Below are 55,140 nucleotides of genomic sequence, written 5' to 3'. Positions count from 1 at the left end.
GGCCCCGGTTAACCAGCAATATTCAGGAGATCTGACCATGAAAGCTGCCATCCTTCCAATCGTTTCGGCTTTGGCCTTTGTTGTGGCCGGCCTGCCGGTTCGGGCACAGGAAAATGCCGCCGATCACCGTACCGCCAGCTTTATCGAAATGCCGGCCGCACCCGGTCAGGCCGATGCCTTTGCCGAATTTCTGGCCGATGCCGCGCCACTGGTGAAACAGAGCGAACCGGGAACCGCCCTTTGGTTTGCGCTTAAGGCGCAAGACACGCCACAAGACAAGTCACAGGACAAGCTGGCGATCTTTGATGTCTTTGTTGATGCATCGGCGCGCGATGCGCATTTTGCCGGTGCTGTGGCCGCGGCGCTCAAAGACAATGCTGACAATCTGGTTGCGGGTGGCTGGGATCGCGGGGTTGTTGCCAATATCCGCAATGCCGACGTGCTTTCGACCAAGGATGCCACCGATCTTTACAGCGCAAAAACCGCAACATTCATCATGATCGAAACAGCACCGGGACAAAGTGACCAGCTGGCGGCCCTGTTGCGCGCGGCCGGGCCAATTGTTGCCAAAACCGAACCGGGCACCTTGTTCTGGGCGGGGTTGCAGATCGACAAGACGACCTTTGCCATCTTTGACATTTTCGCGGATGAAGCCGGCCGTGCAGCGCATTTTGACGGGCAGGTCGCGGGACTGCTGATGGAAAAATCGGGCGATCTTGTCCGGGGTGGCTGGACGGACGGGGTTGTTGCCAATGTCCGGAATTATGACATTCTGGCGATCAAGTGATGCCGCTTTGCCAATCGGGATTACGATATGCCAGATAACAAAGGCCCGCTTCATAATGAGGCGGGCCTTTGGTTTGCAATGCCTAACTTGGCGGAAGATAGCGCCGCCAGGCATGGGTTTCGAACGGGGCAAGAATGGTCTGACGGGCTTTGTGCCAGCCAACGCCAAATGCCATGACCAGCCCGCCAATGATAAAGCAGACCAGAACAATGGTGATTGACGGATCGATGGAAACGCCTTCGAACCCGGATTGCAGCAAGTAGCCGACATAGATCAGCGCGCTGATGATCGGGGACCGGCGATCAACAATCAGCGAAAACAGCATGGCAAGAACAATGACCGGCACCATCACCCAGGGTGATGCGTCAAAGGCAATGGCGACCGAATGGATGGTCATCGGGGCCCCCATGACATAAAGCCAGAATGCACATTCCGCCCAGCCATTGATGCGATCGGGATCGCGACTGTCGATGAAAACCCCAAGCCCCAAAAGCAAAAGCCCGGTTGCGGTGATCAGGTAATGCAAATAGCTGCTGATGGCCGGGCCGACGGCGGCGGTCAATGCCGACCACAGGACGCCAAGGATGCCGGCGGCAATCAGCGCAAAGGAAACCGGCAACCGGTAGCGCAGGAAAAAGCCGACCTGAAAGGCAAAGCCGATCACCGAAACCACAACAAGAACATTGATCGACCGTTTGCCGAAATCAACGACATCATCCAGCCCCGACATTTGATCGGGCGTGCTGGTCAGCGACATATAGATCGCAACCGCATACAGCATGATGGTTACGCCAAGCGATGCCATGATCGCAATCGATGGCAGGGCTGCCTTGAGCTTGCCGGCAATATATTCCGCCAGCACCACGTAACCGGCAATCGCGACAAGCGGTGCCACCCAGAATGCCGGACTTGCGGCAAGCATGCCCCAAAGAATGAACCAGCCTATGCTGAGTGCGACGACGCCAAGGGCTATGAAAATGTCATTCATGCCGCGAAACAGGGTGAATTTCTCGGTCTCGGCGGCTTCGTGCGATTGCGCGATCAGGAAGCTTTCCAGTCTGGCAAAGGATTCTTCGCTGATGACGCCAGCCGCGATGGCGTTCCTGATTTCAGCGATGGAAAATTGTCGGTTTTTCATGGGGCGCGTGGTTCCGTTGGTTTTTTAAAGTCCGGACGCCTTGTTGATAGCGCCCAATGCCGACGGGATCAATTTTTACGAAATATCAGAAAAATCGCAATTTCACGTGATGCGGTTCCGCTGTGGTTGCAGCGCGGTTTCGCCGCAACGCCGGGTGGGCATGGTTTCCAAAGCATCGCTAATGGCTCACCGTTGCCGGGGTGCCGTCTCTGGGGGCGCCTTCGGGATGTTCTTTCCGGCACATCGTTTCCAGAGCATCGTTTCCGGAGCACCGTTCCCGGAACACCGTGTTCGGAGCATCGTTTTTTGGTACCGTCTTTTGGGCGTGGTTTTCAAAGGCATCGTCTTTGAGGCCGTTTGGGGAGCGCGGCATCGACCAATCTGCCTGCGTCGCGCAACCGGATGGTCGGCATTGACGATTTTTTATTGATTTCGTGCATAAGTCAGTTAACTGACTTTACTGGGGCGAGATTGATGGCAGGCAAACTGACTTCCGGGGAAAAGCGTCAGAAACTGGCGCGTGCGGCGATGAATGTGATCTGGCGTGACGGGTATCACGCCGCCACCATCCAGGCCGTCGCTGACGAGGCGGGCCTGCCGGCCGGGGGCGTGTTTTATCGTTTTCCCAAAAAGCACGATCTTGCCCAGGCCGCCCTTGAAACCATGGAAAACGAGTTCACGCCGCTTTTGGCCAGCATCGCGCCCAATGGCACGGTGCGCCAACGGCTGTCGATCTTTTTTGACTATCTCGATGCGATGACCCCGCGCCGGGTCAGCCATGGCTGCCCGCTGGCAAGATTGATGCTTGACCTTCCGGCTGACGGGGCCTTTGACCCGGCCCGTCAGACCGGGCAGGCGGTATTTGACGGTTTGATCAATTGGGTCGCCGGGCAACTCGCCAGGGCCGGCATGGCCGATGAACGCGCAAGGACCGAAGGCCGCCGGATGATCCTGCGCTGGCAGGGGGCGATCATCCTTGCCCATTCCATGGCCGATCGCGCGATCCTTGATGATGAAATCCGTGACCTGCGCGATACCGCCAACCGGCTGATCGACGGGGCGTAAAGGGGCTGGTGGACGCGGCAGGTTACTGTTGAAGGATACCGACTGCCCGGGGCGTAGTGCTGCGGAGCATCACCGCCTCGGGACCTTAGCACCACGCACGTTAGCACCACAGCACCGCAATGCCGCAGCGTCTCCATGCCCTGAGCCAAGACGGCGAAGTGGCCGGGGATGGCCTGCACAGTACACCGGGCGGTTACAGCCGGTTGGATCCCGCGCACCGATTATGTCGGATGCCCAAGCCCAAGCTCACGCCCACGTCCACGTCCACGCTTAAAGCTCGCCGTCGGAAGCGCGAAGCCAGAAGTTTGAGGCCCCAAGCCTCACGCATCACATGCCCCACGCCCAAAGCGTGCGCCCTTATGGCCGGATCCGGAATGTTTATCTGACTGCGCCGGTCACCCGGCTTGCCGATTGGCATCAAGCCCGGGCGATGGCAGGGCTGTTGGGTGGGCGCGTCGAAGCGGGCGCAATTGATCGAAAAACACATACTGTCAGCATGCGCTTACCATTATTTTGGCAATTTATGATGGTGTAATTCCTGTTCTGAAACGTCATAGTAAGTAGCCAGAAAAGGCCGCAACAGGACAAAGGATACGGGACATGACAAAGATGAAACTTGTCATCGCGGGCGTGATGGCCCTGATGCTTTCGGCATGTGCCGCAAGCGGTCCGCGGATTTATACCGATGTTGATCCGGCTGCGGATTTCAGCCAGTTCCGCACATTCGCCTTCATGGAAGAAGCGGGCAAAAACGCCGAGGCCCAGTATCAGACCCTATCGGGACAGCGGATCGAGGATGCGATCAGCACCGCCCTTGAGGCGCGCGGTTATCGGGTGGATATCCACAATCCCGATATCCTGATCAACTTCCATCTCAAGACCCAGGAAAAAACCCGAAGCTCCCCGCCGGTTTATGTTGGCGGCTATTACGGATATCGCAGCGGCATGTATGTCGGCTGGCCGGGCTATGTCGAGCCAGGCTATGTCGATACCTATACCGAGGGTACGCTGACAGTTGATATGGTCAATCGCCGCACCAATCAGATGGTCTGGGAAGGCACGGCTGTTGCGCGTGTCACAAGCTCGGTACGCGAAGCCCCGAACGAAACGGTGCGCAACGCCGTGGCATCGATCTTTGCGCAATATCCCTATGTCGCGGGCAGTGGCGTTGCCGTGCCACCGGTACAGTGATCCAACTGTTCGCCGACAAATTGCCAAGAAGAACCACCAAACAGAAAAGGGCCGGAAAACCGGCCCTTTTTTTGTCGATACCGCCTTGTGGTCAGTCGGCGCTGGATGATCAGTCGGCACTGGCGGCGGTAAAGGCCATGTAAAGGTCCTGCGCGCGGCGCGTGATCGGGCCCGGCTGCAGGTTGCGATCATCAAGTTTGACGCATGGTGCGACCTTGTAATAGTTGCCGGTGCCAAAGATTTCGTCGGCGGCTTCGAGTTCCTCGTATTTGCAGGTTTTCTCGACCACCTCGACACCGTCTTCACGCAAAAGCGTGATCACGCGCTGGCGGGTCAGACCATTGAGGAACGTACCATTGATCGCCGGGGTATAAACCGTGCCATCCTTGGCAAAGAACAGGTTGGCATAGGAAAATTCCGCAACATTGCCAATCGGATCAAGCATCACACCGGTGTCAAAACCGGCATCAGTGGCCTCGGTCACGGCACGACCGACGTTCGGATAAAGACAGGCGGCCTTTGCCTCGGTCGGTGCACTTTCGGGTGACGGGCGGCGGAAGCTTGATTTGCGCGCGGTAAAGCCGGTTTCGATGGCGGCCGGGATTTCGGATACCGAAATGCACAGAACGAATTGCGCGCTATCAGGGTTCGGGGCCAGGAAACCGTCGCCACCATAGACAATCGGCTTGATATAAAGGGCCAGTTCCGGATCAAATTTCTGAACGCCGTCCTTGACCAGGGCAACGATTTCATCGGTGGTGATCGACGGTTTAAGCCCCATCAACTGCGCCGAACGCAGCACACGCGCACAATGTGGATAAAGATCGGGCATCTTGCCATTCATGCGGCGCGCCCCGTCAAACACGGTCGATGCCATCCACACACCATGGGTCTGCGGCCCCATGATGTTGGGGTTACCTTCGTACCATTCGCCGTTATACCAGGTCCAGGTGGTGGGGGTGCTGTCTGTGGCGGCGTGACCCATTCTTGTACTCCTGATTATTCTTGGTGGGAGCCGGGGACTGGCCCGGCTTTGCCTGTGGGGCGGTCAAATCCGGGCGTCAGAATAGGGTTTTTGCCCAAGGCGGGTCAAAGAAAACCTTGCGTGCGAATGGCTGCTATTCGTCTTGTGAGGACAGTGCTTCCCGGCGGCGGATCAGCATTCGGCTTTCGAGGCGCATCAGTTCGCGATTGATTGCCTTGATATCAAGCGGTTTGGTGCAGTGGGCGTCAAAGCCCGCTGCCCGGAATGTCGCAAGATTGTCGTTGGAAATATCGGCCGTCAGCGCAAGGATCGGGATGGTTGCCTTGACCGGGTCTTCAAAGGCGCGGACCTGGCGGGTGGCTTCGACACCGTCAAGAACGGGCATGTGAATGTCCATCAGGACCGCGTCAAAATCATCTTGTGCGAGTTTTTCAAGCGCATCCTGCCCGTTGGCGGCCGGGGTGATGGTGTGGCCCTGCTGTTCAAGGAGCTTCTGGGCCAGAATGCGGTTGATTTCGATATCTTCAACCAGAAGCAGGTTCCAGCCGATCACGCGTTCCTTGTCCTGACCGTCAATATCCTGATCTTCGGTTTTTTCGATGGCGGCGACCGCCTCGGCCGAGCTGCGCGGAAGCGTCAGTTCAAACCAGAATTCACTGCCGCGGCCTTCGATACTCTCGGCTTTGATCTTGCCACCCATGGCCTTGACCATGCGCTGGCAAATCGCCAGTCCAAGCCCCGTGCCGCCATAGCGCCGCGAGGTCGATGTATCGACCTGGGCGAAGGCTTCGAAAATGGTTTCAAGCTTGTTCGACGGAATGCCGATGCCTTCATCACGCACAGAAATGCGGAATGACAATTCATCATCGGTCACCGATTTCGGGGTCACGGTCAGATGGATGTTGCCGAACTTGGTGAATTTGATGGCGTTGGAAACAAGGTTGGTCAGAACCTGTTTGAAGCGAACCGGATCGCCAATCACCCAGCGCGGAATGTCTGCGGGGATTTCCAGATGCAGCTGGTTTTCCTGTGCCCGTGCCGGGACAAGCATCATCGAGGTGACTTCTTCGCAAATCCGGTGCAGATCAAAGGGTACTTCTTCAAGAATAAGACGCCCGGCCTCGATCTTGGAGATATCAAGAATATCACCGATCAGCGACAGCACATGCCGCCCGGCCCCGCGAATGGTTGCCAGATAATCACGCAGCGTATCGACCGAGAAGTCCTTGTCGAGATTGTCGCTGGCAAGCTGGGTATAGCCAAGGATAGAGGTCATCGGCGATCTGAATTCGTGGCTCATATGGGCGATGAATTCGGATTTTGCCCGGTCGGCCTGCTGAGCCTGGTTCATGGCACGTTCGGCGGCCTCGCGGGCGTCTTCAAGTTCCTTGGTGCGGCGTGCGACCAGATCAACGACGTATTTTTCCGTGCGGTTGAGCGAGCGCAGATAAATCAGCAACAGGATGCTGACCATGCTGCCAAAGACAAAGATCGCCCAGGGCTGCCAGTAATACAGGCTGGCAAATCCGCTATGGGACGGATGCAGGACAATCGTCCAGTCGCGATAGCCGAATGTGAAGTTCGAGACATTCGGATTGAACGGGCTTTCCAGTTCCGATCGGATATGCTCCGCGGCGTAATCGGCCTGACGGTTGGTATAGATCAGCTGATCGGCGCCTTCGGATTTGAGGTCGGCCAGATGAATTTCAAAACCAAGCGGGATCCGTGCAACCCGGGCCGCGCGGTTGATCATATCGGTCAGGCGCAACACCCCAACCGCCAGCCCAAGCGCCGGGCCATTGGGGTTGCGGCGGTTTTCCACCGACAGGAATGCAAGCGATGTGACAACCGCCGATGACGATTGCACCAGCCGGACCGGCTCGGTCAGGGTGAGGTTGCCGGTATGAAGGGCGGTTTCAAGCGCGCGCCGGCGGGTCGGTTCGCTGGCAAGATCAAACCCGACGGTTGCCTCGTTGCCCGAACGCGGAAAAACAAAGAATATCGGGTAATAACCGTCGCGCTGTGCGGCAGGTTGCATTTCGCCGTCAACTTTTTCGCGAATGGCAAAATTTTCAACCCCGCGCAGTGCCGCGTTTTCTTCGATCAGGGCGCGTGCCCTTCCTTCGATAAACGGCGCCCATTCAAGGGCGGCAACACCCGGACGGCGATTGATCCAGGGCGCGATCATCGCATCAAAGGTATTGGCAGACACACTGCCATGCACATCAAACAGCGTCTTGACCGCAATCAGCGCATCGGTCGCGCGGCCCAGTTCCTCGCGCAGGGATGCTTCAAATGCCAGACGGTATTGTTCGGTCGAAATGCGATCGGCTGTGACAAGCTGGTTATAGGTGTACCAGGATGCCAGACCCGAAACGCCAAAACCGATCACCCCGATCACCACCGACAGGGTGCGGCGCATGCGATGCACATCATCAGATAGCCGCCCGTCACGGGCCCGGGTGGTGACCGATGATATCCGTTCCATCCCCCCGGCAAGGAACAGGGTGCCAACCGAAATTGCAATCACATAGCCATACAGATTGCGCAGCCCGGCATTGATGCCCACCGTGGCAAAGGTGTTGTTGCCCAAGGCGGCAAAAACGATGATATCAGCGACAATGATCGCATTGATCAATGTCGCGCCCAGTAACCCGAACCGGGTAGCCCCCCAGATGACAAAGGGCAGGGAGACAAAGATAAACAGAAATTCCGGCTTGGAAATCAGCGGCGTGGTCTGAACCGCAGAGGCAATGACAATGGATGCGATACAGATCAGCGCCAATTCCCAGTATTGCGACATTGAGCGTGGCGATGTCCGCCACTGCATCAGGCGCATGACAAGCGGCCCGACAACAATTGCCCCAACCAGATCGCCCAGGAACCAGCCCTGCCAGATATCGGTGAATTTGTTGAAATCGCCAATGACCACAAGGCTGAGAGATGTGGTGCCAAGCAATGCCGACAAGGCCGGGCTGCACAGCCCGCCAAGCACAAGGAACACCACCATCTTGCGGAACTGGTCAAGCGGATAGTTGCCGCAAATCTGGCGAATAATCAGCGCCGGACCAAGGGCGGCAAGCGTATTGCCCGCGGCAATCAGAATTGAAACGGTCACTGACGGCGACGTTGCCAGATTGACCAGAAGGGCACCGATAAACACCGCAGGCGCATAGCGCCAGCCCCAGACAATCAATGCGGCAAGCGCAATGCCCGATGGCGGCCAGACAAGCGTGACACTGCTGCCAAAGAATGGCAGTTGCAAACCGGCATAGCCTGTCAGGAAATAGCCAAGTGCAATCACCAAGGTGCGTAAAATATACTGGCGTTGCAGCGTCAAACGATGTTCCTTTTCCCCATAAGGGGCACGTATGTGTGCCTTTTGCCATAATGTAAGGACGTGCAACGCGAATTTGAAGACGACCTTTGTGTAATCAAAGGTCTTTTTCCTGCAACCATGTGGTGCGCATCACGCAAAAGCGACCAAACCGGGCGTTTGACGTGACCCTGCCAAACATCCGGCATGAACATATCGGGAAAGCCGGTTCTACTGGCTGCACCACAAAACACGCGCCACCCAGTCAATCTGATCGGCCGGGACAAAACGGTCCTCATAGGCGGGATTGAATGATTTCAACTCAACGCCAAGTGCGCCGCGCCGTACCAGTTCCTTGGCCATGACTTCGCCTTCGATCGTTTTGACAACCACGCGGTCATGGGGGCGGATATTTGATGCCGGGCTGACAATGATCAGATCGCCGTCACGGAAAACCGGGGCCATTGAATCACCTGAAATGCGAAGGCCATAGGCCGTCGGATCATGCAGGGCCGGGAAGGTGATATCTTCCCACGATCCGCCAACCGGATAACCGGCATCGTCAAAAAATCCCTGATTTCCGGCCTGGGCAAAGCCGATTACCGGAATGCGTCCGGCCCCGTTGCCATCGACCAGTTCGGAAAATTCGCGAAAACTGACATCGGTGACCGACAGCACCTTGGAAATGCTTTCGGTCGAAGGCCAGCGCGCCTTGCCTTGCGATGTGGTGCGTTTGGACCGGTTGAATGTGGTCGGGTCAAGCTGCGCCAGTCGCGCCAGTCCCGACGGGGTCAAACCGTGGTCTTCGGCAATCTGGTCAAGGGCGGCCCATATTTGTTGATGTCGGATCATGGCCCATCCTAACAGGGGATCAGCATCGCGTCGAAGGAATTTATTCCTGATTTCACGGGCGTTTCGCGGCTAGGCGCGGGCGGTGGCAAGACCGGCGACATTATCAAAAAGACCCGGTTTTCCCATCTGTCCGCCTTTGAGCAGCATGGGCAGCTGATCAAGGTTTTTCTGATCGGCATGGGCGCGGATGATCGGTGCGCCGGCATCGAAATCTGCCACAAAGGACAGGCTTTCAATACCCAGTGCCTGAACCGCCAGGCTTGATGTATCGCCCCCGGCAATCAGCAAGAAGCCAAGCGATACCGACCGGCTGATATCGGCTATGAACTGTGCACTGGCACGGGCAAGATCGTGGCTGCTGATCTGGTGATTGCGATCATCGGACACCGCAACCAAAAGGTTCTTGCCAGCTTCAAGGACCGACAGGCAGTCGGTCCGGGCGCGATTGCGGGCATCGGGGTCCCCAAGATCGGATGGCGTTATTTCGATCTTTTCATATCTGGTGGCCAAAGCGACCTGTTCAGCGGTCAGGGGTGATCGGCTTCCGGCAAAGGCAAAGACCGGGCCATCGCGGCGAAGCGCCCTTGGCGACGGGGGTGTCGGGGCAAAGGACGGGAAAAGAGCCTGTGCGACACTGCTGGCACCAATGCACAGGATGACCTCGGACCGTGCAATGTCACGCAGGGCTTCGCCAATGGTCAGAAGATCGTTTTCAGTGGTGACATCAAACAGGGTTTCGGTTTCCCCATCGGCGATGCGGCGTCTGATTTCGGCAATCAAGGCCACGCGCCCCTGCGCGATGATGGTAAAATCAATCAACCCGACTTTTGCCCAACCCTGATTGGCAAGATGGCGTGGCAAATCGGCTTCGCGCATCGGGGTGACCGGGTGGTTCGCCATCACCGGATGGCGGTCGATGCGGTGGATTTGCCCCGATCCCATGGCGGCAAACAGGTTGCCCAAAAAGCAATAACGTCTGAGTGACGGTTGCCCGCCAATGATCGCCTTCCAGCGTGCCCCGACCGATTGCGCATAGCGATCGGCAACAGCGGCGATATTGCCGGTTTCGGGCGCACTGTCAAAGGTCGAGCAGATCTTGAAATGATAGAGGCCGCAATCGGCTTTTGCCAACTGACCGGCAAGTTCGCCGATGGTGGCAACGCCGTCTTCGACCCCCATAGCACGAAGCGACGTTGCAACACCAAAGGCATCAAGGCTGTCCGGGTCAGAACCCGACGACCCGTGACCATCATCGTTTTTGTGGTCAGACATATCGGGCGCATTCAGATACAGACGCGCAGAAAGCCCCGCACGGGCAAGTGTTGCCAGCGTATCGGACGCCCCGGTAAAATCATCGGCACAGAAAACGAGTTTGGTCATTGTCAGCCTCGTGCCCCGTAAAATGCCAGTGCTTCTGACAGGGCCGGGTTGGTTTTGGCATGTTGTTCAAGGCCGATACCGGCTTCGCAGGCTTCCCATGCCTGACGCAGGCTGGTGATGCCAGCAGCCGGGCCGGACGGATGGGCAAGAATGCCGCCGCCGGCCAGGAACATGAAATCGGCCGACCCGACGGCCTTGTATGTGGCCGGAACGGTGCCAGCCCACTGACCTGATGAAAAGACCGGAAGAACGCGGTCTTCATCGCCGTTGCCAGCGGCAAGCGGTTCGCCGCACAACTGGGCCGAAGATGCGACTTCGCTGTCCTCGTCACAGAATTTGCCGCCCATGCCATGGACATGCATGTGATCCATCCCGGTCAGACGATACAGCGTCTGATAGGCCGGAAACGCCATGCCGATCATCGGATGACGCGACAATGCGCCAAACCCGTTGCGATGCCCATGCAGGACAAGGCTTGTCGATTTGCGAAGGGTCTGAAGGGCCGAAAGACCCGCCCAGTTCATGCTGACCATGGCGCATGATCCGCCTTCTTTTTCAATCAGGTCGGCATGGCGTCGCATGGCATCGGTTTCATCGGTGATGTTAAAGGCAATCATCACATCACGGCCGGTGCGATCCCGATACCGGCGCACCCGGTCCATGACGGCGGGAATGCGTTCCGCAAGCGGGGCCGATGCCGGATTGGCGCAAACTTCGTCATCCTTGATGAAATCCACACCGGCTTCGCAAAGCTGATCGACCAGATTGGCGATATCGTCACTGCGCAGGCCGACATTCGGCTTGATGATGGTGCCAAAGAACGGGCGGTCCTGCACATTCATGCGATCGCGCGTGCCTTTGGTCCCGGCAACCGGATAATCATAAAGATCGCGATAGGCCTTGGGCACTGTGACATCAATCAGCTTAAGCCCGGTAACTTCGCCCAGATCATACAGATTGCCCGACACCGTTGCTGCGAGTGTCGCAAGGTTATGACCGATATTGCCAGTCGGGAAACCAATGCGGATTTCAGCCCGGCGATACGGGCCGGTGACGCCACGTTCTGCCAGATAGGCGCTATGCAGGCTGGGATGATTGACCGGGGTCAGTTCGCGGATCGACAACACGCGTGCCGCAAAGCGTTCGCGCAATTCATCGGTTTCACCAGCCACGCGCACGAATGTCCCGCTGCTTTGTTCGCCAGCCATGATGGTGGCGATCTTTTCAGGGTCCATCGGCGTTTCGATAAGATAGCGGGCTTCGATCAAATCCATGGCTCAGATTTCCGAAAGCGACGGGAAAGGACGGATCGGATCGGAACCGTCCCAGTCAATAGAGGCTTCGTAGATCGACTTGAACAGGCGGCCTTTCGGGCCGACCACTTCGGACAGTTCGATCACGGTGCCCGGATGCATTTCCTTGTCGAAATAGACAAAGCGACCATTGTCACCGACCTTGCCGCTCATTTTGACGTTGAAGCCCTTGCTTTCCATCAGGGCAAGGTCGTCATCAAACTTCTCGGTCCAGTAGGCAACATGTTGCAGACCGGTGTGACCGGCTTGCAGGAAGTCGCGATACATTGACGGTGCGTCATTGCGGGTCTGGATCAGTTCGACCTGGACATAGCCGGAATTGGCAAGCGCGACCGAGTTGTGCACGTCATGGGACTTGCCGTCATACTGATAATCCTCGATCGGCACGCGCGGGTTATAATACCAGGGGCCGACACCCATGGTCGTCGACCAGTATTCCATGGCCGCTTCGATATCGGGTACGACATAACCGAGCTGGCGAATTTCGCCGAGAAATCTGCTCATGTTTCCTCACTTAATCCAGAAGGTTGGGCAACCACACAGAGATTGCCGGTATGCAGGTCACTGCGAGCAGCGACAAAAACAGCGGTAACAGGAAGGGCAGGGCACCCCGGATCACCCGGTGCAGCGGCATCTTGGCGATGATGCTGACCATATAAAGGCTCATGCCGACCGGCGGGGTCAGAAGGCCGATCATCAGGTTGAGAACGAACACGATGCCAAGCTGAAGCGGATCAACACCGGCGGCCGTCATGGCAGGTGTTATGATCGGTGCAATGATCAGGATGGCGGCAATCGATTCCAGGAACATGCCGACCACCAGCAACAACACATTGACGATCAAAAGCAGTACCAGCGGATCGCTTGACAGGCCGAGCAGGAATTCGCTTGCCGTCGCGGGCAGGCGGTCCATGGTCAGAACCCAGGCAAACAGGGCCGCAGTGGCAACAATAAACAGAACATTGCCCGTGGCATCGACACTGTCGCGTGCTGCGGTCAGAACCCGTTTGAGATCAAGCTGGCCATAGATGAATTTGCCGATCAGAAGCGCATAGGCCACCGTCACACCGGCAACTTCGGTCGGGCCGAAATAGCCCGATACCAGACCGCCGATCAACAGAACCGGGGCGGCAAGGGCGGGCAGCGAAATCACGAATTTGCGCGCAAAGGCGGCAATGTTGAATTTGACCTCGTCACGCGGCAGCTTGTAGATGCGCGCCATGACCGCAACCTGCGCCATCAAAAGAATGGTGATCAGAACGGCGGGCACGATCCCGGCGATCAGCAGCTTGACCGCCGATACGTTGGAAACGGATGCGAAGATAATGATCGGAATGCTGGGCGGGAAAATCGGGCCGATGGTCGCAGCCGCCATGGTGATGCCCGATGCAAATTCGGCCGAATAGCCCTGTTTGCGCATCATCTTGATCTGAACCGCACCAAGCGCCCCGATATCGGCAAGGGCCGCACCCGACACGCCCGAGAAAATCAGACTGACCAGAACGCTGACCTGTGCGGTGCCGCCGCGGATCCAGCCGACCATCATGCGCACCAGTTCAAACAGATGGTTGGTCACGCCTGACAAGCTCAAAAGATTGGCCGCAAAGATAAACAGCGGCACGGCCAGAAGCGGGGTTGAATCAAGGGCATTGACCGTGCGCTGGGCCAATACCGCCATTGGCAGGTTGAACAGGATCATGACAACCGCCGATGACAGGCCTAGACAGACCGCAATTGGCACCCGGATGATCATGAGTGCGAGAAACAGGATAAGAAGGGTTGCACTCATCATTTGCGGGAATCCCCAGAAGGCGTACTCGCCGAAACGTGATCGGCCATTTCTTCGGCGATGGCATCGGCAATCGGGTTGCTTGCGTCTTCGGTTTCATAATCGGTTGCCGGTTCGGTACGCGTGACCAGACGATAGATCGCAATCACCAGCAGCAGCACAATCGCAACCAGAACCGGGGCATAAACCGCATAGTTCGACAGTTTGAGCGACGGGGTGGAAAATTTGCCCGCACGGATCAGAAACTTGTAAAGACCGAATGTGAAAATCGCGGCAAACAGGGTGATCAGCGCATAGTTCGAAAACCGCAGGATAGCCTTTCCGGCCGGGCGCAGCGCACTATAAAGCAGATCAATCGCGATATGGCGGTTGTGCAGCATCAGGGCCGGAACGGCAAAGAACACCAGGGCAATATTGGAAATGCGCGACAGTTCATCCGCCCAGGGCAGGCCAAGATCAAACAGATTGCGCAAGATCACCTGACCGACCACCAGCACTGCCATCAGACCCAGCATCAGCATGGACAAAGCGGTCATGATCCGACAGATGCGGTCCAGTCCCCGGTAGATCGGGGAATTCCTGTACGGCATAACGATACCTGAATAAAAGCGGGAAAAGGGCGGGCGACATCCTTGAACACAAGGTTCCCTGACGTCGCCCTGATCGTCTTATTTTACAGCAGCGATTTCTTCGAAATACTTGCTGTATTTTTCGTCAAAGCGCTCGTGGACGAGTTTCTCCACACCTGCGCGGAAGGCCGCAACATCAAGTCCGTCATCCGGACCAATGATGGTCATGCCGGCATCTTTCAGCTTCTGAAGGTCGCTTGCCTCGTTTTCGAGGATCATTTTCGATGCTTTCTGACGGACGGTTTCGGCCGCCTTGTTGATGGCATCCTTGATGTCTTGCGGGAAGCTCTGCCACAGGTCTTCGTTGATCACGACGATTTCGGCCGCCGAAATATGACCGGTCAGCATCATGTGTGTCTGAACGTCATAAAGTTTGTGGTCAACCGCAACGTTTACCGGGTTTTCCTGGCCCTGAACGATGCCGGTGGCAAGGGCGGTCGGGACTTCCGACCAGTCAACCGGAACCGGTGCCGCACCCAGACCTTCGACCGCGGTCAGGTAAACCGGGGACGGAATGGCGCGGATTTTCACTCCCGACAGATCAGCAGGCGTTTTTACCGCCATATTGGCGGTCAGCTGACGGGTGCCGAAATAAAACGCATACAGAACGCGCATGCCGGTATTGTCGATCAGGCCCTGATTGAGGTCGGCCATCACCGGGGAATTGATATCGACCACTTTCATCAGGTGATCGTAATCGCGATACAGATATGGGGTATCAAGAACGCCGAAATCCTCGTAAAGCGAGCTGATCGCACCAGCCGTATTGTGCGACAGCGCGATCGAACCCATCGAAACGCCTTCGGCCAGTTCCTGGATTTTGCCAAGCTGGGATGACGGATAGACATCAATCTTGACCGCGCCATTGGTGTTTTTGGCGACTTCTTCGGCCAGCCAGTCGGCCTGCATGCCGACAACACTGGTCGGGGAATTCATGTGGCCGTAGCTCAGTTCATATTCCTGCGCCTGTGCGGCATGTGCCATGACCGTAAAGGATGCGGCAGCCGCAAGGGTCGTGGCGAAATGGCGAAACTTTTTCCGGATGACCATGGTTTCCTCCCGTGATGGTCTATGAGTGCTTTTAACCTGAATCTGCTCGGGTGTGTTTTTGTTTTCCCTTGAATAGTTGCAGAATACGTGAAACATTTTGCCTCATCAAACATCATAAAATGATGCGTTTTGATGTTTTTGAGGATGGAATGCCAAAGACAACCGGACCTGTAATCAAGGATATTGCTGACCTTTCCGGTGTTTCGCCGGCAACGGTGGACCGCGTTTTGAACAAACGTCCGGGGGTGCGTGAACGCACGGCAAAACGGGTTTTGCAGGCCGCAAGCGAACTTGGCTATCTGCCCGAAAATGACATGGCTGAAGTGTTCCGGCCCAAACCGATGCGCGTGGTGTTTCTGTTACCGTCGGGCACGAACCCGTATCTGCAATTGCTGGGCGACCGGATCAAGGCCGCGGCCGAGGCAACTACGGGCTATAACATCCGCGCAAAGTGCTTTTTCATCGACAGTTTCAATCCGCAACTTCTGTCCGAGGCACTCCGCCAACATGGCGAAAAGGCCGATGGCATTGCCTTTATGGCGATTGATCATCCGCTGGTGCGCGAAACCGTGTCCGAACTTCAGAATGCCGGAAAGCATATGATTACGGTGGTTTCCGATATTTCGGGGGTGCCGCACGCGGCCTATGTCGGGCTTGATAACCGTGCGGTGGGGCGGACAGCCGGGTACTTGCTGGGCCGTTTTAACGGCCAGAAACGCGGACGGGTGGCGATGATTGCAGCCAGTCGCACCTATCGCGCCCATGAAGAACGTGAAATGGGCTTTTTAAGCCTGATGGAAGAAGAATTTCCCGAACTGCGCGTGGTCGCGGCCCGCGAAGGCCATGATGATCGCAGCGAAAACTACCTGCACACCAAATCCCTGCTTGAAGAATATCCTGATCTGGTCGGGATTTATAACGTTGGCGGGGCGTCTGACGGGGTGGCGCGCGCCTTGCGCGAAAGTGGTCGGGGGCGCGATATTGTCTTTATCGGTCATGGGCTTACACCCGATACACGCCGCTTCCTGCTTGAAGACATCATGGATGTCGTCATCACCCAAAGCCCGGGTGTGATTGTTCAGAATGTGCTGCGAATCTTTGAAAACCTGCGCGCCGGCCATCCGGCCGACCGCGACGTCGCCAAACTGACCATGGAAGTGGTGGTCAAGGAAAACCTGCCGTGATTGCCAGCAATCCCGTGTGAAACTGCTGGCCCTTACCTAATCACAGAAAAAGCTGGTCCTGCGATATCCATCGACAATGTAGTCTTCCCCGACTTTCCGTGCGGTCAATGTGTGGATACACGAATCAGAATACGGGACATAGGTTGTTGTGCCTGATCCTGACACCGGGACATAGCCGCTGGTGATCACATTCCACTGATAGGCGCGTCGCCCGTCGTCAAGTTCCAGAATATTTATCGGCGGCCCGTAATCAAGAATCGGTTCTGTGATCGAACCGCCAATGTAACCGTTCATGGCCTGGCTGGTGCAGCTTGCCAAAGCCAGAAGTACAACAAAGACGAATGCTTTCATAACTGCCCCGCCTGACATGGTTTCCCACGCAAGTGTCGCATACAAGCTACATCAAATCGAGATTTAGAAGGCGACGGCCAGCCCAAGCTTGCAGATCCGCAAGCCGGGTTTGACTGATTGTGCCGCACCTGTCTTGTGCGAATGCCCGATACGATGCCTTTCCTTGCCTTTCTTCGGGTTTTTTGGGGAACGGGAAATTTCATCTTTATTTCAACAGGTTGATGGATTTGCGGGCATCGGTATTTCCGATCCGGTAGTGAGGTCTGTTCTTTTGAATAGGAAATTAATCCTTTGCAATGAGAACAAAAAAGGATTATAGCTTGTGCATCAACACCGGAACTGCATCCAGAAATAGGGGCTGAACTGTCGATCTGACGGACAGGGCAGCTTTGAAAATGCAACGGGCTTGAACCGTTGCCGGAATTGGGCGGTTTGACCGTCTGTGGGGAAATCACAAACCTGTATCCATCGATGCGATGCGCACGTCTTGTGCGTGCGATGGGATGTCTTTGCCTTTTTCAGGCCGGTTACGGCCCGATCAGGGGTCCGGCACGGGTCTGGGACGGCACCCGGGGGATTGCATGGTCGGCGTTGCAAGGAGAATTCAGCAAGCAGGAGGGCGACGTGACCGAACAACGACTTTTTCCCAAACCATTGTCAGAACGTGAAATTACGCCCTTTGCCAGTGCCCGGCAGGCGTGGTTCTGGTTCGTGCGATGTCAAACCGCACGGATCGAAGGGGCGCGCGTGGTGGCCGATGCCGGCGAGGTGGTCCGTCCATGCGATCCCGATGATGTCTATAATGCGGTGATGCGTCTGAAACAGACCGGAACATTGACCGACCGGCATTTGCAGGTTCTGGAATATTTCGGGCTGGTCGAACGTGAACCCGATCCTCGTGACCCGCGCGAAAAGGGCAAGGATGGTCTTTGGCGCCATGCGATGGCGGCGCTTGAAAATGTGCTGATCAGCCGGGGCATTGTGACGCGCCGCCGGGATGAAGATTTCCATCATGACGAGGTGATGGTCGAACTGGGCGGGGATTTGTCACCATGCGGGGTCTGATTTTTGAACAGGCCCGGACGGCCGGGATTTCCGGGGTGTCAATCGACGGGCGCGCAGACGTCGGAACGTCACTTGATCAATGGGTTAGCCAATCCACATCCGAGCGTGAAGTATCGGTTCTGGTGGTGTTTGCCGATGCCCCGGAAAAGCGGTTCTTGCGGATGTTGAAACCCGGATTTCGCCATTGCTTTGTTCTGGTATCGGGGCTGCGGGCCGGGGAATGGATTTGTCTTGATCCGCAAAGCCACCGGGTGAAATGCGAAAGCTGGTGCTATTCCCCGATCTTTGATCCGGCAGCCTATTACCGCGGGATCGGACATCATTGCATCTGGGCGCATTACCCGCAAATCGTCCCGCGCAAGGTCCGGTTCGGCCCGATGAGCTGTGTCGAACTGGTCAAGCGATTGCTGGGCATTTCGGCATTCTGGATTGTCACGCCCTGGCAGCTTTATCGATATCTGTTGCAAAAAGGTGAGCAGGCAGCCGGAACCGGTCAGGTTTATTTTTCTGAAAAATGTTCTTGATTTGTTCTTTTTGTGGTGCTATAAGAAACAAATCAACGCCAGAACTGCGCCCGCAGGGTTCCGACCCTTGCGGGCGTTTTTGTGTTTGGCCCCATGCTTTTGGCTGCAAGATTTTGGCCACAAGATTCTGGATCGGGCCTTGCTTCTTTGCGGGCGGGTCTTCGTTCCCTTCGCGCAGCTGTTTTGGGCAGCTATACCCCCGCAAAGGCGGGGGCTCGCGCCGCAAGTTGCATCCTAAAGGAGTCAGGCAACAACATCCTCACGATCAAGATAGGCCCGCAAGGCGTCCGTAACGACATTGTTCAGTTTCACCCCGCGTCGGCTTGCTAGCAAGATGGCGCGCCGGTGCAAATCATGGCCGGGACGAATGTTGAAGCTGCCCTTAAGCGGGGTATCGGGCGTGCGACCTTCGTCCTGACAAAGTTCAAGATAGTCATCAACCGCTTCATGAAAGGCAGCTTTCAGGCTTTTGGCATCGGTTCCTTCGTAGGTCACAAGGTCGCGGATGAATTCCAGTTTGCCATGAAAAATCTCGTCTGCATCGCTGAACTCAACCGATCCGAGATAACCATTATATTCCAGCATCGTGCTCATATCAGTTTTTCCTCGATCAGCAATTCAAGCACATAATCAATGACATAGGATTTCACAATATTGCCGGGATGGGGTTTGTGCAGGGCTATGGTCGGTGCCGTTCCATGAACAAACTTGCGCCGTGATCCACCACTTTTGCCTGTTTTGACCTCCCGGTAACCAAGAGATGTCAGCAATCGAACCAGCTCATCCCAGCTGAAATCCTTAGGTTTGCCTTTCAAGCGTGCAATCAGCTTGTCCTGACGTCCCATGCCGGTCCTCAGTGATTGGTGCTGATATCAATATATATCCCGGACGAGGAATTGCAACTAAATACGGTTGCAATTCCTGATGCATCCATCAAGCGGAGAGACAAGAAATGGGAAGCCTGTTTTCAACGCCAAAGCCAACAGCGTTTGGCAACCCGGTCGCAGCAACCAGCAGTGAAACCGGGACCGATACGCAAGCCAGTGCCGAAACAGCGGCCAGTGACGCCCGCAAGGAAGCCCTTGAACGGCGGCGATATGGGCGTTCGAGCCTGATCACCACAAGTTTTCGCGGTCTTTTGAATGACCGGATCAGCCGGCTTGGCGGTGGCAAAAATCTGTTGGGGGAATAGGGATGGCAAAAAGATCGCGACATGTAGGACGGCGGGCCCGCGCGGTGCCGCCAGCCACGCACAGCAACGTAACCGCGAATGCCGGTTTGGCCGATGACCCGGGCCTGGCGCATATGTCCGGGGCCGGTTCGGATGCGGGTAACAATGGTGGCGGACAGATCAGTATTTCCGGCCTGCGCAACCGCTATCAGAAGGCCGTGGCAAGACGGCGCAACTGGTTGTCCCATTGGCAGGAATGTTATGAATTTGCCCTGCCGCAACGCAATGGCGCGGCCGAACAGACAAGCGGGGGCAAGCGCCTTGACCGGGTGTTTGATGCAACCGCGCCCGATGCGGTTGAACAGCTTGCCGCAAGCCTGATGGCCGAAATCACCCCGCCGTCCGGTGGCTGGTTTGATCTGGAACCGGGCGGCAATGTTCCTGGCGATGATCGACAGGTTCTGACCGAACAGCTTGGCCGTGCGGTCCGTATTCTTCAGGGGCATTTTGACCGGTCAAACTTCGCGGTCGAAATGCATCAGGCCTTTCTGGATCTGGTGACGGCGGGAACGGCGTGCCTGCGTCTTGAAAAGGCCGATTTGCAAAGCCCGTCGGCCTTTCGCTTTACCGCAGTACCGTTGCGCGATCTGGCGTTTGAAGAACGATCAGACGGCAAGATGGATGCGGTATTTCGCAAATTGTCACTGACCCGCGACGAAATCAGAACCAACTGGCCGGATGCGGTGAATATGCCCGACCACGAAACCGCCCGGGACGATGCCGACAGCCAGAAACGCTTTGCCGTGATCGAGGCGGTTATTCCGGCCGCAAACGGGCAATCGGGATACGATATTTGTGTCTTTCGCGAAGAAGGCGGCGCATCGCATGGCGATCTGATCTATCGCGGGCAGTTTGATGTATCGCCCTATATCGCCTTTCGCTGGATGAAGGCGCCGGGCGAGATTTATGGCAGATCGCCGGTGATAAAGGCGCTTCCTGATATCAAGACCGCCAACAAGGTGGTCGAGCTGGTGCTTAAAAATGCCTCCATCGCGGTAACCGGCATCTGGCAGGCTGATGATGACGGGGTGCTTAATCCCGCCACCATTCGACTGATCCCCGGAAGCATCATCCCCAAGGCCGTCGGGTCAGCGGGCCTTAAGCCGCTTGATGCGCCGGGCCGGTTTGATGTGTCCGATCTGGTGTTGTCTGATTTGCGCGATCGCATTCGTCGATGCCTTCTGGCCGACCGGTTGGGACAGGTGGATCAACCGGGCATGACCGCGACCGAGGTGCTTGAACGGGCATCGGAAAATGCCCGGCTTCTGGGGGCGACCTATGGCCGGTTGCAGGCGGAATTGCTTTATCCGTTGATCCGGCGGGCACTTTACATCCTGAGCCGAACCGGGGAATTGCCCGACATTCCGATTGACGGTGATGTGGTGGTCCTGCGCCATTCCGCACCATTGGCACAATTGCCAAGACGGGTACAGGCGGGCCAGGCGCTTGACTGGTTATCACGGATCGCAACCCTTGGCCCGGATGCGCTGGGCGAGGTCGATCTGCCGGTCATGGTGCGCTGGCTTGCCGATCAGTTTGGCGTGCCCGACCATTTGTTAAAGCCTGCCTTACCCGCGCTTGTGACGGAGGAACTGGCATGAGCCGCATCAATGGCTGGGACTGGTTCGAACCACAAGATGACGGATTGGCAGAAGATGGTCGCGATCACTGGCAATCGTGTTTTGCCTCTGATGCCGGGCAAAAGGTCATCCGTGAACTTGAACGTCAGATCCTGCAAACCGCCCTTGGCCCGGATGTCCCGGCCAGTGCGATCTGGATGCGCGAAGGACAAAGGGCGCTGGTCTTGCAGATCACACGTCTTGCCAGGACCGAGATAAAAGGGGAAATCGCAGATGACTGACACAGCATCAAACACCCGGATGCCCGAAAGGGATGATGTTTCCGATAACGGTTCGGATGCCGGTTCCGGCGCAACCGATCTTTCCGCATCACAAAGTTTGAGCCCGCAAACAGACCCGGCCAATGCGGGGTTATTGGGGGATGAACCGCAAGATTTGCCTGATGGGGCAGGTGTTCCGGATGTTCCTGCGAGTGCCGAGGATTATGTGATTTCGGTCGATGATGTGCTTGGCGGTGTGGATGCCGATCTGAATACGCGATTGCATGCGGCCGGGTTCAGCAATGATCAGGCCCAGCTGGTTTATGATCTGGCTGGTGAAATCCTCGGCCCGATGATGGCCGATATGGATCAGGCAACCCGGCGGGCAGCCGATCGCGCGGCCCTTGCCCAGCAATTTGGCGGTGCGGCGCAATGGCAAAAGCTGGCCCCGCGGATCGAAAAATGGGGGCGGGCCAATTTGCCCGATGCGGCATTTGATACGCTCTGTCAGACCCGTGACGGGGTGCTGGCCCTTCATCGCATGATGACACAGGCCGGTGAGGCCCGTCTGGGGCAGGGGGCAGGGGATGGTGATCCGTCCGATTTGCGGTCGGAAATCCGGGCCAAGATGAATGATCCGCGCTATTGGCGGGATCGTGATCCGGCCCTGATTGCCGAAGTCCAGGCGGGGTTCGCCCGCCTTAACAATACCTGATCCGTTACCTGCTTTGACGGGGGTTGAAAACAACATCACGGGCAGACGCCTTTGGTGGTCGGGGCTCTGTGTCCCGATCATGAATTCCACGGATCCTGTTTTGGGATATCTCACATTTGATACAGGGGGTTAGTGATAATGAGCGATACGATCGATCAAAGTTTCATTGATCATTTTCAGGCCGATGTGCATCAGGCCTATCAGCGCATGGGCTCGAAACTGCGCAACACGGTGCGGGTCAAGAACGCGGTCAAAGGCGCAACCACGGTTTTCCAGAAAGTCGGCAAGGGCACGGCAACCACCAAGGCCCGCCATGGCAAGGTGCCGGTGATGAATGTCGATCACGAAGCGGTGCGCTGCGATTTGCGTGATTACTATGCCGGGGACTGGGTTGATGCGCTTGATGAACTTAAAATCAACCATGATGAAAAGATGGTTCTGGCCAATGCCGGGGCCTATGCGCTGGGCCGCAAAACCGACGAACTGATCATCAATGCCCTGGTGCAGACCGATGATCTGATTCCCGATAACGCCGAGGGCATGACACTTGAAAAAGTCATGATGGCATTCGAAGGACTTGGCGAACGCGATGTGCCCGATGACGGGCAGCGTTATGCGATTGTCGGCTGGAAACAGTGGTCGGAACTGCTTCAGATCGATGAATTTTCCAATGCCGATTATATCGGGGATGATGACCTTCCCTGGAAGGGAACGCAGGCCAAACGATGGCTCGGGACGCTGTGGATGCCGCATTCGGGCCTTCCGGTGGCAAGCGGCATTCGGTCCTGTTTCTGGTATCACCGTACCGCGATTGGTCATGCCATCGGGTCCGAAGTGCAGTCCGATATCACCTGGCATGGCGATCATGCGGCCCATTTCGTCAATAACTCCATGAGCCAGGGGGCAGGCCTTGTTGACGGGGATGGCGTGACCTGCCTGCAGGCCAAGGAATAGGTCGTCAGGTGCTTTAGTAACCTTAACTTTTCTTAACATTGAAAAACACAGGAGCCCCTGAATGGCAGAAGGTTTCAAAGCCAGAAACCTCAGTGTTCTGGCCTATGCCAACGGTTTTACCCTTTGGCATTACATCACCCCCGATCTTGCCGCCGATATTGATACATCGGGTTATTTTGCTGATGCGCGCGACATGCTGCGCGTCGGTGATTTCATCATCGCCAACACCAATCGCGACGCCACCATGTCGGGCGGCCTGTTCGTGGTGGCTAGTTCCGGTGCGGCGGGCGTTGATGTCCGCGACATGACTGCGGTCGGCACGTCCAATACCGACTGAGCCAACATCTTTTTCCATCTTCCTCCCTCGACGCGACCCCGGTGGTATCGGCCATCGGGGTTTTCTTTTTCCAAGCAAGGAGACTGCCCATGCAGGGTACTACCCCGGTCGAATGTGAAATCCTCAATGTCATTCAGGGGGTCGGCATCTGGCCCGATTGCGATGACAAAACCCAGCTGCTTCAGGCGATCAATACCCTGATTTCCGGCGGCGGCAATGGCGGTGGTAACACCGTTATCATCGGCAGCGAAATCGGCACGGTCTCCGCATTCGCCATGCCGACGGCCCCGGAAGGCTGGCTGGTCTGTGATGGCTCGGCCATCTCGCGTACCGACTATGCCGATCTGTTTGCCACGATTGGTACCGTCTGGGGTGCCGGTGACGAGATTTCCACCTTCAATCTCCCGGATCTTCGCGGCGAATTTGTCCGTGGCTTTGATGATGGTCGCGGTGTGGATGCCGGGCGTGTGTTCGGATCTTCTCAACTCGACCAGATGCAAAGAATTACGGGGCAAACGGATACAACTTACGCCGCTCTTAATCGAACATTTGCGAACGGTGCTTTGACGGGCACGGAAGGTTCAGGTGGGTCGGACCAGACCTCAACCGAATATGGTATTTTTCGCCCGGCAGGACTGCTGAATTTTGATAGTGCCAACAGTCCGGGGGCACGAGTTGGGGAAGAAACCCGCCCGCGCAACGTGGCGATGACCTATGCGATCAAGGCGTTCTATCCGACGGCTGCGACAAGTCAGTAAGCGTCGGTCTTCAACCTTTTCCGCCCCGGCAGGCGTTGCTTGCCGGGGTTCTTTTTGCCCCACGATTGGAGAATTTATATGCAGTGTTTGAGCCCGGTTGAAAGTGAAGTTCTCAATGTCGTTCTGGCTGCGGACATTGTTCCTGACCGCATGGATGACACCCAGCTCTTGCAGGCGCTGGAAGCCCTGTTTGGCAGTGGTATGTCGGGTGGCGGTTCGGTTCCGGTGGCGACGGTGTTGCCGTTTGCCGGAGCTGTAGCGCCGGACGGCTTTTTGATCTGTGACGGTTCCGAATTGCTGGCAAGCGAGTTCGAAAACCTGTTTTCAGCGATCGGTATTACCTATGGCACCGGTCAGGCAGCCGGCAGTTTCAAGCTTCCCGATCTGCGTGGCCGTGTTCCGGTCGGTGCCGGGCAGGGCGATGGCCTGACGGAGCGTGCCATCGGCGCGATTGGTGGCGCGGAAATGCATCAGTTGAGCATTGAGGAAATGCCTGCTCATAGTGGTCATATCGATGCCGCAGTTGGACAATCGGGGAATAATGCCGGCTCATCATCCAATCAAAACGGAATTGTTGAGGGCGGCGATCAGCCGCACAACAACATGCAGCCGTTTGTAGTGATCAATTACATCATCAAGGTGTGATTGTCGCACGAGAGTGACAAGCCTTGCGGGGCCCGGTTTTCCGGGCTCCGTTTTCTTTTGCGGAGGTTTTTTCATGGCACTCGGTGATATCGCGCTTTGTGCGCGCGCCATGGTGATGATCGGGGCAAGTCCGGTCTCATCCTTTGACGAAGACAGTGCCGAGGCCGAAATTGCCCGGCTGCTCTATCCGACGATCCGCGACGGGATGCTGGCAAGCTATCCGTGGCGGTTTGCCGCGCGCGGGGCGTGGCTTGCGCGATTGGCAACGGCGAATGACCGGCGCGATCCCGGCGATGGCAGCGCGTTATTTGCCCTGCCACGCGATTTCATCCGGTTGCTGTCACTCGAAAATGAGGGCGGGAAAATCACCCGGTTCGAACTGCGCGACCGGGCTGTGCTGTGTGCGGGGGAAACGGCGCACCTTTCCTATGTCGCCCGACTGGCCGAGGGCAGTTTTCCACCGTGGTTTGATCTGGCCCTGATTGCGCGGCTGGCAGCGGAATTTTGCCTGCCACTGACCGAAAGCAGTGCCAGGGCGGAATATCTGTTCAAGCGATCGGAAGACCAGTTTCGCGAAGCCCGCCTTGCCGATGCCCAGCAATCGACCCCGCATGCGATTGATGATTTTTCACTGATATCGGCCCGGGGATAGTCCCGGGGGAAAAGCAGGCACGGATCGCTTGCGCGGCGATGACAGGGGCCACAACCGATACATGGAACGAATGTCAGTTCGGCAGGGGCGGGGAACCTGATCCGCAAATTCATCATCACACGCGACAGTCAAGCAGGGAGCGGCCAATGGCCCGCAGGGTTCTTGAGAAAAACACCTTTTCGACCGGGGAGCTGGCACCGGAATTGTGGGGGCGTTCGGATTTGAATGCCTATGCCAACGGGGCGGCACGTTTGCGCAATGTGTTTATCGAGCCGTCCGGCGGGGTAAGACGCCGTCCGGGCACGCGCCTTGTTGGCGAGCTTGACGGGCCGGTGCGTCTTGTGCAGTTCGAATTCAATACCGAACAGACCTATATCCTGGCCTTTGGCGATCAGAAGGCCTTTGTGTTTGAAAACGGGGTCAATACCGTATGGTTTGAAACCCCGTTCGGGCCGGAACATCATGATCTTTTGAACTGGACGCAAAGTGCCGATACGCTTCTGGTGGTTCATCCCGATGCCCCGCCGGTGCGCATCAGCCGCACCCAGGCCGGAAGCTGGCAGGTAACTTCCTGGGCCTGGCGGGCAACCGATCAGGTCACAAGCCAGCCGTTTTACAAATTCATCGACCCGGCAGCGACCATCACACCATCAGCCACCAGCGGATCGGTGACCCTTGTTGCCAGCATGGATATGTTTGACGCCAACCATGTCGGAACCCTGTGGCGGATTGCCGGGATCGAGGGCGAAATAACCGCCGTTGGCGACGCCCAAACTGCGACCATGACCCTTAAGGGCAGCCTGGCGGATAGCAATGCCACGGTCGATTTTGCCGAGCAGGCCTTTTCGGATGTGCGTGGCTGGCCGCGCAGCGTGACATTCCATCAGGACCGACTGGTGATTGGCGGGTCACGTGATTTGCCCAACCGGCTGTGGATGTCGCATTCGGGGGATCTGTTCAATTTCGAACTGGGCGAGGGGCTGGATGACGAGGCGATTGAATTCGCCCTTCTGGCCGATCAGGTCAATGCGATCACCGGGATTTTTGCCGGTCGCCATCTTCAGGTCTTTACCAGCGGATCGGAATGGATGGTGACGGGGGATCCCCTGACACCGGCCAATATTCAGGTCACCCGTCAAACCCGGATCGGCAGTCAAAGCCATCGCACGGTGCCATTGGTCAATATTGACGGGGCGACGGTATTTGCCGGGCGCAGCGGGCGTGAAATTCGCGAATTCCTGTTTACCGATGTCGAGCAGGCCTATGGATCGGCCGATCTGGCATTGCTGTCACATCATCTGGTCAAGGACCCGATTGATCAGGCCTTTGATGCCAATCGACGGCTGTTGCATGTGGTGATGGCAGATGGATCGCTTGCCACCCTGACCCTTTACCGCTCCGAGACCATTACCGCCTGGTCGGCACAGCAGGTGGCGGGGTGTGATTTTACATCGGTCGCGGTGTCGGGCGGGGATGTTTATGTCAGCCTGAAATGCGGGAATCGGTATTTTCTGGCCCTGTTTGATGACGCATGCGGGTTTGATCTGCAAATCAGCCAGTCGGTCCAAGCGGGCGAAGAACCGCGCCGGCATTGGGGGCAGCTCGGCGCGCTTGAAGGGATGGAAATCAATGCCTGGGGCGATGGTGTTCTGATCCCCGGGCTTGCAGTGGCGGGCGGCACGGTGACCTTGCCCGGCGATGTCGGGGCGGTCACAACACTTGATGCCGGTTTGGCCTTTGCTCATGAAATCTTTGCCCTGCCACCGGCGGCATCGGATGGCAGCCGCCCGCATGGGGGCAATGCGGTGCGTCTGGTGTCGCTGACCTTGCGGCTGCAACAAAGCGGGCAGCTTCGTGTGGATACCGGGCGCGGTCTGCGCGATGTCGCATTGCCGGTGTCGCCGGTGTCGCCGGTGTCGCCGGATGATCCGGACGGGCTTTATAGCGGGGATATCACATTGCGAAGTCTTGGATGGCGGCGCGGAAGCGGGGGGACCATCCATTCGGGTTTATGGCGGATTGCCGGGGATTTTCCCCGGCCTTTTTTATTGCTGGGATGTGCATCGGAAATGGGGGTGAATGACTGATGGGTGGCTTTACATCAATCGTGCCGATGGCGGCATCGGCCTTGCAGACCGGACAACAGATCCAGGCCAATCAGGCCAGTACGCAAAGCCGGATTGCCATGCTTGATGCCGATCGCAAGGCGGAACTGGCCGAAATTGACGCAAACCAACAACAAAAGGATGCCGACCGCGAAGATGCCCTGCGTCGCAGGCAGGCGACCCTGCGTGCCAGACAGGGGGCATCGGGACTGATGGCCGGTGGCAGCGGATCTGCCAGTGCGGTTCTGGCCGGTTATGAAAAGGCCGCGCGCGACGATCAGCAGGCAGATGCGTCCGAGGCCAGTCGCAAACGCAATCAGATCAATGCCAGTGCAAGCTGGCGCGAAAAGTCGCTGTTGCGCACCGCGCAGGATGATACGACCGCCCGGCTGAGTGCCTGGTTCGCGCGGCGTGACGGGTTGAGGGGATAAGGATATGGGGACGGTCTTTACCAATCAGATTACCGCATCACGCCAGTTCGAAGGCGATGGGGCGCGCGATGAATTTCCATTCGATTTCGACGTGTTTGACAGCGGCGATGTCGCAATCAGCCTTGATGGCGAAACTGTCGAGACCGGGTTTCACGTCACCCTTGGCCGATCCGGGACGGGGTCGGGATCGGCGGCGGCCAGGGGGGCGGGCGGCATCGTCAAATTTGAAACCGCACCGGCATCGGGTGTTCGGGTCGATATCGCACGGTCCTTGCGGTTGCGCCGCCTGAGTTCCTATGACGCCATGTCGGTACCGCGCGGCGATGCGATTGACCGTGATCTTGATTTTGTGACCGTGGCAATCGGCGATATTGACCGGGCGCTTTCGGGGGCCTTGCACCTTGATGCGGCCGATCGCGATCAGGCATCTGCGAAACTTCCGGGGATCGCGCCGGGGCGTGTTCTGATCTGGAATGACGAGGGGGATGGTCTTGCCAATGGCCCGGATGCCAAGGATATCGCCAATGTGGCCGGCAATGCGACCCTTGCCCAGACCGCGGCCAATCGGGCCGATGCCGCCGATGTCCGGTCGCAAACAGCCCTGGCATCCTTTGGGCGTGATCATGCCGGTGCGATGCTTGATCTTGATTTTCGCAGCGGCAATGCCCTGAGCTGGGAGGATGAGCGCCGCCAGCCGGTGATTGATGCACCCTTGAACCGGATCATGGATATCCGTGAAACCGGTGCACTGGTGCGATTGTCAAACGGGGCGCGGGTGACATTGCCCGACGCATCGATTGCGCGCAACGGGGTGCGTTATCGTCTGTTTAACGGGGATGGCACACAGGTCGATATCGCAGCGGCCAGCGGGGATGTGATTGCACCGGTTCATGGCGGGGCAGAAGGCGGGATTTATCCGCTGCCGATCCGGGGGGATATGGTTGACCTTGTCTGTGACGGGATCACCGGAGGGCGGTGGTTTGCCTGTCCGGTGCGCGAAAGCGGACCGGTCGTCAAGCTGTTGCGCACCGCATCGCAAAGCATCCCGGCCGGGGGTGCCTTCCTGATTGAATGGGATCAGGTGGTCGAAGACAGCCACGGGCTTTATGACGCCGCCAGTCATGGCCTGACCGGGATGGCGCCGGGATTTTACCATATCGATGTCGGGGTAAGTTTCCCGGTCACCAGCGAAGCGGTGATGACCACCCTGTCACTTGAACGGTTCAATGGCAAGGACTGGAACATCCATCTGCAATCCAATGACATTACCGCGACCGGAAGCGGTGCCAATCACAGCTTGCGGCTTGGCGGTGTGGTGCGCATTGCCCCGGGCGGGGCAAGCGGGCTCAGGATCCGGTTGCGCCACAGCGATGATGTGACCCGCATGATCGCGGCCAGTGATCTTTTAAGCTGGTGGCATCTGCACCGCATTGGCGGGTAGCAAAGCCTTGGTGGCGTGACTGCTTGCCTGCTTACCTGTTTGCCTGGGTGCCGGGCAGAAATTCCTGATTTCGATTTCAAGGAGATGCATCCAATGGGATTGCGGTATCAGCCGCTTGCGGCCGCCATGACGGTGGCGCGGGCATCAAGCAAAATGATCGGCGGTGAAAACGGATTGATAACGACCCTTGGCAATGATCAGCCGGGGTTTGATCATGACCGGCTTGGCCGACGCAAGGGGCTTTTGATTGAGGGGGCGGCAACCAACTTGCTGCGCTATTCCCGCGATTTTTCCAATGCACTTTGGGAAAAGAACGCCGGTGTAAGTGTTGCGCCAAGTGCGGTTGCCGCCCCGGATGGCAGTTCGGACGCCATGTTGCTTGACCTTCCGGGCGGGGCGGATGGCCTTTATCAGAATGTCGGATCGCTGATCAGTGGGGATGTCTATTGCTTTGCCATCTGGATGCGGGCGGTTTCGGGAACGGTTGATGTCACCCTTGGCGGGATCAACGGGCCATCAAGCCATAACATCAGTCTTGATGAAACCTGGCAACGTGTGTGGATCTCTGAACCGGCATCGGGCAGCACGCGCTATCCGAAAATCAGTACGGCGATCTCGAACCTTCCGGCATCGGTGCTGATCTGGAATGGGCAGCTTGAAGCCGGACCCGCGCCGACATCCGATATCATCAGCAACGGCATCCCGGCATCGCGGGCCGCCGATAATGTGACGCTTGATCCGGCTGACTGGTTTGCCCAAGGGGCCGGGACAATGGTGTTTGATTTGCATACTGCCCCGGCATGGGCTGGCATCTGGCGGATCGCACAGCTTTATGCCGGCAGTCTCAATGATGATCATCTTGATCTTGGTTATGACAGCGATGCCGGTCAGTTGCGCATATCCTTGCGCCGGGATGGCGTGCCGATCGTTACCCAGTCGCTTTACGGGACGCTGTCACCAGATACCCGCCATCGCATTGCGCTGGCCTGGGAGGATGATGTTATTGCAGTGGCCCTTGGCGGCAGCGTTCTGAAAACCCCGTCGGGCTTTGCCATGCCGCGCAATTTTTCCAATATTGTGCTGGGATCCTTTGGCGGAACGGACAAGCATATCAACGGGTATCTGCGCAATCTGGCCTACTGGCCGGTCAGGCTTTCTGATGCGCGATTGTCTGATCTTTCGGTAGTTTAGGCCATGGGGATGGCCAGTAAAACTGACCCGCTTGCCACCCTTCGCGCCCGCCTTTTGGCCGAGCTCCCCGATGATATTGCACAGGCGCGTGATGCCTATCATCGGCTGGCTGGCGAGGCCGCAGGCATCATGGATGCCAAGGAGTTTTCCACCCATCAAGCGGCCTGCAAAGCCGCCCTTGGGCATCTTGAAAGCCTGATCAAGTTGCTGCGCTGGGCATGTGACAGGGCGGATCAGGCGGGAGGTGATGAATCTGGCGATCCGGATAGTGGCAGCGCGGTCGAAAACCTGATTGCCGAGGCCCGGCGCACGCTTAGGCCATCGTGATCATCTGCCCTGCTTGCGGGGCATCCGTGGGATTGGAGGGGCGAGGCAAGATGGGATCCCGCCGTCGCGGGAGCGAGACGGGGTGATTTCCACACGCGCGATATGATATCGCGATTGCAGAAATGGCTGATACCAATATATAATACATATTGGTATCAAGGAGGTCGATCATGGCGCGCAATACATCAGTTTCGCTGGGTGAGCATTTTAACGGTTTTATTGACGGGCAGGTCAAATCGGGGCGTTACGGGTCTGCCAGTGATGTTGTGCGGGCGGGATTGCGACTTTTGGAAGAGCATGAGGCGAAAGTTAAAGCCCTTCAGGAAGCCTTGATCGATGGCGAACAATCCGGGCCCGCCAAACCGTTTGACGGGGATGCTTTTCTGACCCGGATGAAGACCGAGCATGGCGGTTAATGCGGGATATCGCCTTACACCGCGGGCGGAGGCCGATCTTGAAGATATCTGGCGATACACGCATCGACGCTGGTCGGTGACGCAGGCCGATAAATATATCCGCGATTTCCTGGGTGTGTTTTCTGAGCTGGCTGCATCAAAGCGCATCGGGCAGAAATGCGATGTGCGAGAAGGCTATTTCCAAACCCCGGTTGGGGCGCATGTGATTTATTACCGGCAGGCAAGTGATGCCATTGAGGTTGTCCGCGTTCTGCATGGGCGGATGGATGTAAACCGGCATCTTTGACTTTTTTTGCCGGTCAGTTTTTCTCAGAAAATTCAGATATTGCTGCCTCCGAGCGGCAAGGTCACCGGCCAGTTGAGCCGGCGGCGTGATTGGTCATGGCTGTTTGCCAGACGCGCGATAGACGCGCTGATTTATAGTGCCGACAGGAGGGTGGGATGATACCAAGTACTCAAACTGCCCGGTTTGCGGAATTTGTCTGGATCTGGGATCAGGTTCTGGGGCTTGGCTTGCCATCCCATCATCGGAAAATGGCCGACTGGCTGGAGGAATGCTGGAACGCCGGGCGGCGCGAGATGTTGCTGATGGCGTTTCGCAATTCGGGGAAATCAACCATTGTCGGGCTGTTTTGTGCCTGGTTGCTCTATCGCGATGCCGATTTGCGCATTCTGGTTCTGGCGGCCGACCTTGATCTGGCCAAAAAGATGGTGCGCAACGTCAAACGCATTGTCGAACGCCACCCGTTATTGGCGGGGATTGTGCCCGACCGTCTGACCGACTGGGGCAGTGAACGGTTCACCGTGGCGCGGCCCGGTGTGTTGCGCGATCCGTCCATGCAGGCTGTTGGCATTGGCGGCAATATCACCGGATCGCGCGCCGATATCGTGATTTGCGATGATGTCGAAGTTCCCAAAAACAGCGATACCGCCCATAAACGCAGCGAGCTTCGCGAGAAGTTATCCGAAATTGCCTATGTTCTGTCGCCCGGCGGCGCACAGCTTTATGTCGGGACGCCGCACAGTTACTATTCGATCTATGCCGATGAAGTGCGCCCGGAAACCGGCGAAGTCGCGCCATTTTTAAATGGTTTCTCACGTTTTGTGCTGCCCATCGTCAATAAGCATGGGGCATCAAACTGGCCCGAACGGTTTGATCAGGCGGCAATCGCCGCGATCAGGGCGCGCACGCCAGCCCACAAGTTTCAAAGCCAGATGATGCTTGAAATGGTTGCCCCCAATGCCGGGCCGTTTGATCCGGCGCGTTTGCACTATTACGACGATCTGGCCGAAATCGAATATGCCAATGGCCGGATGCGGCTTGGCATCGGGGATCGCACCATGGTCGCCAGTGCCTGCCACTTTGATCCGAGCTTCGGCGCGGCCAAGGGCGACGGGGCGGTGGTGGCCTGCGTCTATATTTGTGATCAGGGGGAATACTGGCTTCATGATATCGCCTGGTTGCGGGCAACCAGCCCGCATGAGGGCGGGCAAAACGGCGATACCCCGTGGCGTGACGAGGCAAGCCAGCTTTGTGCACAGGTCGGGGCATTCATGGCGCGCAACCATTTGCCATCGGTGCGGATCGAGACCAATGGCATCGGGCGGTTTTTGCCCAATATCCTGCGGCGCGAACTTAAAGCGATCGGCTGGGCGGCAAGCGTCGTAGAACATTATGAAGCCACCAACAAGGTGACCCGGATCGAGGATGCCTTTGGCGCGGTGATGGGGGCGGGGCTGCTTCATGTCGGGGCGGCTGTGGTCAAAACGCCGTTCCTGCGACAGTTGCGCGAATGGCATCCCGCCAGTTCTGGTCATAACAGCGCCGGTCAAAATAGTGTTGGCCATGATGACGGGCTTGATGCGGTGGCGGGATGCATTTTGGCCGAACCGGTCCGTTTGCCGCGGGTCGATATGCCGCTGCTTCGGGCCGACTGGCGGCGAAATGGCGGGGCTTTCCGGGCGGAAAACCGTTTCAATCCGTAAAGGTCAGCTTGGAAACCCTGACGGGAGAAAAAAAATTTCTCGCAATGCCAAGTAGTTAGCCCGGCGGTGTATCACATTTGTGAAATATTCATGGAATTTTCAGCTTTGATCCCTACGTTTATTATATGAAAGAATAGTAGAGAGTTTTTTAAACCTATACCAAAGCGTAGAGTGCGCCGCGCAAAACAAGTTTATAAACCCGGAAACGGCCAGATCGATTTGTTGATCAATTTAGCAGTCCAGGACAACAAGACGCCCCTGTGGGCGCACCTGACTGTCAGGAGGCCTGACCATGTGGAAGAAACTAAGCTTGATGGCTGTAATGGCAGGTGCCGTTGCAGTTGCGATCCCGGAAACACAGGCGTCTCCGGTTTGTGGTGACCGCAGCAAGGTTATCGACAGCCTGAGTGCCAAATATTCCGAGGAACCGGTTGCGGTTGGCGTGACCTCGAACGGTGGTGTGATCGAGGTGCTCAAGGCGCCGGACGGGCAGACATGGACGATCCTGTTTACCTATCCGTCCGGGCCAAGTTGCCTGGTGGCCTCCGGCGAGGCCTGGCAGGATCTTGAAGCAAAGATCAAGGGACCTGCTGCCTAGGACTGCCTCTGCCTTTCGGGGCTGTGATGAACGGTCTTCCTTGGCTTGGGAACCAGTCACGGTCACTGGTACGGTTACTGGCACTGGTACTGGCACACGCACAGGAATGGCGCCGGATGGCGCCCGGGTGATGCCACAACGGGACAGAGACTGCGCATGGATGGTGCGGCCGGATCGGTGCACCCCGCCTATACAAGTTTTATGCCGATCATCTAAGCCGGGGGTGTTGCCCCGGTCGTGATGACCTCCTTGAACTGACCTGCAAACCAACCGGTTTGCGGGTCTTTTTTTTATCGAAATCACGAGGCCCCGGAACATGACCGAGCTTGCCCAGCCTGTCGATGTGATCTGGTGGATCACCGCGGTCGAAATTCCGGCAGTGGCCAGCCTGTTCTGGCTGCATTGGCGGATGCGATCGGAATTGCTGACCCGGATCGAGGATCAGCGCAGCCGCCATGACGCCGATTGCGGCGATCTGCGCGCCGATCTTGCCGACTTCAAGCTTGATGTGGCGCGCAACTATGTCTCGATCCCGTATCTCAAGGACATTGAAAAACGCCTGACGGGGCATTTGCTCCGGATCGAGGCCAAACTTGACAGCCCGCTTAAAAAGGAACCGGTCCATGACTGATCTTATGACCCGCCCGATTGTTGAACCCGAAGCTTTGCCAGAGACTTTGCCCGAAACATTACCGGATGCCGAAATCCTTGCCCGCACGCTTTATGGCGAGGCCCGCGGCGAAGACCTTGCCGGGATCGAGGCGGTGGCATCGGTGATCCTCAACCGTGTGGCCTTTGCGCGCAAACGCGGGCGCTATTGGTGGGGCAATGACATCAGATCGGTGTGCCTTAAACCCGGTCAGTTTTCCTGCTGGAACGCCAATGATCCCAACCGCAAGAAGTTGCTGGCGATCAATCCGCGCGACCCGGCCTATCGGTTGTGCAAACGCATCGCCAAGCGCGCCGTGGCGGGTGAGCTTGTCGATCAGACCGACGGGGCGACGCATTATCACACCCATGCGGTTGATCCCTATTGGGCGCGCGGGCAGGTGCCGGTTGCAGAGATCGGCCATCACATATTTTACAAGAATATCGGATAGGGGAGGTATCACGTGATCCCGGCATTGCTTGCCCAGATCGGCCTGCCGCTTTTGATCAAGGCGGTGGGTGCGGGGCTTGATCATATCGACAATCCGATCGCCAAAACCGCCGCTGAGGGCCTTAAACAGGTCGAACAAGCTGTCAGCAAAGGCGACGTCACACCGGCCCAAATCCTTGAAGCCAACCGCCACACCGAACGCATGGCCGAAATCGAATTGGCCCGCGATACCGAAACGCTGAAATCGGTCAATCGCACCATCCGAACCGAAGTCGCCAGCGAAGATGCGTTCGTGCGGCGCTGGCGGCCAAGCTTTGGCTATGCCGTCGCACTCACCTGGATCATGACCATGGGCGCCATCGCCTATGCGATCATCCTGACCCCGCTTCAGGCCCCGGCGATCATCGCCGCACTGGTCAATACCAGCCCGATCTGGGGCATTGCGCTGGGTGTTTTGGGGGTGAGTGTGGTGAAAAGGAGTGCGGATAAGAAGATTACGTGATTTCGAATATTTCGATTGTTTCGAGTATTTCGATTGTTTCGAATATTGCGTTTATGGAGGTCTTGTCTTATATATTAGGCACCCCCTTTGACCAGAGGAGGAGGAGGGGGATGTCGCGGGAAATGGAGAATGCGCAATGTCGGCAATACGAAAAGATGATTTTGGTGGCCGCTTGCCAACGCAGATCGAAAGCGCAACAGCAGACCAGCTTCGCCAGATTATTGCCTCTCAGGCAAAGGAGGGCGAGGATACCAAGCTGACTGTGATGCGTGGAGAGGGCGGGGCGGAAACCATCACCCTCAGCCCGGCCCTGACAGAAAGCCTGATGAATTTGTTGCGCCTTGTTTCTGGCCGTCAGGGTTTTCAGATGATCCCGCTGTCGGCAGAACTGACGACACAACAGGCGGCAGATCTGCTGAATGTGTCCCGGCCCTATTTGATCAAGCTGCTTGAAGCGGGCGATATCCCGCATACGACCGTTGGACGGCATCGCCGGATCAAGGCAGAGGATTTGTTTGCCTATAAAGCCCGGCGGGATGCAGAGCGCGACGAGGCTTTGTCTGAGCTGGCGAAGATGGACGCAGAGCTTCTTCTGAAAGGATACTGAGCGCGAATGACATATCGGGCAGATCATTTTACAGCGCTTCTTGATGCCTGTGTTCTGGCCGATGTGTTCAAGCGGAACTTGCTACTCAGTCTGGCGCGAGCTGAGCTTTTTCGTCCGCGCTGGAGCACCCAAATCCTTGATGAGACCGAACGGGCGATCCTGAAAATTACCAAGGGTGAAGCTGATGGCAAAAAGCAGCGTGCGGCAATTGAGCGGGCATTTCGGGATGCCTGCGTGACCGGGTATGAAGCGCTCATCCCGGCGGTGACGTTGCCAGATGCAGATGATCGCCATGTTCTGGCAGCGGCAATTCACACCAAGGCGCAGGTTCTTGTGACAGATAACCTCAAGGATTTTCCGCCCGATGAACTGGCAAAGTTCGGAATCGAGTTAAAGTCATCTGACGAATTCATCGCGGATACGATCACACTTCATGAACAGACAGCGTTCGGTGCGATCAAAGCCATGCGGGCGCGCTACCAAAACCCGGCCCTTACGACGGGGAAGATCATTCAGTTTGCGGAAAGCCGTAGTCTGCTGTCGACGGCGCTCTTGCTCAAGGAATATGAGCAATATTGGTGATCGTCACCCAGGTCATCTGGTGTGCTTTAGAAATGTGTCAATATCTTCGGATGCATACCCCAAAAGTTCGCCCATCCGGGCTGAGTCCGCGTCGTGATCCTTGACCGTTCCGGCGCATAAATTGCGCGACATGATCAGGGCTTCTTCGATCCGCCATTCTTCGCTGGGCAGGGCGAAGAACAGGTAGCGCATTTCAAAGGGCGGGCGCGGGATGATTTCTTCAACACGGATGATGGTGCCTGCGGCGACATGCGGGGCGAAATCGGCGTCGGGGAAATAGTCGCTGACATGAAGTGCGTCTGAAAACATTGCCATCGGCTTGGTGCCGGCCAGCATCAATTCCAGTTCGCGCCCTTCGTGCGGGCCGATGCCCGGCGGTAATGTCAGTTCATCATCCATCTTGCTTATCCGCATTGTGTCAGCCAATCGTCGCAGCGGCGTGGGGCGTCGTCAACGATGATGTCCTGTCTTGGGCTGTTAGCGTCGCCATCAGGTTTACCTGCGGGTAAATAATTGCTGTTTGTGGCTTGGGTTTCGGGGATGTTTACCGACGGGTAAAATGCGGGTGCTTCCACGATGGCAGAAGCACCCGGGATGGTGGGCAGATCAAAGGGTGATGTTCAGGTTTTTCATCACCTTGCCCTGACCGCCGGCCAGAAGGCCGGTGATGCGGCCGTCTTTGAGGTCCAGCGTAACCTTGATCTGGCTTGGTGAGGGTTGGGTCATGAATGCGCCCTGGGCGATCAGGAAGGTGTCCTTTTTCATGTCCAGAAAATCATACAGCACACAGGCAAGCGGGCCGGCGGCCATGCCGGTGGCGGCTTCTTCGGCGATGCCATAGCGCGGGGCGAACATGCGGGTGGTGGCATCGATATCGGCATCACCGGTTTCGGTGGTGAAGATGTAATAGCCGATCAGATCAAGCTTTTCGCTGATGTCGTTGATGGCGTCCTGATCGGGGGTGATGTTGGCAAGGATTGCTTGGTCCCTGACCGCCAGCACGATGAAATTATTGCCGGTATTGACCAGAACCGGGCGGGCGCGATCATCAAGATCATCACTGGCCAGGCCGAGTGATTTCAGAACATCGCAAAGTGTGACGCCGTTATCAGACCAGTTGGCCGCAGGGGTGTAGGTCGGTGCAAGCTGTTCCATATAGGCCATGCCGCGATCAAGGATGATCTTGCGCGGGCCATCGACAGTTTCCTTGGATGTTTCGCCATCGCCAAAGCGTTGAAGTTCGGCCAGATAGGAAAAGGTTGCGATGGTGGCATGACCGCAATGGGCGATGCGTTTGGTCGGCGTAAAGAAATCAAGTCTGATCCCGCAGGTCTCGGATTTCGAGACAAAGGCGGTTTCCGACAGCCCGACCTTTTGCGCGATCAAAAGCTTTTCATCGTCACTATAGCGGTCGGCATCCAGCACGACCCCGGCCGGGTTGCCGCCCGCGCCATGTTTGACAAAGGCATTGACGATCTGAACCGGAACGGTCCGGGTAGTTTCTTGATGTATGCTCATAACTCTTTTCCTGCTAAAATCTTTGTTGATCGGATTTTAGGTGCCAATTCACAGATTATGAATTCATATATAAATGAAGAAATCTCATGAAAAGTCGCGTGCGGGCCTGATGGTCAAGGCCAATCAGAATGCCCCGCTTTTGGCAGCGATTGCGCGGGAAAACAGTTTCAGCAAGGCCGCCGAAATACTGGGCGTGCATCAATCGGCAATCAGTCACCGGGTCAATCTGTTGGAAGAGGCACTTGGCTTTTCGCTGTTTGATCGCACCACGCGCCAGATCACCCCGACGGCATATGGGCGTATTCTTTGTGCCGCGGCGATTGAGGTGATGGCGGTCTGGGACGGGGCGTTTGATCGTCTCGAAAAGTTCGAAAACCGGGGGGCGGTGCGCCTGTCGGTGTCATCGTCGCTGGCGATGAAATGGGTGTTGCCGCATTTGGGACGTGCGGCGGAGGCGGGGCTTGAAATCGCTCTTGATGTCAATGATCGCCCGGCTGATTTCCGGGCGGGCGTGATTGATGCCGCCATCCGTTTTGGTGTCGGGCCCTATCCGGGGCTGCATTCGACCCTGCTTAAAAAGGCTGAAATATTGCCGGTGGCCCGGCCGGGATATTGTGATCCCGGTGCGACCCTTGAAATGATCGCCGGTTCGCCATCGACCACATTTCTTAAAGACGTCGCGGGGGAGCGGGATGATACCGATTTCAGTTGGGCCTATTACAAGGATCAGGCGGGGCTGAGCTTTGAGACGGATGCGCGGCACATTGCCTTTGATCGTGCCGATCTGGTGTTGCAGGCCGCAATAAACGGTATGGGCATCGGGCTTGGCCGGACCCTGCTGGTCGAGGGGGATGTTGCCCAGGGCTTCCTTGTGCCGGTCGGGCCATCGGTTGCGATGAAGTCGGCCTATTGGCTGGTGTGTGGTTCCGATTTTGCCGGGACGGAGCGCTATGCGTCGCTTCTGGGCTGGCTTAGAAGTCAGATGAAATAGGCTTGCCGTTTTGGGCGGGCCTGCCTAAATTCCGCGCATGACAAATACAGAACATGAAATCATTTACCGCGTGCTGGGATCGGATGAATGGGCGGAAGCCCTGGCATCCGGGCAGTATGCCGGTGCGTCGCACGATATTGCCGATGGCTTTATCCATTTTTCGACCATTGATACGCTGGCGGCAACACTTGCGCTGCATTACACCAAGCGCGACGGGTTGAAGCTTTTGCATGTGCCGGTCGCACCGATCAAGGCCAAGCTGAAATGGGAACCGGCCCGTGGTGGTACGCTGTTCCCCCATCTTTATGATGTGCTGGGCGTTGCCCATGTAACGCGGGTTGATGATTTGCCCCTTGATGCGAACGGTGTTCACATCCTGCCCGAAGATCTGCAACAGACGCAGTGATCAGACGATCATAGGGTGTGAAAATGCGCAAAAAGCGAACGGGCAGTGCTGTGATCAGCACTGCCCGTTCTGTCTTGTGTTCAGTTTGCGTCGTATCGTTTTTACGTTGGTCGTTTTTATTTTGGTGTTGGACTAGCCGTTCAGCAGTGTCGAAACTTCAAAGCAGACCCCGGCCAGGATCACCAGCACGGTGACACCCGACAGGGTAAAAGCCGCAAGATTGGGAAAAGGGCTTCTTTTCAGGCGGTTTTGATATTTGGTGTCGTCATCAACAAGAATGTTGGGGCCACGCAGCATAACGCTCGGCTTTTCGACCTCATCATTGGAGGCCCAACGATGCCGGTTTCCCGGCAGATAAACGCGGTTGCGTTCTTTGGTATTTTCCGGGGTTGCCATGTTTGTCTTCATGTCCATCAACTTCTTTTTATCGGTTCCCAGCCCGTTCCGGCGGCTGTGATGATTGCTGTTCCTGATCTATGGAATACCAAATACTATCCCAAAGATCAAGAAAACTATACCAATGTATATTTATAAAAATTAAAGTTCGCCCAAAAATCGCAGCTTTCTGCGGGTTTTGTGATGGTATAGGGTGATGCTGATGAGGATAGGTATAGTACCGTCAGACCCCGAGACAGGGGTGAGAAGAACGAATCCGATGGATGGAAGCCGCAGTGATGGTTGCATTCAAAAAGATCGGGCAGCGCCGATGATGGCGCTGCCCGGTTTCTTTTTGCGTATGGGGGATACGCATATGCGGGGTCGGGGGATGTTTTGATCAGACGAGCTCGGCCAGGGCCGCAGGGTTGAAATCCTCAAGCTCGTCAAACGCACCCTTGGCGACCTTGTTGGGCCACTGGGCATCCGTGATCAGTGCACGGCCAACCGCAATCAGGTCAAATTCGCCGCGTTCCATGCGTTCGACCAGACCGTCAAGGTTGGATTTTTCGGACGCTTCGCCCGAAAACGCGCCGATGAAGTCCGATGAAAGCCCGACCGAGCCCACCGAAATGGTCGGTGCGCCGGTAAGCTTTTTGGCCCAACCGGCAAAGTTCAGGCCCTTTTCGCCATCAATTTCGGGGAATTCCGGTTCCCAGAAACGACGCTGGGATGCGTGGATGATATCGACACCGGCCTCGACCAGCGGGGCCAGCCAGGACGTCATTTCATCCGGCGTGGTGGCAAGGCGGGCGGTGAAGTCCTGTTGCTTCCACTGGCTGACGCGCAGGATGATCGGGAAGTCCGGACCAACGGCGGCACGCATCGCAGCCACGACTTCGCGGGCAAAGGTTGCACGTTCGGCAATGGTTTTGCCGCCAAAGCGATCGGTACGCAGGTTCGTCCCCGACCAGAAGAACTGATCAATCAGATAGCCGTGTGCGCCATGGATTTCAAAGGTATCAAAACCGGCATTCTTGGCATCAAGGGCGGCCTTGGCAAAGGCGGCAATGGTATCGGCAATATCGGCATCCGTCATGGCATTGCCGCGCGGTTGATCCGGCGCCAGAAGGCCCGACGGGCTTTCGACCGGGGCATCGGGTTCCCATTCGGTAAAGGCGCGGGTTGATCCGGTATGCCAGATTTGCGGGCCCATTTTGCCGCCTGCGGCATGAACCGCATCGGCAACCGATTTCCAGCCGGCAATTGCCGCATCACCATGGAAAAACGGAATACCCGGATCATTGCGCGATGCCGGACGGTCAATCACCGTGCCTTCTGACAGGATCAGGCCAACGCCGCCTTCGGCGCGCTTGCGGTAATACTCGGCATTGATCGCACCGGGAATGCCGTTTTCGGCCTTGGTGCGGGTCATCGGAGCCATCACGATGCGGTTGGGAAGTTCAAGGGTTTTAAGCTTGAAGGGTTGAAACAGAACATCTGTGTTGGTCATGTGCGGAAATCTCCGTCTTTTGAAAGTCTATGATGGTGACTAGATATATGATATATACCTGGTGTCAATGAGGCACCTGAACGAAACCAGGTATACTCAAGGAAACCGCACATCCCCGGTTGAGCCGCAAAAAGTTGAACCGCAAAAACCGGTGCCGGAAGGGTAACCCGGAAAGAACAAGCAAAAAGGGACGGGAAAAGGACAGGTCATGGAAATGAAGGAATGCTCGATCAAGGAATTCCGCGCCGATTGCCCGTGTCGCGGCCTGTTTGACCAGATCGCCGACAAATGGTCGATGATGATCCTGGCGGTTTTGGCCGATGGGCCCTTGCGCTTTAACGCGATCAAGCGCGGGCTTGAGGGCATCACGCAAAAGGCCCTGACCCAGACACTGCGCAAACTTGAACGCAACGGCATTGTCGCGCGCAATGTGATTGCGACATCACCCGTGGCGGTCGAATATGAAATCACCCCGCTGGGCCGCACCCTTATTGGCCCGTTCAAGGCGCTTTATCTTTGGACCAAGGAAAAGATGCCCGAAGTCGAAGCCGCACGGGCGGCGTTTGACGAACGGATGAATGAGGGCGTCTGACCAAGCCGGCCGGTATGGTTGATGCTGCATTGATCCTTGCCCATCGGGGCCGGGGCGCGTAAGAACAGGACAGGTTGTCAAACGCAGAAGGAGCCTGTCGCGTGGGGTGGTACAAGTCACTGGTTTTGCCGATTGTCCGCTGGATCGATGCAGAGACCGCACATGGTCTTGCCATATGGGCCTTGAAAAACAATCTGGTGCCGCGTGCGGATGACGCAACGGACGCGACCCCGATCCTTGAAACCGAAGTTTTCGGGCGCAAATTTGCCAATCCGGTCGGGCTTGCCGCGGGGTTCGATAAAAATGCCGAAGTCCCCAATGCCGCCCTTTCACACGGGTTCGGATTTGTTGAAATCGGATCGGTGACACCTTTGCCGCAACCGGGCAATCCCAAGCCGCGCCTTTTCCGTCTTTATTCCGACCGGGCGGTAATCAACCGCATGGGCTTTAATAATGACGGGGCGGAGGTCGTGGCAAACAGGCTGCGCAAACGTGCGCGCCGTGGCATCCTTGGGGCCAATCTTGGCAAAAACAAATATTCCGAAGATGCTGCCGATGATTACGCCAAGGGGGTAGAGGCACTTGGCCCCTATGCCGATTATCTTGTCGTCAATGTATCATCGCCCAATACGCCGGGCCTTCGCGCACTTCAGGGGCGTGCCCCGCTTGAAAAGCTTTTGAAATCGGTGCTGAAGGCACGCGACAAATTCGCCAAGGGTGTGCCGGTGTTGCTTAAGGTCGCGCCGGACCTGACCGATGAAGACAAATCCGACATTGCGAGTGTTGTGCTCAAGGTCAAAATCGATGGCATGATTGTCTCGAACACGACGATTGATCGGCCGGTCGGGCTTAATTCCTATGACCAGGATGAAAAGGGCGGTCTTTCCGGCCCGCCTTTGATGGCCCCATCGACCAAGGTTCTGGCCGATTTCTACCGCCTGACCGAGGGAAAGGTGCCGCTGATCGGGGTTGGCGGGATTGCATCGGGCAAGGATGCCTATGAAAAGATTTTGAATGGCGCATCACTGGTTCAGCTTTATTCATCGCTGGTCTATCACGGGCTTGAACTTGTGACCGAGATCAAGGAAGACCTTGCCCGCAGGCTGCGCAAGGATGGTTTTGCCAATGTGTCCGACGCGGTTGGTGCCGCCTTCCCGGAAATTTCGGGCAAGGGCATCCCGGTCGATGAGGCCCGCGACGCCAAGGCAGCACTTGAAGCCAAAACTGATGCCAAATCGGGCAACAAAGAAGATAAAAAGGACTGACCGGAATGAGCAAAGCCGCCCCCTATGAAATGATCAATGGCCTTTCTGAAGTGATCGGCAAATATGATGCCGTGATCCTTGATCTTTGGGGGGTGGTGCATGACGGGGTCACACCGTATCCAAGTTCGATCCCGGCGATGACGGCCCTGAAAGAAGCCGGCATTCCAGTGGCGCTTTTGTCCAATGCGCCGCGTCGTTCATCGGTCGTCACGGGCCGGATGGAGGATATGGGCATTGCGCGCGATCTCTATGGTCCGGCGGTGGCATCGGGCGAGATCGCCTATCGCCAACTGGTGGATCGCACCGATCCCTGGTATGCGAAACTGGGCCGCAAGGTGCTTATGGTCGGCCCCGTCCGCGATATGTCGATGTTTGAGCAGCAGGATGTCGAAATCGTCAAAACGGTCGAAGATGCCGACTGGGTCCTGATTACCGGCCCGAACGAGGACCATGATCCGGTTTCGAAATATGAAGACCTTTTGCATGCGCTTAAGGCGCGCGACCTTCCGGTCCTGTGCCCGAACCCGGACCGCGAAGTGATCCGGGGTGGAGAGCGCATCATTTGCGCCGGTGCGATTGCCGGACGGTACGAAGAGCTGGGCGGTGATGTCCGCTGGGAAGGCAAACCGTTCGCCAGTGCCTATGATTTCTGTCTGCAAATGTTTGACAAAGGCCCGGATGCCAAATTGCTTGTCGTCGGCGACAGCATTTCGACCGATATCGCCGGGTCAAACAATGCCGGACTTGATGTCGCCCTTGTCACCGGTGGCATCCACGCCGCCGAACTGGGCGCACCGCGTGGCACCCTGCCCGAACGTGAAAAGCTTGATGCCCTTCTGGCGGCGACGGGCCGTCACATCACCTATGCGATTGGGGATTTTTGCTGGTGACTGTATAGTTTCCGATATTCAAGTTATGTGCCGCAAGATTCTTCCTAAACCAGGGAATTCGAATGGCTACTTTATCTGAAGTCTATATGAAGTTTGGCGAAGTATCTGAGGCAGCGCAGCTTTTGGAGACAGAGCTCGGCACGATGCTACTTACTCATGAGTGCCTTGATGCCAACTTGACCCAAAATCCAGATCCAGAGAAAGCTTCAGAGATAGTTGATAAGGTAAACAAGCAGACTCTAGGCCGGCTAATTACAACTCTTAATAAGCAAGGTAGAGCGCCTCGCATTCCCAGTGCTCTGTTAGAAAAAGCCTTGGATGCGCGGAATTTTCTAAGCCACTCATTTTATAGATACCATAACCTGAGACGTAATTCTCAGGAGGGTTGCGATATTATGTTGAACGACCTCCTGAGAATCCATGACGACATTCTTCAGGCCTATTCAGCACTAATGTTAGCATCCGGAGTTGATTTAAATGCCCATGACACTGGGAGCGATAGCGGCGAATTTCCTGCCGCTTGGATGAAGTTGTAAAGCTTAAAAGTAAGTCACATAGTATCCCGTTTGCCGAACGGTATTTTTAATGCTCAATGATGAAATCCGTGATTATGCCAACCGCGCGGTCCTGTGCTGGTTGGCGACCAATTCCGAGGACGGGCCGTCGGTCAGCCCGAAGGAAATCTTTGCCTGTTATGGCGAAGACCGGGTCATCATTGCCAATATCGCATCCCCGCAATCGGTGCAGAATGTCGCGCGTGATCCGCGTGTCTGCGTCAGTTTTGTCGATGTGTTTTCGCAAAGAGGCTGGCAGCTTTATGGCGAGGCCGTTCTGATGCGACCGCGCGAAGAGGGCTATGACCATCGTCATGCCATCTTGCAGGGCATGGCCGGTGATGCCTTTCGCGTCGGATCACTGATCGATGTGCGCGTCACCAAGGCCAAGGAAATCCTTGCACCCAGCTATCGCTTTAATCCCGATATGGACGAAGCCGCAATGCGGGCCGGTGCGATGATCAGTTATGGCGTAAAGCCCCGCGATTAGCAGGTGCGCCAAGGCGGGGCTTTCCTTGTTCAGTTCTCTGCCACGCGCTTTTCCCGGAAGATGATGAAGATGCCGCTGGCGGTAATGATTGCCGCCCCGACAAAGGTCAGGAGATCGGGTGTTTCGCCCCAGAAGAACCAGCCAAGCCCGGTTGCCCAGACAAGCGCGGTATAGTCAAAGGGCGCAACAGTCGGGGCATCGGCAACCCGGAAAGCCTGGGTGATCATGGTCATGCCGCCAGTGCCGACAAAGGCAATGGCGATGAAAAGCCCGATATCCTCGACCCGGATCGGGGTCCAGAAATACCAGACGGCCGCACCGCTTAAGATCGTGCTGGTGAAGCTTAGATAAAACAAAAGCGTCCACATGCTTTCGCGGGCATCAAGCAAACGGGCGCTCAGCATCAAAAGCGCATAGGTAAAGGCCGTCGCGACGGGTAAAAGCGACACCGGTTCAAACGTTGCCGCACCCGGGCGGACAATCACCAGAACCCCGATGAACCCGACCATGACGGCCAGCCAGCGCCGCCAGCCAACGCGTGCAATCAGCACCGATGAAATGGCCGTGATGAACAGCGGGGCGACAAAGGCAAGGGCCGTCGCCTCGGCCAGGCCCATCAGATGGATGCTGGTAAAGAACATGATGGTGGCGGTGATCCAGATGATGGTGCGCATGAAATGCACGCCAACCCGGTTGGACCGAAGCCCGCCAAGACCGACCATCTTGATGGCAAGCAGGGTGGCAAAGGGAAGCGCAATCGAATTGCGCATGAAGATGATCTGGATCGGGGAATAATGATCCATCAATCCCTTGGCCAGGGCATCATTGACGCAAAGCAGGGCAACACCGGCGCACATCAAAATGATGCCGGTCATGTTATGTTGGGGCTGTTGAGCATTCATGGTTGGTGGCGCTTTCCCTTTTGATGGCATGTTTGTTGGGGCGTTTTGCCATCTGCCTTCGAGTGTTAGGGGAAAAGGACAGGTTAGGCCACAAAGAAAAACGCCGCCCGGTTACAGGCGGCGTTTGCGTTGGGACGCAGATGTAAGAGCCGATCAGAGTGCTGTGGCGCGGTTGGCTTCGATGTAAATCTCGCGCAGGCGCTTGGCGATCGGACCGGGAACGCCATCGCCGATTTTCTTGTCGTCGATTTCAACCACCGGGCAGACAAAGGCCGAGGCCGAGGTCGAGAATGCTTCTTTTGCATTCTGGGCTTCTTCAATCGTGAAGTGGCGTTCTTCGATCTTGAGCTGCAATTCCTCGGCACATTTCAGGACCGATGCGCGGGTGATGCCGTGCAGGATGTCAGTCGAAAGTTCTCGGGTTACAATCGTGCCGTCCTGGGTGACGATATAGGCGTTGTTGCTTGATCCTTCGGTCACAAAGCCATCGAGAACCATCCATGCATCATCGGCACCCTTGGATGCGGCTTCGGTTTTGAGAAGCGACGCATAAAGCAGCTGCACGGTCTTGATGTCGGACCGGCGCCAGCGGATATCAGGGAAGGTGACGATTTTCTGTCCACGTTCGGCCAGGGCTGATTTGATCAGCGATTTGCTTTGCGTGAACATAACGATGGTCGGCGTGGTTTCCGGGTTGATTGCGAAATCACGATCACCAGCCGACCCCCGCGAGACCTGAAGATAAATCAGGCCTTCGGTGATGTCGTTGCGTTTTACCAGCTCGCGGTGGGCTTCAAGCAGCTGATCGATATCAGGCTTGAAGGCAAATTTGAGTTCGGAAAGCGAGCGTTCAAGACGCTTCATATGACCCATGAAGTCAATCAGTTTGCCATCAAGCACCGAGGTCACTTCATACACGCCATCGGCAAACAGGAAGGATCGGTCAAAGATCGAAATCTTGGCTTCGGTTTCCGGCAAAAATTCGCCGTTCACATAAACAGTACGCATGGCAACTTTCCTGGGTCAGGAACGGATATGGCTATCCGTCTTTGTTTGATATGGCGACGTTTCCATCGGTCTGCCCGGACATTTTCCGTGGCGGGGTGATCCCGGCGACCGTCTAAAATCGATTTAGCTACTGATTATCACAGGATGAGGGGCGCTGTCGTGCAAAAGCTGTGGATCATGCGTCTAATTGATTGATTGTTGCTTGTGTGGGGCGGCTATGGTCGGTCATTGTTGTGATGTGGTCCCGAATATCGTCATATTGTCGAAGATTGTTCGATTTCGAAGCCAAAAAGCAAAAAGACAATTTTTTCCTTTTGACCTTAACATTGGTTGAGGTTCTATCGTCCTGTTCCATGAGATGAAAATATCATCAGGAATATGGAGCCGATTGATGAACAGTTCCCAGCCAATACGCCGTGACGTCACACCCGCCAATGATCACAATTTTTTGCAAAGCCGGGTCAATGCCAGTTGGGCAAAGCCGGTCCGCATACCGGTTCAGGAAGTCGATCTTGATGCCTATTTCGCCCGGATCGGTTATGACGGCCCGCGCGAAGCGACCCTTGAGGTCTTGCAAACCCTGCATGCCCTGCATCCGGCCAATATCCCGTTCGAAGCCATTGATGTCTTCAATGACAAACCCATCAGCATCGTGCCCGAAGATGTGGATCAGAAACTGATCCATGACGGGCGGGGCGGATATTGTTTCGAACAAAATTCCCTGTTCCGCCGGGTGTTGCGCAGCCTTGGTTTTGCGGTCGAAGGTCTGGCCGGACGGGTGTTGTGGGGCTATGGCGAAAACGATCTGCCACGCCCGCGCTGCCACATGGCCAACCGGGTGACCATCGATGGCGAGGCATGGCTGGCCGATGTCGGTCTTGGCGGCTGTGTGCCGACCGCGCCCTTGCTGCTTGATACTGCCATGCCACAGGTCACCCCGCATGACACCTATCGCGTGACCAAGGGTGAGCACAGCTATTTTGTCGAACTTGAACGTGATGGTGTGTGGAAGGCCGTGCATGAGGTCGATATCGCACCGGTGGCCGACATCGATTACGAGGTCATGAACTGGTACGCATCCGACCATCCCGACAGCGGGTTTTGCAAAACCCTGATGGTGGCGCGATCCGCCCCGTTTGCGCGGTTCACACTTCTGAACAATCGCCTGACGATCCGGCTTGTCACCGGCGAGGAAGAGCAACACAAACTTGCAGTTAGCGACATTCCCCAGACCCTGGCCGACATTTTCGGCATCGCGCCCAAGGAAAGTTGGAAAATCGCCTTTTCACGGTTGATATAGCGCCCGAAACCGCGGGCGGATGTGCGGTGTCTGCGGTTTGGCGTTGAAGCGTGGCAGGGGACCCCGGTTCCCTGCCGCTGCTATTCTAATAGCGCATCACCAGACCATATTTCTCCACCAGCCGGGCAAAGGTGCCGTTTTGATGGATGGTCTGAAGGGCTTCATTGAACCGCACCAGCCAGGTTTCGGTATTCGGATAGTCCTTTGACGTCATCAGATGCAGCGGCGCATTGGCAACCAGCGGCGGATCAAGGGTTCGGAAATTGCGGGCGATTTCGGTGGGAAACATCTGATTGATCAGATGCCATCCCACCGTGGTTGCGGCCGGAAAAAGGTCAATCCGGCCCAGCATCAGCCGTTCAAAATTCTGCCTCTCGCTTAATGCATAGTCGGTGTTAAGGCCGGTCTGCGCAAAAAGCGGCTCGTAATAATATCCCTGAATGCCGCCGATGATCCAGGGTTTGAGGTCCGATAGCTGTTCATAGGTATCGGACGGCTGGTTCGTTTTGCTTTCATTCGGATCGTGATAGGCAAAAAACCGGGATTCCGAAAAATAGATCGGGTCGGAAAACAGGAACCGCGCATCGCGTTCGGGTGTGCGGGTATAGGGAAAGGTGCCCCAGGCCTCAAGATCGGCGACCGATTGTTCGCAGCGTTTCCATGGCTGAATATTCAAAACAAATGTTACCCCCATTTCCTTGCCGATTTCTTCAAAAAGGGCAGGCAGGAAGCTTTCTTCGACATCGTCGCGCACATAGGGCGGATAGATGTTGGTGGTGATGACAAGCTTGTGGTTCGCCCCGGCGATGGTCGGGGCAAACAGGGCTATCATCAAAACAACCGCATATCGGATAAGGGCGATCATCAGCATGTCTCAAACACAACGCGATCTGAAACATATGGCCGCTGTCCGGCGCAATTTCACCGGTGCGTTGCGGTAAAATTGCGCGTGGGTTGAAAATCTTTGATCAATTCCCGTGTATCAAAGTCGGGGTCGGTGCCGGGGTCGGTGCCGGTGTCAGTGTCAGTGTCAGTGTCAGTATCAGTGATACGGCCCGGGCAAAGGCAGAGCTATAAGTAAAGGGCGGGGAACTTGGTTTGCCCGCCCTTTGTCTTTAACGGTGCCAGATCGTTGGTTGATCATTGACCGGCATGATCGCCATGCGGTTCGCTTGCCGGGGGAAGACGTTTTTCCGATGCGCTGTCAAAGACATGGACCTTTGCCATGTCAAAGGCGATATGGATGAAACTGTCAACCGCATAGGCCGGGCGATCCATGGTGAAAATCTTGATCGGTTTGCCCGCCAGCGTCACATGGACCAGGGTCGACAGGCCCATCGGTTCGATCAGCTCAACCTTGGCCGGAAGGCCGTTTTCCCCGTCAGAGACGATGGTGATATGTTCCGGGCGCGCACCCAGTGTCACCGCCAGATTGTTTTGGGCATCGCGCGCGGGCAAAACCGGCACCAGCGCACCGTCAGTCAGGCGGATGCCAGCACTGTTTTCCCCGACCTGTTCATAGCTTCCTTCCAGGAAATTCATGGCCGGTGAGCCGATGAAGCTGGCAACAAAGATGTTGGCCGGCCGGTCATAGATTTCGACCGGGCTTCCGACCTGCTGAATAATGCCGTCATGCATGGCGACAATCCGGTCGGCCATGGTCATGGCTTCGATCTGATCGTGGGTGACATAGACCGATGTGGCACCAAGGCGGCGATGCAGTTTGCGAATTTCGGTGCGCATCTGTTCACGCAACCGGGCATCAAGGTTTGAGAGTGGTTCATCAAATAGGAACGCCTGGGGTTTGCGCACAATCGCACGCCCCATGGCAACACGTTGACGCTGCCCACCCGAAAGTGCCTTGGGCCGGCGTTCCAGAAGGGCGGTCAGGCCAAGAATTTCTGCAACGCCTGAAATCGCATCGGCGATTTTTTCCCTGGCGGTTTTGCGCAAGGTCAGGGCGTAGCTCATATTTTCGGCCACCGACATGTGCGGATAAAGGGCATAGGACTGAAACACCATGGCGATGTCGCGGTCCTTGGGTTGCAATTCATTGACGACATTTCCGGCAATTGAAATATCGCCCGATGTGATGTCTTCAAGTCCGGCAATCATGCGCAGCAACGTCGATTTGCCACAGCCCGACGGACCGACAAGGACGATGAATTCCCCGTCCGAGATATCAAGATCAATGCCGTGCAAAACATCAACCGCGCCATAGCTTTTGCGCGCATTTGCAATTTGAATGGAAGCCATATGAAACGTCCTCTTATCCTTTGACCGCGCCAGCCGTAAGCCCCTGCACCAGATAACGCTGGATCAGCAGGAAGAACAGACAGGCGGGAATAAGTGCCAGCACACCGGCAGCCATCATCTGGCCGAAATCGACACTGAATTTTGAAACAAATGACAGAAGCCCGACCGGGAAGGTCGATGCGGACTCACTGCTGACCAGCATCAGGGCAAACAAAAGTTCGCTCCAGGCGGCGGTAAAGACAAAGCCAAGCGTTGCGGCCACACCCGGAAGGGTGAGCGGCAGGATGATGGCCCGGAATGCTTCAAACCGGGTATTGCCATCAATCATCGCGGCTTCTTCAAGATCCTTGGGGATGCCGTCAAAGAAGGACTGCATCAAAAAGGTCGCAAATGGCACATTGAACGCCGTATAGACAATGATCAGCCCGGTCAGGCTGTCGGTCAGGCCAAGCGGGGCCAGAATTTTGAAGATCGGCGCAATCAGCATCACCAGCGGGAACATCTGCGTTATCAGCATCAATGCGACGATGATCACCTTGCCGCGAAAGGCAAAGCGCGAAAACGCATATCCCGTAAGGGCGGCCACCAGCGTTGTGACAATGGCGGTCGTGCCCGCGACAATCACGGAATTCAGGAAATAGTGCGGAAAGTTGCTTTGGGTCAGAACGAATGTGTAGTTCTCCCAGGTGGTGCGCGACGGCCACATACGGACCCCTTCGGTATAAAGGATGTCGTTGGGCGTCACCGAAACCTTGAGCAACCAGTAAAGCGGAAACAGCGCAAAGATCACAAAGGCCGCAATCATCAGATAATGACTGCCCCAATAGAGCCATTTGCGCGTTGAAGTTTGTCCGATCAGGGTCATGGGGCGGGGTTCCTAATTATCGGCATGGGTCATGGCACGGCGCAGCGCGATCACACTGAGCGCATAGGCCAGCAACAGAACCAGAAGCACCGCAGCAATCGCCGAGGCATAGCCGAAATCAAGCCGGCGGAAGGCCTGGGTAAAGATATAGGAGGCAACGATCTGGGTGGAATCTGCCGGGCCGCCATTGGTCATGACGACAATCAGATCGGCGAAATTGGCAATCCAGATGGTGCGCAACATCAGCGTGATGGCAATGGTGGGCGCAAGGAAGGGCAGGGTGATGCTGATGAATTGCTGTCGGGTGGTTGCGCCGTCAATGGACGCTGCCTCATAGAGTTCCTTGGGGATCGATTGCAGGGCGGCCAGCATGGTGATGGCAAAGAACGGAATGCCAAACCAGATATTGGCAATGATCGGCCCCCACATCGCAAGGTCGGGATCAGACAGGATATTGAACGGTTCGGCCATCAGGCCAAGCGACGTCATCCAGTGCGGCAGTGGACCGACCACCGGGTTGAACATCCATGCCCAGTTCAGACCCGACAAAAAGGTCGGCACCGCCCATGGCAGGAACACCAGTGCCTGCACCAATCGACGGCCCAGAAACTGCCGGTTCAGCAAAAGTGCCAGAATAAGGCCAAGGCTGAACTGAAACAGCAGGGATCCGAATGTCCACCATGCGGTATTGGCAAGCGCGCCCAGGAATGCCTGATCGGAAATCAGCGCTTCGAAATGGGCTGTGCCGACAAAACCGCCGCTGAACGGATTAAGGATGCGGATGTCGCGAAAGGCGTAGCTCAGTCCAAGGATCAGCGGCATCAACATCACCGCGATGATCAGGACAAGGGCCGGCGAGACATAAAGATACGGTTCGATGATCCCGGAAATCTTCCGTGAGAAGCCCCCCCGTCTTTCGACGGGGAGTTTTCCGGTTTGGGTTACAGTGGTCACTGATTTGCCTGCATCCAGTTTTTCTGTGCCGGGGTCAGATATTCTGCCCACTGATTGGCCAGTTCTTCCGGGGTGATCCGGCCCAGCATGGCTTCCTGACTGGTGCGGATGACCAGGCTGTCCTTGAAGAAGGCAAATTCTTCAAGGTGGGTCGGCATGACGGTCGGGTGAACGTCCGGGTCGGACAGTTCGGCGAACCATCCGGCAAATTGCGGGCTGGCAAAGAACGGATCGCTTTCGGCACCGTTATGGATCGGAAGGGCACCGATGCGCTTGTTCCAGGTCAGGTTGCTGTCCTTGGATTCAAGATGGGCAATCAGTTTCCAGGCTTCGTCTTTGTGTTCACTGTTTGAGAACATCGACCAGCCGGCATAACCGATGGTCGGGAAGGCCTTGCCCGACGGGCCTTTTGGCATGGTGGTCACGCCGAAATCTTCTTCTTTCATGCGGCTTGAAATGGCGATCAGGGCGTCGGGGTCCTGATCAAGCATCGCACAGGTGCCCGAATAGAAACCGGCCACAATTTCGTTAAAGCCCCAGTTCAGGCTGTCTTTCGGTGCCAGGCCGTCCTTGTAGATATCGACCAGATATTCCAGACCATTTTTCCAGCCATCGGAATTGAAGGTGCTTTGACCGTCTTCGGTAAAGAAGTCGTTCGAACCGGCCATGGCCGCGCCAAACATCACCCAGCCATTCAGGCCACCCGGCCCGCCGCGCATGCAATAACCGTATTTGCCCGGAAGATCCGATACCTTTTGGGCCGCAGCGCGGAAATCTTCGAGGGTTTCGGGGACTTCGGTCACACCGGCTTCTTCGAACAGTTTCTTGTTATAGAACATCGCACGAAGATAAAAACCATAAGGCAGCATATAGGCGGTATTCCCGGCCGAGCGCGCAAATTCCAGGGCGCGATCATTCAGCGTTTCCGCGCCGTCCCATTTCGCAAGATAGGGTTCAAGGCTTTCAAGCGCGCCATTATTGGCATAAAGCGTCAGCCAGGTATCGGGCATCTCGACAATGTCGGGGGTCTGACCGGCCGAAACCATGGTGGCGAATTTTTCGAAGGCCTGCCCCCAGGGCAGGGACGTGATTTCAACCGTCACACCGGGGTTGGCGGCCTCATACTCCGCGACCAGCCCTTTGAGCGTCTCGGTGCGTTCCGGGCTGGTGATCACTTCGACCAGCTTCAATGTGGTGTCGGCATAGGCCTGACTTGTTAGCGCAATAGTCGTTACACCTGCCAGTAGCGTTGTTTTCCAGTTCATGGTGAAGTTCCCTGTTTTAAACGATAGTGTTCTTACTTCAGGCTTGCCTCGATTGCGGTCGCCAGGTCAGACCAGAGGTCGTCGGCGCTTTCGAGACCGATATGCAGGCGGACCAGATTTTCGGGCACGCCAAAGCGCATCGCCGAATTGGGCCCGCCCACTTGCGCCCGCGTAACCAGTGCGGGGACAATCAGGCTTTCATGTCCGCCCCAGGACACGCCGATCTTGAAAAAGCGCAGCGCATCAACAAAGGTCGGGATGTCGACCTCGGGGGCGAATTCGAATGAAAAAAGTCCGGAAGAACCGCTTAGTCCCGGGGCGGCCGGATCCATCAGGCCGGGATAGTGAACAGCGGTGACTTTGGGATGATCGGCAAGTTTGCGGGCAATGATCATGGCGGAGCGTTGATGCTCGCGCATGCGTGCCGGAAGCGTGCGCAATCCGCGCAACAGCAACCACCCGTCAAAGGCCGACAATTTCGCCCCGAGATAGGGCAGGATCGTTGATCGCACCCGGCCGATGAAATCGTTGCTTCCGGCAATCACACCGGCCACCACATCGCTGTGCCCGCCGATATATTTCGATGCCGAATGAATGACCACGTCACAGCCAAGGGTGGCTGGCTGACAAAAGACCGGGGATGCCCAGCTGTTATCAATCATCGAAACCGCACCATGATCGCGCGCGATCTCGCACAGGGCCTTGATATCATGGGTGTGGAAGGTCCAGCTGGTCGGGCTTTCAAGATACAGCACCTTGGCCCCGGGCAGAATGGCGCGCACCGCATCAAGGTCGCGGCCATCGACGTAATCGACGCTGACATTCATGTCGCGCAGGAACATTTCGAAAAACCGGAACGCATCGGGATAGCAATGTTCGACCGACACAATCCGGTCGCCCGGTTTGACCACCGACAGAACCGCCGATGAAATGGCGGCCATGCCGCTTGCCAGACCAAGG

62 protein-coding genes (1 of these 62 only partly in view) are annotated in these 55,140 nt (G+C 56.5%); 37 read left to right on the top strand and 25 right to left on the bottom strand.

Translation table 11 applies throughout. From position 1 onward, the window contains the following. Positions 1 to 37 precede the first annotated feature (37 nt). Positions 38 to 787, top strand: a complete 750-nt coding sequence (locus M9H61_RS08100; protein WP_250284401.1) for a hypothetical protein — start codon at positions 38 to 40, stop codon at positions 785 to 787. Positions 788 to 869: 82 nt separating this feature from the next. Here M9H61_RS08100 and M9H61_RS08095 read toward each other — a convergent pair whose 3' ends face one another. After that, positions 870 to 1,925, bottom strand: a complete 1,056-nt coding sequence (locus M9H61_RS08095) for a hypothetical protein (protein WP_228194222.1) — start codon at positions 1,923 to 1,925, stop codon at positions 870 to 872. A 474-nt stretch (positions 1,926 to 2,399) separates the two neighbouring features. Between M9H61_RS08095 and M9H61_RS08090 the strand changes: the two genes are divergently transcribed. Further along, positions 2,400 to 2,990 carry a TetR/AcrR family transcriptional regulator gene (locus tag M9H61_RS08090; RefSeq protein ID WP_068517630.1) on the top strand — a complete coding sequence of 197 codons (591 nt, stop codon included), beginning with the start codon at positions 2,400 to 2,402 and terminating at the stop codon, positions 2,988 to 2,990. 600 nt (positions 2,991 to 3,590) lie between these two features. Then, positions 3,591 to 4,181, top strand: coding sequence for a DUF4136 domain-containing protein (locus M9H61_RS08085; RefSeq protein WP_068517631.1), 591 nt, complete (start codon positions 3,591 to 3,593; stop codon positions 4,179 to 4,181). A 109-nt stretch (positions 4,182 to 4,290) separates the two neighbouring features. Here M9H61_RS08085 and M9H61_RS08080 read toward each other — a convergent pair whose 3' ends face one another. The 9 genes from M9H61_RS08080 to M9H61_RS08040 form a co-directional block, all read right to left on the bottom strand. Continuing rightward, on the bottom strand, positions 4,291 to 5,166 hold the full coding sequence (locus M9H61_RS08080; RefSeq protein WP_068517632.1) for a branched-chain amino acid aminotransferase: 876 nt from the start codon (positions 5,164 to 5,166) through the stop codon (positions 4,291 to 4,293). Positions 5,167 to 5,299: 133 nt separating this feature from the next. Continuing rightward, positions 5,300 to 8,506, bottom strand: a complete 3,207-nt coding sequence (locus M9H61_RS08075) for a CHASE domain-containing protein (RefSeq protein ID WP_250284399.1) — start codon at positions 8,504 to 8,506, stop codon at positions 5,300 to 5,302. Between the two features lie 207 nt (positions 8,507 to 8,713). Beyond that, a complete protein-coding gene (locus tag M9H61_RS08070; protein ID WP_068518747.1) occupies positions 8,714 to 9,334 on the bottom strand; it encodes a helix-turn-helix transcriptional regulator in 621 nt (206 codons plus the stop codon). A 69-nt stretch (positions 9,335 to 9,403) separates the two neighbouring features. After that, the gene (locus M9H61_RS08065; protein ID WP_250284398.1) at positions 9,404 to 10,714 is read right to left on the bottom strand and encodes a four-carbon acid sugar kinase family protein; all 1,311 of its coding nucleotides are present in this window, start codon (positions 10,712 to 10,714) and stop codon (positions 9,404 to 9,406) included. Between the two features lie 2 nt (positions 10,715 to 10,716). Continuing rightward, a complete protein-coding gene (locus M9H61_RS08060) occupies positions 10,717 to 11,988 on the bottom strand; it encodes a ribulose-bisphosphate carboxylase large subunit family protein (protein WP_250284396.1) in 1,272 nt (423 codons plus the stop codon). Positions 11,989 to 11,991: 3 nt separating this feature from the next. Then, complete coding sequence (locus M9H61_RS08055; protein WP_101247457.1) at positions 11,992 to 12,531, bottom strand: VOC family protein; 540 nt, start codon at positions 12,529 to 12,531, stop codon at positions 11,992 to 11,994. A 10-nt stretch (positions 12,532 to 12,541) separates the two neighbouring features. Continuing rightward, the gene (locus M9H61_RS08050; protein WP_206927895.1) at positions 12,542 to 13,819 is read right to left on the bottom strand and encodes a TRAP transporter large permease; all 1,278 of its coding nucleotides are present in this window, start codon (positions 13,817 to 13,819) and stop codon (positions 12,542 to 12,544) included. Beyond that, positions 13,816 to 14,352, bottom strand: coding sequence for a TRAP transporter small permease (locus M9H61_RS08045; protein ID WP_212733807.1), 537 nt, complete (start codon positions 14,350 to 14,352; stop codon positions 13,816 to 13,818). The genes M9H61_RS08050 and M9H61_RS08045 overlap by 4 nt, the downstream gene beginning before the upstream one ends. A 132-nt stretch (positions 14,353 to 14,484) precedes the next feature. Further along, complete coding sequence (locus tag M9H61_RS08040) at positions 14,485 to 15,495, bottom strand: TRAP transporter substrate-binding protein (RefSeq protein WP_250284395.1); 1,011 nt, start codon at positions 15,493 to 15,495, stop codon at positions 14,485 to 14,487. Positions 15,496 to 15,644: 149 nt separating this feature from the next. Between M9H61_RS08040 and M9H61_RS08035 the strand changes: the two genes are divergently transcribed. After that, the gene (locus M9H61_RS08035) at positions 15,645 to 16,679 is read left to right on the top strand and encodes a LacI family DNA-binding transcriptional regulator (protein ID WP_068517990.1); all 1,035 of its coding nucleotides are present in this window, start codon (positions 15,645 to 15,647) and stop codon (positions 16,677 to 16,679) included. A 36-nt stretch (positions 16,680 to 16,715) separates the two neighbouring features. Here M9H61_RS08035 and M9H61_RS08030 read toward each other — a convergent pair whose 3' ends face one another. After that, positions 16,716 to 17,030 (bottom strand): hypothetical protein, encoded by a 315-nt coding sequence (locus M9H61_RS08030; RefSeq protein ID WP_250284393.1) that lies wholly within the window; start codon positions 17,028 to 17,030, stop codon positions 16,716 to 16,718. A gap of 624 nt (positions 17,031 to 17,654) precedes the next feature. Here M9H61_RS08030 and M9H61_RS08025 point away from each other — a divergent pair. Both M9H61_RS08025 and M9H61_RS08020 read left to right on the top strand, forming a co-directional pair. Continuing rightward, on the top strand, positions 17,655 to 18,095 hold the full coding sequence (locus M9H61_RS08025; protein WP_250284390.1) for a hypothetical protein: 441 nt from the start codon (positions 17,655 to 17,657) through the stop codon (positions 18,093 to 18,095). Beyond that, a complete protein-coding gene (locus M9H61_RS08020) occupies positions 18,083 to 18,619 on the top strand; it encodes a hypothetical protein (RefSeq protein WP_250284388.1) in 537 nt (178 codons plus the stop codon). Before M9H61_RS08025 ends, M9H61_RS08020 begins: the two co-directional genes overlap by 13 nt. 243 nt (positions 18,620 to 18,862) lie before the next feature. On the opposite strand, the gene M9H61_RS08015 is transcribed toward M9H61_RS08020, so the two are convergent. Continuing rightward, positions 18,863 to 19,213 carry a type II toxin-antitoxin system HicB family antitoxin gene (locus M9H61_RS08015; protein WP_250284386.1) on the bottom strand — a complete coding sequence of 117 codons (351 nt, stop codon included), beginning with the start codon at positions 19,211 to 19,213 and terminating at the stop codon, positions 18,863 to 18,865. Next, positions 19,210 to 19,464: a type II toxin-antitoxin system HicA family toxin gene (locus M9H61_RS08010; protein ID WP_250284383.1), complete on the bottom strand. Its 255-nt coding sequence runs from the start codon at positions 19,462 to 19,464 to the stop codon at positions 19,210 to 19,212. Before M9H61_RS08010 ends, M9H61_RS08015 begins: the two co-directional genes overlap by 4 nt. Before the next feature lie 107 nt (positions 19,465 to 19,571). On the opposite strand from M9H61_RS08010, the gene M9H61_RS08005 reads away from it, so the two are divergent. The 23 genes from M9H61_RS08005 to M9H61_RS07895 all read left to right on the top strand — a co-directional run bounded on the left by M9H61_RS08005 (position 19,572) and on the right by M9H61_RS07895 (position 37,036). Next, entirely contained in the window at positions 19,572 to 19,811 is a 240-nt protein-coding gene (locus tag M9H61_RS08005; protein ID WP_250284382.1) for a hypothetical protein, read from the top strand. A gap of 44 nt (positions 19,812 to 19,855) precedes the next feature. Next, positions 19,856 to 21,451, top strand: coding sequence for a portal protein (locus M9H61_RS08000; protein WP_250284380.1), 1,596 nt, complete (start codon positions 19,856 to 19,858; stop codon positions 21,449 to 21,451). Beyond that, the gene (locus tag M9H61_RS07995; RefSeq protein WP_250284378.1) at positions 21,448 to 21,711 is read left to right on the top strand and encodes a hypothetical protein; all 264 of its coding nucleotides are present in this window, start codon (positions 21,448 to 21,450) and stop codon (positions 21,709 to 21,711) included. The genes M9H61_RS08000 and M9H61_RS07995 overlap by 4 nt, the downstream gene beginning before the upstream one ends. Further along, a complete protein-coding gene (locus M9H61_RS07990; RefSeq protein ID WP_250284375.1) occupies positions 21,704 to 22,405 on the top strand; it encodes a hypothetical protein in 702 nt (233 codons plus the stop codon). Before M9H61_RS07995 ends, M9H61_RS07990 begins: the two co-directional genes overlap by 8 nt. Positions 22,406 to 22,543: 138 nt before the next feature. Continuing rightward, complete coding sequence (locus M9H61_RS07985; RefSeq protein ID WP_250284373.1) at positions 22,544 to 23,359, top strand: phage capsid protein; 816 nt, start codon at positions 22,544 to 22,546, stop codon at positions 23,357 to 23,359. Positions 23,360 to 23,420: 61 nt separating this feature from the next. Beyond that, positions 23,421 to 23,696 carry a hypothetical protein gene (locus M9H61_RS07980; protein ID WP_250284371.1) on the top strand — a complete coding sequence of 92 codons (276 nt, stop codon included), beginning with the start codon at positions 23,421 to 23,423 and terminating at the stop codon, positions 23,694 to 23,696. 89 nt (positions 23,697 to 23,785) lie between these two features. Continuing rightward, positions 23,786 to 24,454 (top strand): phage tail protein, encoded by a 669-nt coding sequence (locus tag M9H61_RS07975; protein ID WP_250284370.1) that lies wholly within the window; start codon positions 23,786 to 23,788, stop codon positions 24,452 to 24,454. Positions 24,455 to 24,532: 78 nt separating this feature from the next. Next, on the top strand, positions 24,533 to 25,099 hold the full coding sequence (locus tag M9H61_RS07970; RefSeq protein WP_250284368.1) for a phage tail protein: 567 nt from the start codon (positions 24,533 to 24,535) through the stop codon (positions 25,097 to 25,099). 73 nt (positions 25,100 to 25,172) lie between these two features. Further along, positions 25,173 to 25,751, top strand: coding sequence for a hypothetical protein (locus tag M9H61_RS07965; RefSeq protein ID WP_250284366.1), 579 nt, complete (start codon positions 25,173 to 25,175; stop codon positions 25,749 to 25,751). 146 nt (positions 25,752 to 25,897) lie between these two features. Continuing rightward, positions 25,898 to 27,838 carry a hypothetical protein gene (locus M9H61_RS07960; RefSeq protein ID WP_250284364.1) on the top strand — a complete coding sequence of 647 codons (1,941 nt, stop codon included), beginning with the start codon at positions 25,898 to 25,900 and terminating at the stop codon, positions 27,836 to 27,838. After that, a complete protein-coding gene (locus tag M9H61_RS07955) occupies positions 27,838 to 28,287 on the top strand; it encodes a hypothetical protein (protein WP_250284363.1) in 450 nt (149 codons plus the stop codon). The genes M9H61_RS07960 and M9H61_RS07955 overlap by 1 nt, the downstream gene beginning before the upstream one ends. A gap of 4 nt (positions 28,288 to 28,291) precedes the next feature. Next, positions 28,292 to 29,728, top strand: coding sequence for a hypothetical protein (locus tag M9H61_RS07950; protein WP_250284361.1), 1,437 nt, complete (start codon positions 28,292 to 28,294; stop codon positions 29,726 to 29,728). A gap of 93 nt (positions 29,729 to 29,821) precedes the next feature. Further along, positions 29,822 to 30,919: a hypothetical protein gene (locus M9H61_RS07945; RefSeq protein ID WP_250284359.1), complete on the top strand. Its 1,098-nt coding sequence runs from the start codon at positions 29,822 to 29,824 to the stop codon at positions 30,917 to 30,919. A 9-nt stretch (positions 30,920 to 30,928) separates the two neighbouring features. Then, a complete protein-coding gene (locus tag M9H61_RS07940; RefSeq protein WP_250284357.1) occupies positions 30,929 to 31,246 on the top strand; it encodes a hypothetical protein in 318 nt (105 codons plus the stop codon). A 170-nt stretch (positions 31,247 to 31,416) separates the two neighbouring features. Continuing rightward, positions 31,417 to 31,662, top strand: coding sequence for a type II toxin-antitoxin system ParD family antitoxin (locus tag M9H61_RS07935; RefSeq protein ID WP_228194201.1), 246 nt, complete (start codon positions 31,417 to 31,419; stop codon positions 31,660 to 31,662). Continuing rightward, a complete protein-coding gene (locus M9H61_RS07930) occupies positions 31,652 to 31,948 on the top strand; it encodes a type II toxin-antitoxin system RelE/ParE family toxin (protein WP_250284356.1) in 297 nt (98 codons plus the stop codon). The genes M9H61_RS07935 and M9H61_RS07930 overlap by 11 nt, the downstream gene beginning before the upstream one ends. A gap of 155 nt (positions 31,949 to 32,103) precedes the next feature. Next, positions 32,104 to 33,648 carry a phage terminase large subunit gene (gene terL, locus M9H61_RS07925; protein WP_250284354.1) on the top strand — a complete coding sequence of 515 codons (1,545 nt, stop codon included), beginning with the start codon at positions 32,104 to 32,106 and terminating at the stop codon, positions 33,646 to 33,648. Between the two features lie 292 nt (positions 33,649 to 33,940). Then, complete coding sequence (locus tag M9H61_RS07920; RefSeq protein ID WP_068517887.1) at positions 33,941 to 34,246, top strand: hypothetical protein; 306 nt, start codon at positions 33,941 to 33,943, stop codon at positions 34,244 to 34,246. Between the two features lie 316 nt (positions 34,247 to 34,562). After that, entirely contained in the window at positions 34,563 to 34,877 is a 315-nt protein-coding gene (locus M9H61_RS07915; protein ID WP_068517888.1) for a hypothetical protein, read from the top strand. Next, complete coding sequence (locus M9H61_RS07910; RefSeq protein WP_250284352.1) at positions 34,870 to 35,346, top strand: cell wall hydrolase; 477 nt, start codon at positions 34,870 to 34,872, stop codon at positions 35,344 to 35,346. The genes M9H61_RS07915 and M9H61_RS07910 overlap by 8 nt, the downstream gene beginning before the upstream one ends. Before the next feature lie 12 nt (positions 35,347 to 35,358). Beyond that, positions 35,359 to 35,847 (top strand): 3TM-type holin, encoded by a 489-nt coding sequence (locus M9H61_RS07905; RefSeq protein WP_250284351.1) that lies wholly within the window; start codon positions 35,359 to 35,361, stop codon positions 35,845 to 35,847. Positions 35,848 to 35,983: 136 nt separating this feature from the next. Continuing rightward, positions 35,984 to 36,454 (top strand): helix-turn-helix domain-containing protein, encoded by a 471-nt coding sequence (locus M9H61_RS07900; RefSeq protein ID WP_250284349.1) that lies wholly within the window; start codon positions 35,984 to 35,986, stop codon positions 36,452 to 36,454. A 6-nt stretch (positions 36,455 to 36,460) separates the two neighbouring features. After that, complete coding sequence (locus M9H61_RS07895; RefSeq protein WP_250284347.1) at positions 36,461 to 37,036, top strand: PIN domain-containing protein; 576 nt, start codon at positions 36,461 to 36,463, stop codon at positions 37,034 to 37,036. Positions 37,037 to 37,048: 12 nt separating this feature from the next. Here M9H61_RS07895 and M9H61_RS07890 read toward each other — a convergent pair whose 3' ends face one another. Next, a complete protein-coding gene (locus M9H61_RS07890) occupies positions 37,049 to 37,435 on the bottom strand; it encodes a hypothetical protein (protein ID WP_250284345.1) in 387 nt (128 codons plus the stop codon). Between the two features lie 207 nt (positions 37,436 to 37,642). Next, the gene (locus tag M9H61_RS07885; RefSeq protein WP_250284342.1) at positions 37,643 to 38,554 is read right to left on the bottom strand and encodes a PhzF family phenazine biosynthesis protein; all 912 of its coding nucleotides are present in this window, start codon (positions 38,552 to 38,554) and stop codon (positions 37,643 to 37,645) included. 73 nt (positions 38,555 to 38,627) lie between these two features. On the opposite strand from M9H61_RS07885, the gene M9H61_RS07880 reads away from it, so the two are divergent. Beyond that, positions 38,628 to 39,545 carry a LysR family transcriptional regulator gene (locus M9H61_RS07880; RefSeq protein WP_250284341.1) on the top strand — a complete coding sequence of 306 codons (918 nt, stop codon included), beginning with the start codon at positions 38,628 to 38,630 and terminating at the stop codon, positions 39,543 to 39,545. Between the two features lie 37 nt (positions 39,546 to 39,582). Continuing rightward, entirely contained in the window at positions 39,583 to 39,951 is a 369-nt protein-coding gene (locus tag M9H61_RS07875) for a DUF952 domain-containing protein (protein ID WP_250284339.1), read from the top strand. A gap of 132 nt (positions 39,952 to 40,083) precedes the next feature. Here the strand turns inward: M9H61_RS07875 and M9H61_RS07870 are convergent, their stop codons facing one another. Next, complete coding sequence (locus M9H61_RS07870; protein WP_250284337.1) at positions 40,084 to 40,365, bottom strand: hypothetical protein; 282 nt, start codon at positions 40,363 to 40,365, stop codon at positions 40,084 to 40,086. Positions 40,366 to 40,726: 361 nt separating this feature from the next. Beyond that, positions 40,727 to 41,839 carry an NADH:flavin oxidoreductase gene (locus tag M9H61_RS07865; protein WP_114113483.1) on the bottom strand — a complete coding sequence of 371 codons (1,113 nt, stop codon included), beginning with the start codon at positions 41,837 to 41,839 and terminating at the stop codon, positions 40,727 to 40,729. A gap of 208 nt (positions 41,840 to 42,047) precedes the next feature. Here M9H61_RS07865 and M9H61_RS07860 point away from each other — a divergent pair, with 208 nt between their 5' ends. The 5 genes from M9H61_RS07860 (at position 42,048) to M9H61_RS07840 (ending at position 45,630) form a co-directional block, all read left to right on the top strand. After that, positions 42,048 to 42,431, top strand: a complete 384-nt coding sequence (locus M9H61_RS07860) for a helix-turn-helix domain-containing protein (protein ID WP_101247586.1) — start codon at positions 42,048 to 42,050, stop codon at positions 42,429 to 42,431. A gap of 101 nt (positions 42,432 to 42,532) precedes the next feature. After that, the gene (locus M9H61_RS07855; protein WP_250284335.1) at positions 42,533 to 43,696 is read left to right on the top strand and encodes a quinone-dependent dihydroorotate dehydrogenase; all 1,164 of its coding nucleotides are present in this window, start codon (positions 42,533 to 42,535) and stop codon (positions 43,694 to 43,696) included. A 5-nt stretch (positions 43,697 to 43,701) separates the two neighbouring features. Next, positions 43,702 to 44,586, top strand: coding sequence for a TIGR01459 family HAD-type hydrolase (locus M9H61_RS07850; RefSeq protein ID WP_250284333.1), 885 nt, complete (start codon positions 43,702 to 43,704; stop codon positions 44,584 to 44,586). Positions 44,587 to 44,648: 62 nt separating this feature from the next. Then, complete coding sequence (locus tag M9H61_RS07845; protein WP_250284331.1) at positions 44,649 to 45,122, top strand: hypothetical protein; 474 nt, start codon at positions 44,649 to 44,651, stop codon at positions 45,120 to 45,122. A 49-nt stretch (positions 45,123 to 45,171) separates the two neighbouring features. Beyond that, positions 45,172 to 45,630 (top strand): pyridoxamine 5'-phosphate oxidase family protein, encoded by a 459-nt coding sequence (locus M9H61_RS07840; protein WP_250284329.1) that lies wholly within the window; start codon positions 45,172 to 45,174, stop codon positions 45,628 to 45,630. Positions 45,631 to 45,659: 29 nt separating this feature from the next. On the opposite strand, the gene M9H61_RS07835 is transcribed toward M9H61_RS07840, so the two are convergent. Then, a complete protein-coding gene (locus M9H61_RS07835) occupies positions 45,660 to 46,532 on the bottom strand; it encodes a DMT family transporter (RefSeq protein WP_250284327.1) in 873 nt (290 codons plus the stop codon). A 153-nt stretch (positions 46,533 to 46,685) separates the two neighbouring features. Further along, positions 46,686 to 47,540 (bottom strand): D-amino-acid transaminase, encoded by an 855-nt coding sequence (locus M9H61_RS07830; protein ID WP_114113490.1) that lies wholly within the window; start codon positions 47,538 to 47,540, stop codon positions 46,686 to 46,688. Positions 47,541 to 47,931: 391 nt separating this feature from the next. Here M9H61_RS07830 and M9H61_RS07825 point away from each other — a divergent pair, with 391 nt between their 5' ends. Continuing rightward, positions 47,932 to 48,840, top strand: a complete 909-nt coding sequence (locus M9H61_RS07825) for an arylamine N-acetyltransferase (protein WP_250284325.1) — start codon at positions 47,932 to 47,934, stop codon at positions 48,838 to 48,840. Between the two features lie 85 nt (positions 48,841 to 48,925). Here the strand turns inward: M9H61_RS07825 and M9H61_RS07820 are convergent, their stop codons facing one another. The 6 genes from M9H61_RS07820 to M9H61_RS07795 form a co-directional block, all read right to left on the bottom strand. Beyond that, positions 48,926 to 49,705, bottom strand: a complete 780-nt coding sequence (locus M9H61_RS07820) for an ABC transporter substrate-binding protein (protein ID WP_250284323.1) — start codon at positions 49,703 to 49,705, stop codon at positions 48,926 to 48,928. Between the two features lie 275 nt (positions 49,706 to 49,980). Next, the gene (locus M9H61_RS07815) at positions 49,981 to 51,096 is read right to left on the bottom strand and encodes an ABC transporter ATP-binding protein (protein ID WP_250284321.1); all 1,116 of its coding nucleotides are present in this window, start codon (positions 51,094 to 51,096) and stop codon (positions 49,981 to 49,983) included. A 13-nt stretch (positions 51,097 to 51,109) separates the two neighbouring features. Then, on the bottom strand, positions 51,110 to 51,961 hold the full coding sequence (locus M9H61_RS07810) for a carbohydrate ABC transporter permease (protein WP_250284319.1): 852 nt from the start codon (positions 51,959 to 51,961) through the stop codon (positions 51,110 to 51,112). Between the two features lie 12 nt (positions 51,962 to 51,973). Further along, positions 51,974 to 52,915, bottom strand: a complete 942-nt coding sequence (locus M9H61_RS07805; RefSeq protein WP_250284317.1) for a carbohydrate ABC transporter permease — start codon at positions 52,913 to 52,915, stop codon at positions 51,974 to 51,976. Then, positions 52,912 to 54,180: a sugar ABC transporter substrate-binding protein gene (locus M9H61_RS07800; RefSeq protein ID WP_250284314.1), complete on the bottom strand. Its 1,269-nt coding sequence runs from the start codon at positions 54,178 to 54,180 to the stop codon at positions 52,912 to 52,914. The genes M9H61_RS07805 and M9H61_RS07800 overlap by 4 nt, the downstream gene beginning before the upstream one ends. Positions 54,181 to 54,212: 32 nt before the next feature. Beyond that, positions 54,213 to 55,140, bottom strand: the 3' portion of a protein-coding gene (locus M9H61_RS07795) for a PLP-dependent transferase (RefSeq protein WP_250284313.1). The gene runs 260 nt beyond the window's last position; 928 of the gene's 1,188 nt are visible here — the last part of the coding sequence; the start codon falls outside the window, past its right edge; it ends in the stop codon at positions 54,213 to 54,215.

Source organism: Thalassospira sp. GO-4, from assembly GCF_023588965.1.
Lineage (GTDB): Bacteria > Pseudomonadota > Alphaproteobacteria > Rhodospirillales > Thalassospiraceae > Thalassospira > Thalassospira povalilytica.
This window is presented reverse-complemented; position numbering and strand designations above follow the sequence as displayed.

Bases quoted from the DNA above. Each gene is read 5' to 3' on its own strand.
- M9H61_RS08100 (WP_250284401.1), top strand. From the start codon at position 38: ATGAAAGCTGCCATCCTTCCAATCGTTTCGGCTTTGGCCTTTGTTGTG.
- M9H61_RS08095 (WP_228194222.1), bottom strand. From the start codon at position 1,925: ATGAAAAACCGACAATTTTCCATCGCTGAAATCAGGAACGCCATCGCG.
- M9H61_RS08090 (WP_068517630.1), top strand. From the start codon at position 2,400: ATGGCAGGCAAACTGACTTCCGGGGAAAAGCGTCAGAAACTGGCGCGT.
- M9H61_RS08085 (WP_068517631.1), top strand. From the start codon at position 3,591: ATGACAAAGATGAAACTTGTCATCGCGGGCGTGATGGCCCTGATGCTT.
- M9H61_RS08080 (WP_068517632.1), bottom strand. From the start codon at position 5,166: ATGGGTCACGCCGCCACAGACAGCACCCCCACCACCTGGACCTGGTAT.
- M9H61_RS08070 (WP_068518747.1), bottom strand. From the start codon at position 9,334: ATGATCCGACATCAACAAATATGGGCCGCCCTTGACCAGATTGCCGAA.
- M9H61_RS08065 (WP_250284398.1), bottom strand. From the start codon at position 10,714: ATGACCAAACTCGTTTTCTGTGCCGATGATTTTACCGGGGCGTCCGAT.
- M9H61_RS08060 (WP_250284396.1), bottom strand. From the start codon at position 11,988: ATGGATTTGATCGAAGCCCGCTATCTTATCGAAACGCCGATGGACCCT.
- M9H61_RS08055 (WP_101247457.1), bottom strand. From the start codon at position 12,531: ATGAGCAGATTTCTCGGCGAAATTCGCCAGCTCGGTTATGTCGTACCC.
- M9H61_RS08050 (WP_206927895.1), bottom strand. From the start codon at position 13,819: ATGATGAGTGCAACCCTTCTTATCCTGTTTCTCGCACTCATGATCATC.
- M9H61_RS08045 (WP_212733807.1), bottom strand. From the start codon at position 14,352: ATGACCGCTTTGTCCATGCTGATGCTGGGTCTGATGGCAGTGCTGGTG.
- M9H61_RS08040 (WP_250284395.1), bottom strand. From the start codon at position 15,495: ATGGTCATCCGGAAAAAGTTTCGCCATTTCGCCACGACCCTTGCGGCT.
- M9H61_RS08035 (WP_068517990.1), top strand. From the start codon at position 15,645: ATGCCAAAGACAACCGGACCTGTAATCAAGGATATTGCTGACCTTTCC.
- M9H61_RS08030 (WP_250284393.1), bottom strand. From the start codon at position 17,030: ATGAAAGCATTCGTCTTTGTTGTACTTCTGGCTTTGGCAAGCTGCACC.
- M9H61_RS08020 (WP_250284388.1), top strand. From the start codon at position 18,083: ATGCGGGGTCTGATTTTTGAACAGGCCCGGACGGCCGGGATTTCCGGG.
- M9H61_RS08015 (WP_250284386.1), bottom strand. From the start codon at position 19,213: ATGAGCACGATGCTGGAATATAATGGTTATCTCGGATCGGTTGAGTTC.
- M9H61_RS08010 (WP_250284383.1), bottom strand. From the start codon at position 19,464: ATGGGACGTCAGGACAAGCTGATTGCACGCTTGAAAGGCAAACCTAAG.
- M9H61_RS08005 (WP_250284382.1), top strand. From the start codon at position 19,572: ATGGGAAGCCTGTTTTCAACGCCAAAGCCAACAGCGTTTGGCAACCCG.
- M9H61_RS07995 (WP_250284378.1), top strand. From the start codon at position 21,448: ATGAGCCGCATCAATGGCTGGGACTGGTTCGAACCACAAGATGACGGA.
- M9H61_RS07990 (WP_250284375.1), top strand. From the start codon at position 21,704: ATGACTGACACAGCATCAAACACCCGGATGCCCGAAAGGGATGATGTT.
- M9H61_RS07985 (WP_250284373.1), top strand. From the start codon at position 22,544: ATGAGCGATACGATCGATCAAAGTTTCATTGATCATTTTCAGGCCGAT.
- M9H61_RS07980 (WP_250284371.1), top strand. From the start codon at position 23,421: ATGGCAGAAGGTTTCAAAGCCAGAAACCTCAGTGTTCTGGCCTATGCC.
- M9H61_RS07975 (WP_250284370.1), top strand. From the start codon at position 23,786: ATGCAGGGTACTACCCCGGTCGAATGTGAAATCCTCAATGTCATTCAG.
- M9H61_RS07970 (WP_250284368.1), top strand. From the start codon at position 24,533: ATGCAGTGTTTGAGCCCGGTTGAAAGTGAAGTTCTCAATGTCGTTCTG.
- M9H61_RS07965 (WP_250284366.1), top strand. From the start codon at position 25,173: ATGGCACTCGGTGATATCGCGCTTTGTGCGCGCGCCATGGTGATGATC.
- M9H61_RS07960 (WP_250284364.1), top strand. From the start codon at position 25,898: ATGGCCCGCAGGGTTCTTGAGAAAAACACCTTTTCGACCGGGGAGCTG.
- M9H61_RS07955 (WP_250284363.1), top strand. From the start codon at position 27,838: ATGGGTGGCTTTACATCAATCGTGCCGATGGCGGCATCGGCCTTGCAG.
- M9H61_RS07950 (WP_250284361.1), top strand. From the start codon at position 28,292: ATGGGGACGGTCTTTACCAATCAGATTACCGCATCACGCCAGTTCGAA.
- M9H61_RS07945 (WP_250284359.1), top strand. From the start codon at position 29,822: ATGGGATTGCGGTATCAGCCGCTTGCGGCCGCCATGACGGTGGCGCGG.
- M9H61_RS07940 (WP_250284357.1), top strand. From the start codon at position 30,929: ATGGCCAGTAAAACTGACCCGCTTGCCACCCTTCGCGCCCGCCTTTTG.
- M9H61_RS07935 (WP_228194201.1), top strand. From the start codon at position 31,417: ATGGCGCGCAATACATCAGTTTCGCTGGGTGAGCATTTTAACGGTTTT.
- M9H61_RS07930 (WP_250284356.1), top strand. From the start codon at position 31,652: ATGGCGGTTAATGCGGGATATCGCCTTACACCGCGGGCGGAGGCCGAT.
- terL (WP_250284354.1), top strand. From the start codon at position 32,104: ATGATACCAAGTACTCAAACTGCCCGGTTTGCGGAATTTGTCTGGATC.
- M9H61_RS07920 (WP_068517887.1), top strand. From the start codon at position 33,941: ATGTGGAAGAAACTAAGCTTGATGGCTGTAATGGCAGGTGCCGTTGCA.
- M9H61_RS07915 (WP_068517888.1), top strand. From the start codon at position 34,563: ATGACCGAGCTTGCCCAGCCTGTCGATGTGATCTGGTGGATCACCGCG.
- M9H61_RS07910 (WP_250284352.1), top strand. From the start codon at position 34,870: ATGACTGATCTTATGACCCGCCCGATTGTTGAACCCGAAGCTTTGCCA.
- M9H61_RS07900 (WP_250284349.1), top strand. From the start codon at position 35,984: ATGTCGGCAATACGAAAAGATGATTTTGGTGGCCGCTTGCCAACGCAG.
- M9H61_RS07895 (WP_250284347.1), top strand. From the start codon at position 36,461: ATGACATATCGGGCAGATCATTTTACAGCGCTTCTTGATGCCTGTGTT.
- M9H61_RS07890 (WP_250284345.1), bottom strand. From the start codon at position 37,435: ATGGATGATGAACTGACATTACCGCCGGGCATCGGCCCGCACGAAGGG.
- M9H61_RS07885 (WP_250284342.1), bottom strand. From the start codon at position 38,554: ATGAGCATACATCAAGAAACTACCCGGACCGTTCCGGTTCAGATCGTC.
- M9H61_RS07880 (WP_250284341.1), top strand. From the start codon at position 38,628: ATGAAGAAATCTCATGAAAAGTCGCGTGCGGGCCTGATGGTCAAGGCC.
- M9H61_RS07875 (WP_250284339.1), top strand. From the start codon at position 39,583: ATGACAAATACAGAACATGAAATCATTTACCGCGTGCTGGGATCGGAT.
- M9H61_RS07870 (WP_250284337.1), bottom strand. From the start codon at position 40,365: ATGGACATGAAGACAAACATGGCAACCCCGGAAAATACCAAAGAACGC.
- M9H61_RS07865 (WP_114113483.1), bottom strand. From the start codon at position 41,839: ATGACCAACACAGATGTTCTGTTTCAACCCTTCAAGCTTAAAACCCTT.
- M9H61_RS07860 (WP_101247586.1), top strand. From the start codon at position 42,048: ATGGAAATGAAGGAATGCTCGATCAAGGAATTCCGCGCCGATTGCCCG.
- M9H61_RS07850 (WP_250284333.1), top strand. From the start codon at position 43,702: ATGAGCAAAGCCGCCCCCTATGAAATGATCAATGGCCTTTCTGAAGTG.
- M9H61_RS07845 (WP_250284331.1), top strand. From the start codon at position 44,649: ATGGCTACTTTATCTGAAGTCTATATGAAGTTTGGCGAAGTATCTGAG.
- M9H61_RS07840 (WP_250284329.1), top strand. From the start codon at position 45,172: ATGCTCAATGATGAAATCCGTGATTATGCCAACCGCGCGGTCCTGTGC.
- M9H61_RS07835 (WP_250284327.1), bottom strand. From the start codon at position 46,532: ATGAATGCTCAACAGCCCCAACATAACATGACCGGCATCATTTTGATG.
- M9H61_RS07830 (WP_114113490.1), bottom strand. From the start codon at position 47,540: ATGCGTACTGTTTATGTGAACGGCGAATTTTTGCCGGAAACCGAAGCC.
- M9H61_RS07825 (WP_250284325.1), top strand. From the start codon at position 47,932: ATGAACAGTTCCCAGCCAATACGCCGTGACGTCACACCCGCCAATGAT.
- M9H61_RS07820 (WP_250284323.1), bottom strand. From the start codon at position 49,705: ATGATCGCCCTTATCCGATATGCGGTTGTTTTGATGATAGCCCTGTTT.
- M9H61_RS07815 (WP_250284321.1), bottom strand. From the start codon at position 51,096: ATGGCTTCCATTCAAATTGCAAATGCGCGCAAAAGCTATGGCGCGGTT.
- M9H61_RS07810 (WP_250284319.1), bottom strand. From the start codon at position 51,961: ATGACCCTGATCGGACAAACTTCAACGCGCAAATGGCTCTATTGGGGC.
- M9H61_RS07800 (WP_250284314.1), bottom strand. From the start codon at position 54,180: ATGAACTGGAAAACAACGCTACTGGCAGGTGTAACGACTATTGCGCTA.